The sequence below is a fragment of the Planobispora rosea genome (genome assembly GCF_014648175.1).
In the GTDB taxonomy this organism is placed as follows: domain Bacteria; phylum Actinomycetota; class Actinomycetes; order Streptosporangiales; family Streptosporangiaceae; genus Planobispora; species Planobispora rosea.
Genome location: NZ_BMQP01000029.1, coordinates 1 through 54,706 on the forward strand (window position 1 = coordinate 1; position 54,706 = coordinate 54,706).

Genomic DNA, 54,706 nt, shown 5'->3' on the forward strand with positions numbered 1-54,706 from the left:
TCGGGGGTGGGTCACGATTCCGCCGGAATCACAGGGTCAGTCTTCAGCCGGAACCGACATCGGGGTCGGTGAATCGCAGAGTGACGCCCATGGGCAAGAGACGTTATGTCGCCAAAGGTGTCCCCGGCGGTTATCGGATCTGGGACAACAGAGCGCGCCGCTGGTGGGGCGAGCTCTACGAGCTATGCCCTGACGATTTGCTCTCCGAGCTGAACGGAGGGCGCGACCATGACAGGATCACCACCCTCCTTAAGCGTTACAGGGCGATGAAGCGGTAATCGGCATTTGCCGCCGGCCGGTTCGCGGACCGGTCAGCTCCAGAACTGCACCTTGTACAGCTCCATCCGGGCGATCGCATAGGGGAAGTCGGGGTCCTGCTCGGTCTGGAGAATCTTGGTGCTCACCCGCGCGGACCAGTTCCTGTCGCTCTGTCCCAGGTCGAACTCCACTTGGGGCGGATGGCCGGGCACCCAGTCCCCGACCCCGACCAGCCTGGACTTCAACAGGAGGCGTCCGGCCCACAGCTCTTCCCAGGGATCCGCCGGCGGTGCTCCGTCCCACAGCTCGATCCGCATGTGCACGGCGTGCATGGCCCCGGCGTACGCCGCCTGGATGATGAGCCCGTCGTCGCCCGCGGCGACCCGGTCGTCCGGCGGCTCGATGGCCCCCTCCGCCGCCGCTCCCGCCAACCGGCCGTCGATGAGCTCGGTCACGATGAAGAGTCCGTACTCGGATCTCACCTCGTCTGTGACCGCGCGGAGGGGGCTGCTCATGGCTGCTGCCTTTCTCAGGAGTGTCCTCGTCTGGAGTGCTCGCTCGGTTACGTGTTCGGGTTCGACGGGACAGCCGGCGAGGCCGATGTGCTCCGGTGCGACCGCGGTCCCCGCCGTTACGAGGGGTCCGCCGGGTTGGGCACTCCGACGATCTGGCTGGCGTTCCGGTCGATATCGAGGAAGGCCATGACGAAGCCTACGGGACGATCGCCGTCGAGGCTGAGGCGCTGCCGGGCCGCTCTCGGGTGGATGCAGACCTCGGTCAGTGATTTCACCACCGGTGAGGCGAAACGCTCCTGATCAGGGCGGACTTGTGTGGCGACGGCTTCGGCACGATGGAGCGACGGAACCCCCGCACCTGTCGCTCCATCGGTGAGTACGCAGGCGGCGGCGACCCGGGTGTTGTGCCTGCGCCCGCTCGGTGGTGATCGCGCCGGCCGGAGTCGAGGGTCCTGAACCGGCGCCTATCCGTGTCAGGCGGTGGGGAAGGGGCCCTGGTACTCGGTGTAGTCGGAGACGCCGTCGCCGTTGAGGTCGACGCGGATCTCGTCGGTGTAGCCGTCGCCGTCGGTGTCGTAGCGCTCCTCGTCGGCCACGTAGTCGCCGTCGGTGTCGATGAGCTGCACGTCGGTGCCGCCGTCGTTGTCGGTGTCGTAGTAGTCGGTGGTGACGAACTCGCTCATCGGGGTGGTGCCTTTCTTATCGTCTGTTGTCGTCGTCTGTGACGGTGTCGTCAGATAAGAGAGGCGATCGGGGCGGATGGTTACACCGACCTCCAAGATTTTTCGGACTGCGCGACCGCGTCGGGGAAGTCATTCCCGGAGGGCCGCCGGGTTGCGCAGTCCCATCCCCAGCAGAGGGGACATTCCCAACCGCTCGTAGTACGCCCGGAGAGGAGGGTCGCACACCAGGTCAACGGAGTAGAGCCCCTCGGCCTCCCTGAGGATCCGCCGTACCAGCTCGCCGCCGATCCCCTGGCCCTGGTACGCGGGGAGGACTTCGAGCCACGGGATGAACGCGGTCAGCACACCGTCACTGATCATGTTGATGAAGCCGACGACACGCCCTGTCTCGTCCATCGCGACGATCGCGCGATGGCTGCTCCGCAGCACGGCCAGGTGCTGCTCCGCCGACGGCGGAGCCGGCCAGCCGACGAAGAATCCCTGCAACCGGTCGGCCTCGATCGTGCTCATGTCGCTGGTGTAGTGGATCAGGGCTCTGCCCTCCGCGTTGTCGTGGGGCGGGTGGGCGACGTTCCCCAGCCGGCCCGCCGCCAGCCCATGATCACATGCCTGACGGCCGGATGGCAGGGGTGTGACGGGCGTCCGAGGCTCTCGTTCCCGGGACCGTACGGCGGACGAGGGGTGTCCAGTGCTTCACAAGCGGGTTCCATGTGATCTCCCTTTCACTGGTGCCGGTGATCAGAGCCGAAGGGGAGAGACGATGCGCAGGGTCCTTCAGGGAATCGTTCCGGCTGTCGTGCTCGTGCTGGCGTCGCCAACCGCGGCGACTGCGACGACCGCGGGTGACGGCTACTACGGGCCGCTCAGGTCCGCCTCGGGTCACTCCGGGTACGCCCACGCTCCGATGTGGGGTACGGGCGGTGAACTCGGCAAGGACCTCGTCCTGTACGGCAGGATCTACGACCGTGACCGCCACCCCGGCCACTGCGGCTGGATCCAGGCCACGTACCGCTATCAGAAGGGCGGCTCCCGTGTGTTCCCCGCGCGATGGGTCTGCGGGTCCGGCCACAGGCGTTTCCGCTTCGCGGCCGGCGGCACGCTCAGGGAGGCCAAGGTGAGGATCTGCGTCTACCAGCCGGCCCGGCGCAAGCTCTCGAACTGTGTGACGGAGAGCATCTTCCTCCACGGGGTGAAACCCTGAGCCCGGTGCCGGGACGGTGAGGCTGCCGGGGCTTCCCTCCCCATCGTTTCCGCAGGTCATTCCTTCCAGGGAATTGCCGGTGCCCGGTGCTGCTCCGCAGGATGCGGGAGAATACCGGGACACACCAGCCGAGGAGAAGCAGTGACCGATATCCACACCGGTATCCACGCCCAGGACCTGGCCGGTCGTTACGTCGCCCTCTGGAACGAGCCGGACGCCGAACTCCGCCGCAAGGCCATCGAGGACCTGTGGGCCGAGGGCGGTTCTCACGTCCTCCACCCGCCCCAGGAGATCCGGGAGACCGCCGCGAGGCTGGGCTTCGACTCCCCCACCCTAGCTCCGCCACGGTCACGTCGAGCGCGGTCGCGAACGTCGTGATCGTGGTCGTCAGCCGCAGCTCGCCGCGTGCCGAGCGCAGCCGCATGGGTGCGGCGAAACCGACGTGGTCGGGCCCCGGCTCGACGTGCGGCACGTAGCCGGACAGCTCGTCGTGGAGGTCGTCACGCGGAATGCGGTCGAGGATGTGCTGCGCCCACTGCGCCAGGTTGACGATCCTCGGGGCCAGACCCTCCGGATGGAGCGACAGGCGGAGCACGTTGACCGGGGGACGCAGCAGGTGACCTGCCACGTCCTCGGTGAACAGGCCGAAGGCGTGGTTGGCGAGGACGAGCTCGTGCCGCGTGTCCACGACGATCGCGGGGTACGGCAGGTGCCCGGCCAGGATGTGCCCCAGCGCGGTGCGCACGTGTTCCAGGGCCGGGTCGTCGAGCGGAGTCTGCGGGTAGACGGGGGCGTAGCCGGCCGCGAGCAGGAGCTCGTTGCGTTCCCTGAGCGGCAGCTCCATCGACTCGCCCAGCCGTACCACCATGCCGCGGCCGGGCCGGGAACGGCCGTTCTCCATGAAGCTGAGGTGGCGCTGCGTGGTACCCGCGCGCAGAGCGAGATCGAGCTGGCTGAGGTGGTGGCGGCGCCGTGCCGAGCGCAGGGCTTGGGGGAAGTCCACGCCCTCAGTCTGCCGGGGTCCCCGCTCCGCCGTGCCGACGATTCGATCTCCCCGGCGGACCGCCTCCGCGCCGGAGCCCTGAATCACGGCTCGCCCGGCTCCGCGGTCCGCGGGACGCTCCCGTGTCTCTCCGCGAGAGTGCCGGTGATCCGTTCCAGCAGGGGGGTGAACGCGGGGTCCGCGGTGAACGGGAGATCGCCGGACGAGGAATCACCGGACAGGGGATCCCCGAACGGCGGGTCGGACGGGGGATCGCCCACGTAGTGCTCGGACAGCCGGCCGGAGGCGGAGAGGCCGGTGATCACGGCGGCCTTGGCCCGGGAACGGTCCGTCCCATCCGGCAGGCGGAAGGCGAGGACGTCCAGCGCGTCGGTGGCGATCGCCGGGTAGCGGGCCCTCAGCCGGCCGATCGCGGGGTCGGGGTCGTGCAGGTGGAGCCCAGGTCCTGACCTCGGGGGGAAGGCCCGTCGTCCCCGCGTAGACCACCTCGGAACCGAGAAGCCAGAGATAGATCCACGAGCCGGAACCGGTCAGCTCCCCGGCCCGGACGCGCAACTCCACGAGATCACGTCGCATGGGGAAATGATGCTCGGCCCTTGCGGTTCCCGGAAGGCATCCGTAAGGATCATCCCCGTTGTCACGCGGAGAGCGGGGTTTCACGTGAAACGTTTCCCGATGGCGGTCGCCGTCGTCGTAGCGGGGGCGCTCCTCCCAGGGGCCGCCCAGGCGGACACCGGGATGGTCCGGGCACCGGGCGTCACCGGAGTGGACGTCAGCAACTGGACCGGGGAGATCGACTGGCCGAGCGTCACGGAGAGCGGGGCCTCGTTCGCGTTCGTGTACGCCTCCGAAGGCCTCGACTACCTCAACCCTCGCTTCGAGAGCCAGTACGGCGGAGCCGCCGAGGCCGGACTGATCCGGGGGGCCTACCACTTCGCCCAGCCGCACGAGTCCGGCGGTGCCGAGCAGGCCGACTACTTCGTGGACAACGGCGGCGGCTGGACCCCTGACGGCAAGACCCTGCCGGGTGTGCTGGACGTCGAGGACAACCCCTACAAGAACCGCAACGGCCTCAACAACTGCTACGGCCTCGACAAGCAGCAGATGGTCGCCTGGGTGAGCGACTTCACCCGGCGCTACCGGCAGCGGACCGGCCGGGATGCGATCATCTACACCACCACCAGCTGGTGGCGGACCTGCACCGGCGACTCCCCCGCCTTCGGCCGCAACCCGCTCTGGCTGGCCCGGTGGGGCACCGAGCCCGGCGAGCTCCCGGCGAGCTGGACCCGTCATACCTTCTGGCAGTCGGCCGACAAGGGGCAGGGCGTCCCCGGTGGGCAGAACTCCTTCAACGGTACGGTCGCGCAGCTCAAGCGGCTCGCCAAGCCGCCGTCGGGGATCAAGGCGGAGGGCCGGGTCGTCCGGAACACCTACAGCGTGACGGTGGCCAACACCGGCACCGAGCCGATCACCGCACTCAAGGTCGCCGGGCGCACGTTCGGCGGACAGAAGATCGTCAAGGCCGGGAAGGGCTGCCGGTTCAGCGGTACGGCGGTGCGGTGCACGATCGCCAAGCTGGCCCCGAAGGCCACGGTCCGGCTCGTCTTCACGGTCAGGCCCGCCAGGTCGGGCACCTCCGCGCGGGGGCTGAAGCTCACGGTCGGAACGGTGAACCTGACCCTGACCGCCGGGAGGCGATAACCCGTCCGGGAGGATGTCCCGCCGGGGCAGTCGTCCTGACCGGTGGCCGTACCGGGTGATCGGCGTCTCCTCGCGGGATCTGACATGCTCCTCCCATGGAGGAGCGGTGGCAGGAGATCGGTGACCGGGTCTACGTCCGGCGCCACGAGTCGTTCGACCTGAACGTCGGGCTGGTCGTCGGGGACGAGGGCTGCCTGGTCGTGGACACGCGCATGTCCCACCGCCAGGCGCGCGAACTGGTCACGGCGATCCGCACGGTCACCGCCCTGCCCTGGACGGTGGTCAACACCCACGCGCACTTCGACCACTTCTTCGGCAACGCGGTCTTCCTGCCCGCCGACATCTGGGGTCACGTCAGGTGCGCCGAGACGGCCGAGGCCACCGGCGAGGCGCAGCGGCGCAAGTGGCTCCACGAAGGCCCGGAGGAGCTCGCCGAGGTGGAGATCACGCCGCCGGGCCGTACCTTCACCGACACCGCCACCCTCGACCTCGGCGGGTGCCCGGTTCACCTGCGCTATCTGGGCCGCGGTCACACCGACAACGACATCGTGGTCGAGATCCCCGGCTCGGGGGTGATCTTCGCGGGGGACCTGGTCGAGGAGGGAGCGCCCCCGCAGTTCGGGGACGGCTTCCCGGCGGAGTGGCCGGATACGCTCGCCCGCCTGCTCGACCTGCCGGGTGAGGCGGTCGTGCCCGGCCACGGCGCCGTCGTGGACCGCGATTTCGTCCGGCGCCAGCACGCCGACCACGTCACCGCCGTCGAGGTCCTCACCACCGGTGGCGACCCCGCCCGCGTGCCGTTCCCCGAGGAGACGGTGGCGGAGATCGTCGCACGCCTCGGTGACCTCCGTACGGCGGGCGGGGTGTAGCGGAGGCGGAGGGACGACCGGTGCGAGACACCACCGGAGGCATGACCGGTAGGGGACACCGCCGGAGGAATGATCGGCGTGAGGCATAGCGGGGGCCGGTGCGGGGCGTCTTAGGGACGTAACCGCACAGTGGAGGTGACCGTGGACGCCGCAGAGGAGCGCCGGTTCCGCGACTTCGTGTCGGCGCGCTCACCGGCCCTGATGCGCCTGGCCTATCTGCTGACCGGCGGGGACCGGCACGCGGCCGAGGACCTGCTCCAGATCGCACTGGCCAGGACGGTGGCCCGGTGGCGGACGGTCGAGGAGCCGGAGGCCTACGTCCGGCAGGTGATGTACCGCCAGCAGGTCTCCTGGTGGCGGCGGCGCAGGGAGGCGACGTTCGCCGAACCGCCCGACCGGGCCGGGGCCGGCGGCGACGACGGCACCTCCGGAGTCGAGCTGCGGATCGTCATGCGCCGGGCGCTGGCCAGGCTGACGCCCCGGCAGCGGGCCGTGCTGGTCCTGCGCTACTACGAGGACCTGCCGGAGACGGAGGTGGCGGACATCCTCGGTTGCTCCGTCGGGACGGTCCGCAGTACGACGCACCGGTCCCTGGCGAAGCTGCGCTCGCTCGCGCCCGAGCTGCGGGAGCCGTACACGATCTTCGGGGAGGCGAAGGCATGACCATCGACGAGCTGGTGAGGCAGACCCTCCGCGAGTGGTCGGGGGACGCGCGGGTGCCCGAGGGGCTCGCGGACCGGGCGCTGGGCAGGCGCAGGCGGGCCAGGAGCAAGGCGCTCGCGGTGGTCGCGGGGGCGACCGCGGCCGTCGTGGTGCTCGTCGTGGTGCTCGTCGTGCCGTTGATGAGGAAGCAGGTTGAGCGGATCGAGACGCTCGACTACGACAGGCCCGTCACGACCTCGGCCGCTCCGAGCCCGGCCCGGGACATCCGGGCGGATCCGGACACCGGGCCGCCGATGCGGCTGGTCGCGGCCTACGACCGGGCGGTCTACGCCTATCACGTCTGGCGGCACGAGAAGACCCCCGACGGGAAGAGCGAGCTCCTGATCCGCACCTGGTTCCTCTATGACGACAAGACGGGCGGGTACGAGAAGACCCCCTGGGCGCTGCTGGACGTCGCGCCGGGCGGCGGGACCGTCGCGGTCCTGGAGGAACTCCCCGCCCGCCGGGTCGGGTTGATCTCCGGCGGCGGTGAGGTCCGCTGGATCGACCTGGAGCGCAGGGCGGGCGGCCTGGCCTGGTCGCCTGACGGGAGCAAGCTGCTGGTCACCAACTATGACGGGAATCCGGCGGAGATCGGGGTCATCGGCAAGGGCGGCGTCAGATACTCTCCCCCGAACAGCCGGACCGGGTTCACCGTGGTGGACCCGGGCACCGGACAGGCCGTCTTCCACGGGGTGCCCTGGGATGCGGGCGGGCACATGCCCCGGGGCGGGGACTTCCGGTGGAGCATGGACGGGACGACGGTCTGGGAGTCCACATCTGACGGCGACGAACCGAGAAAGTTCTACGACCTGGAGGGGAACGCCCGACCGGTCCCGGATGTGGAGAAGCACGGCAGCTTCCAGCAGGCCGGTCTGTCCCCGAGCGGCCGGTGGCTGGCGGCCGACGCACCGAGCAAGGTCGCGGTCACGGCCGTGAAGGACCTCCAGACCGGCACTCTGACCCTGCTGCGGCCGGTGGCCGGACACTGGATCGAGCAACTCGTCGCCTGGGCGGACGACGACCACCTGATCGCCTGGGCCTGCGAGTCCGACGGGGGGAACGGCTGCGTGGGCGGCGAGTTCCGCAACCGGCTGGTCCTGGTCAGCCGGGACGGCACGTCACTCACCCCGCTGAGCGGGTTCCGGAAGAACAGCCAGAGATCCGGCTCCTGGGAGCCGCTGGTGAGCCGCCGCTGATCACTGCGGCGGACGGGATCGCCTTCCCGGAAAACCTGTCGCCGTCCGGGAAACCGGTGCCTATGCTCCGGATCCATGGCGCTTGAGTGGGTTCCGCTGAGCAAGGACGACGCCGGGGCGGTGGTGGAGCTCCTGGCCGCGATCGAGGTCGAGGACCAGGCCGGGGAGAACTACGGCGTCGACGACATCATTGACGATTTCGCCAACCCGCTGGTCGACATGGCCGAGGGCACCCTGGGTGCCTGGGACGGGGACAGGCTGGTCGCCTGCGGCGTGCTCATGGCCCGTGCCGCTGCCGAACCGGTCCACCAGATGGGCATGTGGGGCGGGGTCCATCCCGGGTACCGCCGCCGCGGCCTGGGACGCCACCTGCTCGACTGGGGCGCCCGGACCGCGCCGGTGCTGCACGGGCGCCGCTTCCCCGGGCAGCCGCTGGAGCTCCACCTCTACGCGGACGACCAGAACGCGGGCATGAGGGCGCTGACCGAGGCCGCCGGTATGGCCCCGGTCCGGTGGTTCCGCAGCATGACCCGCGATCTGACGGCCGAGTTGCCGAAGGTCTCCCCGCCGGACGGGCTGAAGATCGTTCCGTACGGCGACGACCTGGAGGACGCCGTCCGCGAGGTGCGCAACGCCGCCTTCACCGATCACTGGGGCAGCGTCCGGCACACGCCGGAGACCTGGCGGAACGGCATGATCGGGATCAGCTCCTTCCGCCAGGAGAGCTCATTCGTGGCCCAGGACGGTACGGGCGCGAGCGTGGGCATCCTGCTCACCCTCCACTTCGAGGCCGACACCCGGGTCACCGGCGTCCGCGAGGCGTGGATCCAGATCATCGGCACCCTGCGGGAGTGGCGGGGCAGAGGCGTGGCGAGCGCGCTGATCTCCCACGCCCTGACCGAGTTCCACGCGCAGGGATACCGGAAGGCCGGACTGGACGTCGACGCCGACAACCCGACCGGCGCATTCGGCGTCTACACCCGCGCCGGATTCGAAGTCGAGCGCAGCTCGACCGCCTACGCCCTCCGGCTGGCCTGAGCGTCCCGGTTGGCCTGAGCGTCCCGGTTGGTCTGGGTATCCCCGGCCGGCCCGAGCGTCCCCGGCGGTCGTGTCGCGGGGACGATGGGGAAGCCGGCGCGCAGGCAGGCCCCGGGCGGGCCCGAGACGACCGTGAGCGTGCCGCCGTGCCGTACCGCGATGTCCCTGGCGATGGCCAGCCCGAGCCCGGAGCCGCCCGCGTCCCGGTTCCTGGCCTCGTCCAGCCGGGTGAACCGGTCGAAGACCGTCTCGTGGTGCTCGGTGGGAATGCCCGGCCCGTCGTCGCGCACGTCCAATACGGCCATGCCGTCCTCCCGGGCCAGGCGGACCGTCACCGCCGACTCCGCGTGCCGTACGGCGTTGTCCACCAGGTTGGCCACCAGGCGGCGGAGCCGTTCGGCCGAGCCGAGGAGCACCACGTCGGCGGCGACCTCCAGGCCGACCCGTACCTCCGGCCGGGGACGGGACCGGGCGGCCTCCTCCACGGCGATCTGACCGAGGTCCACCGCCTCGTGCCGGTCGGGCTCGCCGGCGTCGAGGCGGGCCAGGAGCAGCAGGTCGGAGGTGAGCGTCTGGATCCGGTCCACGTCCGTCAGCGCCTCCGCGGTCAGGGGTCCGGAGGGGGCGAGCTCCAGGCGGGTACGGAGGATCGCCAGCGGGCTGCGCAGCTCGTGGGCGGCGTCGGCGACGAAACGTTTGTGCCGGTCGACGGCCGACTCCAGGCGGTCGAGCGTGCGGTTCATGGTCTCGGCCAGGCGGGCGATCTCGTCACGGGCCCTCGGCACCGGGACGCGTCGGTGCAGGTCGCGGGCGGTGATGTCGGCCACCTCGGCGCGGATCACCGAGACCGGCCGGAGCGCCCGGCCGACCGTGAGCCAGGTGAGGACGGCGACCAGCAGGAGCAGCGCGGGGATGCCCGGGATCAGCACCCTCTTGAGGGTCTCCAGCGCGGCGCGGGTGGGCTCCAGGGAGGCCCTGGCCCGCACGACCATCGGGCCCTGGGCGGTCTCGGCCGTCATCGTCGCGGTGACGTGGGCGTCACCGGGAGTCCACTTCTCGGCGAGTATGACGTGCCGGGCGGATCCGGCGTACTCGATGAACGTGGCCGGCTCGCCGGATCCGGGCGGTTTCACAGGGGGAGATCCGGTGGATCCAGGCGGTCCGGCAGGCATGGGCCATTCGGTGGGCGGGGGTTCGCCGGAGCCGACGGCCAGTCTTTCCGACGCCGGGGGAGCCTGCTCGCCGGTGCCGGTGCCGGTGCCGGCACCGGTCCCGGGGACTCCGGGGAGGACCGTGACATCGGGGTTCAGGGGGTCCGGAGACTGCCCGGAGACGCCGGTCCCCCCGGACGACAGCAGGTCGGCCGTACTGCCGGCGCGCCGGGCGGCCTCGGCGGAGGCGGTCTCGGCCAGGTTCCCGCCGAGCACCCGGGCCAGCACGAACGCGACCACTCCCAGGGCGACCGCGACGATCGCGGTCGCCGCCAGGGTCGCCCGGACCCGGATCGAGAGCTGCGACATCTCAGGCCTCCAGCCGGTATCCGGCACCGCGTACGGTCACCAGGGACGTCCGGCCGAACGGCGCGTCGATCTTCCGGCGGAGCGCGCTGACGTAGACCTCGACGATGTTCGGGTCGCCGTCGTAGGAGAAGTCCCACGCCTGGGCGAGCAGCTCGCTCTTGGAGACCACCTCGCCCTTCCTGCGGGCCAGGCCGTACAGGACCGCGAACTCCTTCGGGGTGAGGGGGATCTCCGTCTCGCCCCGGCGGCAGCGCAGCCCGGCCGGGTCGACGGTCAGGTCGCCGACCGTGATGGAGGCCGGCCGGGCCGTGGCGCCCCGGCGGACCAGCGCGCGCAGCCGGGCCAGCAGCACGACGTAGGAGAACGGCTTGGACAGGAAGTCGTCGGCCCCGGTGTCCAGGGCCTCGGCCTCGTCGTGCACCCCGTCCTTGGCGGTGAGCATCAGGATGGGGGTCCAGTTCTCCGCGTCGCGGAGCCTGGCGCAGACGGTGTAGCCGTTCATCCGGGGCAGCATGATGTCGAGAACGATCACGTCGTAGGCGTTCTCGGTCGCCATCCACAACCCGTCGCGCCCGTCGTGGGCGACGTCCACCGCGAACCCCTCGCCGGCCAGGCCGTCCTTCAGCAGGTCGGCCAGGCGTTTTTCGTCCTCAACCAGCAGCAGGCGCATGCCGTCCAGCGTGGCGCACGCCACCTAAAGCCAACCTGAAGACGGTTTCAGGGGCCTTCAGGCTCGCTTCAGCTGCCGCGCGGGAGCGTACGGCTGACCGGTCCACGACCGGCCCACGACCGATCCACGACCGGCCCACGACCGGTCCACGACCGGCCCACGACCGATCCACACCGTCCAAGGAGAATCGATCATGCGGATCCGCATCCTCGCCGCCGCCACGGTGACCGCCGGCGCGCTGATGGCGACCCTGACCGGCGCGGCCAGCGCCGCCACCCCCGAGCCCTCGCCCCCTGCGGACTCCCCCGGCAAGGGGAAGATCATCAGCGTCATCTGCGAGGCGGGCGGGGACAGGCCCACCGTCACGGTGCGGGAGCTCACCGACGCCGAGGCCGAGAAGTTGGCCAAGAGGTTCAAGGGGAAGATCGAGAAGGCCGTGCCAGGGGAGGTCGTGCCGGAGAAGGCCGTGCCGGGGGAGGCCGGAGGCGCGGACCACGCGCAGCCCGGCGAGCCGCCGAGGCGGGTCAAGGCCCTGGAGGGGAAGCCGCCCGTCGTACCGCCGGGCGCCGGGGAACGGCCGGAGGGCCTGCCGGAGGGTGCCGAGAAGATCAGGATCCTTCAGACCCCGCCGGGCGAGCCTCCGACGGCCGGTGGGCACGGTGAGAAGTCGCCCGAGGGCATCCCCGCCACCTGCGCCGAGCTGTCGGAGCTCGCGCCGGCGCCGGTCCCGGATTCTGATTCGGGTTCGGCGCAGGACTAGTCCCGCCGCGCGGAGCCGTACCGGCGGGGGCCGGTACGGCTCCGCCGGATACCGGGCGGACCGGGATCAGGCTTCGGGGAAGGACGGGTGCGGGCCCAGGGCCCAGTACTCGTAGAGGCCGTAGCCGACCTGCGGGCCCGGCGCGGCCCCGGACGGGTCGTCGTACTCGAAGCGGCCGACCGCGTCGACCAGGCCCCACATGCGGGCGGCGTCCTGCGGGAGGGTGTAGGCGACGCCCTGCACCACCGGACCGGGGCCCTGGTACATGCCGTGCTTCCAGTCCGGCTCCAGGCCGTATCCGGTGCCCACCATGAGGTGCACCGGGAGGACCGGGGTGCAGTGCACGTCGAAGGGCTTCCCGCCGGGCGGGGCGAAGGAGATCGTCGCCTCGCGCACGTCCCGGGTGCCCTCCACGTACACGGGGTGGTACTCGGGGCGTCCGAGATACTCCTGCTCGCCTTCCCGCGGAGAGCCGAACCCCCACACCCGGACCGCCTCCTCCAGCACGCGGCGGCCCTTGTCGTCCTCCTGGATGATGCAGAGGATGGCGTGGTCGTCGAACTGCATGGGAGCGTAGAGCCAGTAGAACGTCCCGGGGTTCTTCACCTGGATGCCGGAGGGCTCCGGCTCGCCCACGGGGCGGATGCCCCAGGAGCGGTCGCGGGTGCCTTTCCACCGGTCGGGGGTGACCTCGATCCGCTCGTCGCCGAGCATGATGTGCCCGCTCCACAGGCCGGTCTGGGCGAGCCGGGAGGAGTCGAACATGACGCGCTCCTGCCAGCGTACGAAGTGGCGGGGTTCCAAGGTCGCCGGGATCGTTCCCTCCCAGGTCAGGTCGTAGGAGAGACCGTGCTCGGTGGGGTCGAGCACGACCCGCAGCCTCCGCAGGCCCTCGAGGACCTCGACCCGGAACGGGCCGATCTCGGTGTTCATCCGGTCGTCACCGAGTTCGCGGGAGGCCCGGACGACCCGGTGCGTGTCCCGGTAGCGCACGCAGGCGAACGCGTCGGTGACACCGAGGTTGGGATACTGGCCGATGCCGATGATCAGCATCAGCTCGTCGGAGCAGGCGTGGCAGTTGAAGTAGTACCGGTCGTAGAAGTTACGGTCCGACGTCGCGACGTGCCGCATCACGTCGGGTGACTGGTGGACGGGGTAGTCGTCGAGCGGTGACAGCGTCATCCGTGCTCCTCGGTCCTGGGGAACACGTTCTAACAAGCGCTTGGTGTGGGCGTCAACACCGTGCGGACGGGACCCGCGCTCGGAGGCGTCGGCGGCAACGAGAGACCACCGACGGGACCGACAACGGGGCCGACAACGGGTACGGCCCGCGCCCTCGGGGGCGCGGGCCGTACCCGACGAACCTGACGAGCTAGACGTTCCTGGAAACCTGGCTCGTCTCGGTGCTGATCTTGTTGCCGAACTCGTCCGTCGAGGGATCCGCCTTGTGACCGAACTCCTCGGCCCGGTTCTTGACGCCTCCGGCCGCGCCGGAGACCTTGTCCGCCGCGGTCCGGGCCTTGTCGCTGACCCAGTGGGACGCGTCGGCGGCGCTGCCCTTCACGGTCTCGCCCCACTGCTCCGCGTTCTTGCGGTACATCGCGAAGCCCGCGGCCCCGGCCGCCAGCCCGGTGAGCAGCAGAAGCATCGGCCACTTCCGGGAGCTCCGAGGACTGGGGTCGATCTTCGCGGCGGCCTGGTGCAGCATCGCGGCGACCTTCGGCGCGAGTTGATCCTCGAATGCGTGGGCGGCGGTGTCTATCCTGGGTGCTGCCCACCCACGGGCACTGATGAGCCGCTCGTTGGCCGCGTGGCGCGCCGCCTCGCGAGCATGGGCGGCCATCGGACCGACACGCTCGGCGGCTTGCATGAGCTGTGTCTTCGTCAGGCGCATACGTGTTTCCGGCAGCACCGCTCCGGCGGTGCCGCGCTTTCCGAATGGTGCAAGAGGCACAGCAACTCCTCCCCTGTTGTTGGGGCCCCGCAGGCACCCCTTCCCGCTCGAAAGCGGCTCAATCATGACCAGCCGTGGGAGGATGCTGGATGGGCCGGCGACGGCCGTAGTTATCAAAACACCACAGAAGCAGCGCCTTGTACAGGCTTTGCCTGATCGTCTGAAGGGGGCACCCCGATCGTGGCTGAGAAGCTGATCGCAACCCTGAACACCAACCGCGGCACCGTGAAGGTGGAACTCTTCCCGAATCACGCGCCCAAGACCGTGCGCAACTTCGTCGAGCTCGCCGAGGGCACCCGGGAGTGGACCCACCCCGAGACCGGCGAGAAGACCACCGCCAAGCTCTACGACGGCACCATCTTCCACCGTGTCATCTCGGGCTTCATGATCCAGGGCGGTGACCCGCTGGGTCAGGGCATCGGCGGCCCCGGCTACAAGTTCGACGACGAGATCAGCCCGGATCTCTACTTCAACCGCCCCTACCTGCTGGCCATGGCCAACGCCGGCATCCAGATGGGCCGCGGCACCAACGGCTCGCAGTTCTTCATCACCGTGGTGCCCACGCCCCACCTGAACGGCAGGCACACCATCTTCGGCGAGGTCGTCGAGGGCCAGGATGTCGTCGACGCCATCGCCAAGACCCCGACCGACGGCCGCGACCGCCCGATCGACCCGGTCGTGCTGGAGTCGGTCACGGTCGACCGCGTCCAGGGCTGACCCGTCCGTGCGGCGGCCATCCGCACCGGCCGCCGCACGGACACCTCGGCGCACGGACGCCCCGGCCCCCGGACACCTCGGCGCACGGGCGTCCGGAAGCGCGCGTCGTACGGGCGTCCGGACGCGCGCGTCGCACGGGAAGCCGGGGTTCTGCATAGGCTGGGGCAGCGAGACAATCACGGTCGAAGGGGCCACCGACACGCCATGACCAGCCAGCCGCCCGGCGAGCCCGGCACGCAGGCCATTCCCACCTGCTACCGTCACCCCGACCGCGAGGCCCACGTGCGCTGTCAGCGCTGCGAGCGGCCCATCTGCCCCGACTGCATGCGCGACGCCTCGGTCGGCTTCCAGTGCCCCGACTGCGTGGCTGAGGGCAACAGGACGGTACGGCAGGCGCAGGCCGTCTTCGGCGGCCGGGCGGTCACCACACCCCGGGTCACCTGGGCGCTGCTGGCCGTCAACATCCTGGCCTACTTCGTCCAGTCGGTCAGCGACCAGGTGTTGCGCGACTTCGCCATGTACCCGGCCGCGGTCGCCTACGGCGGCGAGTGGTGGCGACTGATCACCGGCGCCTTCCTGCACTCCCCGCTGGGGAGCGGCGGGTTCGCGCTCACCCACATCCTGTTCAACATGTGGGCGCTCTACGCCATCGGCCCCGAGCTGGAACGCAGGCTCGGCTCCACCCGGTTCCTGGCGCTCTACCTGCTGTCCGCGCTCGGCGGCTCCGTCGCGGTCTACCTGCTCTCCGCCGGCTTCGTGGTGGGCGCCTCGGGCGCGATCTACGGCCTGTTCGGCGCGCTGTTCGTGGTCGGCAGGCGGCTCGGCTACGACGTCCGCGGCGTGATCTGGCTGGTCGGCATCAACGTGGTGATCACCTTCGCCGTCCCCGGCATCAGCTGGCAGGGCCACCTCGGAGGTCTGGTCACCGGCGCGGTGATCAGCGCCGTGCTGGTCCACGCCCCGGCCAGGAGCCGCAGTGCGGTCCAGTGGGCCGGGTGCGCGGCCGCCCTGCTGGTGCTGGTCGCCGCGGTCCTGCTGCTGCCGCCGTTCGCCTTCAACGACGCCGCCCAGATCCCCGATGTCTTCGGCTACCGCGGTTGATCCACACCCTGATTCCCCAGGGTGTGGATATGTCTGTGGAAAGACCTAACGCCAGCGGGTGGAAAGAACCACACCGAAGATGATGAACGCAAACCCGATCAGCAGGTTCCAGTTCCCCAGGGGGCCGATGAAGGGCGCAGTCGGTGCGACATAGTAGACGGCGATCCAGAGGATGCCGATGACCCAGGAAGCCACCATGACCGGTGCCAGCCAGCGGGGACTGACCTTGATCTGCTTGGTGGACGACGGCGGCGGGGTGTAGACCGCCTTCTTGCGAGCCTTGGGCTTGGGCACTGGGGTTCTCCTGCGTCAACCCTGCGCGATCCGGACCGTGCGCAGGTTCTGTCAGCTAGCGTAGTCGCTGGTAAGCGAAGACCGCAGTAAGGATAGTCGGCACATGCGGGACATGGCGATCCCGCGGGGACGTTCATCGGGGGGCAGACGATGAGCCGCGTCCTCGTCGTGGACAACCACGACAGTTTCGTCCACACCATCGTGCAGTACCTGCGCGAGCTCGGCGCCGACTGCGACGTACGGCCCCGCGACACCGTCACCGTCGAAGACGCGGCCGGCTTCGACGGCGTCCTGATCAGCCCCGGGCCGGGCACCCCGGAGGAGGCGGGGGTGAGCGTCCCCCTCGTCGGCTACTGCGAGCGGCGCGGCCTGCCGCTGCTCGGCGTCTGCCTCGGGCACCAGGCGATCGCGGTGGCCCACGGCGCGACCGTGACCCGGGCCCCCGAGCTGATGCACGGCCGGACGAGCGCGATCGTCCACGACGGGCGTGGCGTCTTCGCCGGTCTGCCGTCCCCGGTCACCATGACCCGCTACCACTCGCTGGCCGTACTGCCCGAGACGGTCCCGGAGGACCTGGAGGTCACCGCGGCCACGGCCGACGGGGTCGTCATGGGGCTGCGCCACCGTACGGCGCCGGTCGAGGGCGTGCAGTTCCATCCCGAGTCGGTGATCTCCGAGTACGGTCACCGGCTGCTCGGCAACTGGCTGGAACAGCTCGGAAACCGGCCGGAAAAAACCGTGTAACGCCGCGGACGTTCTGAACGACTAACCAGTGAGCCCTTCCGCCATTGCCCCCGAGTGGCGGAAGGGCTTCTTCCATGCCCGGGAGCCCGTCCACGTCCGGGACCGGTCCGTGTCCCCGGTGCCCGGAAGGCACGAGAGAGCACAGGAAGACCACAAGAGCACGGGAAGACCGGAAGACCACACAGGAAGGGCCCCGCCGTCGGCGGGGCCCTTCAGGCGTGCTCGGGAGGATCAGCCCTCGACGTCGCTGGGCGGCTCATCGACGGTCGGCGGTTCCTCCGTGGTCGGCTCCTCGGTCGGGAACGGGTCCTCGGTCGGCTGCTCGGTCGGGAACGGGTCCTCGGTCGGCTGCTCGGTCGGGGTCGGCGGCTGCCCGGTGGACACGGTCAGCCTGATCGTGGTGTTCGGCTGGAGCTTCGAGCCGGCGGGAGGAGTCTGGTTGAGCACGATGCCCTCGGGCTCGTTGCTCGGCTGCTCGGTCACCCTGACCTTGAAGCCCAGGTCCTCAAGCTGGCGCTTGGCGTCCTTGACGTCGAAGCCGAGGACGTTGGGCACCTCCTGGGCCTCGGCGGGGACGTAGATCCGGACCGTGCTGTCCTTGTTGACCCGCTTGCCCGCCGGGGGATCGGTCTCGAAGACGACGCCCTGCTTGCGGCCGGACGGCTTGGTCTGCAGGCTGGCCTTGAGGCCTGCGGCCTCCAGAGCGGCCTGGGCCTCCTCCGCGGTCATGTTGACCACGTCGGGCACCTCGACCTTCTCCACGCCCTTGGAGACGATGAGGGTGACCTCCTGGCCCTTCTCCACCTCGGAGCCGGCCTTGGGATCGGTGCCGATGACCACGCCCTTGGGCTGCTCGCTGCTGTACTCCTCGGTCTTCTTTACCTTCAGTCCCAGGCTGGTGAGGGTCTCGGAGGCGGCCTTCTCCGTCTGGGAGGCCAGCTCCGGGATCGCCACCTTGCCCCCGCCGGACGACGTGCCGGGGGAGCTGAGGAACATGTAGCCCACACCGATGAAGGCGCCGATGACCAGAAGCGGGATCAGGATCCACGCGGCGGTCTTTGCCGCGCTGCCGCCGCTCTGCTGGCGCCTGCGCCCGCGTTCCGCGCGTCCGCCGTCCTCGGGGCCGTACTCGTACGCCGGGACGGCGGTGGTGCGCTGCGTCATCGGGCCGCCGGGGCCCGCCACCTGCGTCGGCTGGTGCAGGGTCTGGGTGGCCGCACCGTAGTTGCTGGCCAGCGACATGGTCTGGGCGTCCATCGGCATGCCCGACAGCGCCCGCTGGATGTCGGCCCGCATCTCCCCGGCGCTCTGGTAGCGCTGGCCGGGGTCCTTCGCCATCGCCTTGAGCACGATGGCGTCGGCCCACGCGGGGATCTCGCGGTCGACCTGCGAGGGCGGGATCGGGTTCTCCCGCACGTGCTGGTAGGCGATCGCCACGGGGGAGTCGCCGGTGAACGGCGGCTGGCCGGTCAGCAGCTCGTACAGCACGCAACCGGTGGAGTAGATGTCGCTGCGGGCGTCGACCCGCTCACCGCGGGCCTGCTCCGGCGAGAGGTACTGGGCCGTGCCGATGACCTGCGCGGTCTGCGTCATGGTCGCGGCCGAGTCGGCCATCGCGCGGGCGATGCCGAAGTCCATGACCTTGACGTCGCCGTTGCGGGTGATCATGATGTTCGCCGGCTTGATGTCCCGGTGGACGATGCCGCCACGGTGGCTGTAGTCCAGCGCCCGCAGGATCCCGTCGACCAGTTCGGCCGCGCGCTCGGGCAGCAGCCGGCGGTCGTTGCGCAGCAGGTCGCGCAGGGTGGTGCCGTCGACGTACTCCATCACGATGTAGGGCACGGGCGCGCCCTCGGAGGTGTCCTCGCCCGTGTCGTAGACCGCGACGATGGACGGGTGGTTCAGTGACGCGGCGGACTGCGCCTCCCGGCGGAAACGCGCCTGGAAGGTGTGGTCCCTGGCCAGATCCGCGCGGAGGGTCTTGATCGCGACGATCCGGTCCAGCCGGATGTCCCGTGCGCGATACACCTCGGCCATGCCGCCACGGCCGACGACGCCGTCAAGCTCGTAGCGATCGCCGAGGCGTCGGGGCTGAGTCATTTCCTGCACTGTCCCTTACCGTTCATCTTGGGTGCCGGTGGGCTCTCGGGCCACCGGTGTCCATCATCGGCCCCTCGACGCATCACGTCTCCCCGTTTGGCGGGGTCGCCTCCCCGGGATCGGGGGTGGTGGTGGTCGGTGTGGGGCTCTGCGTCACCGTCGGGGTGGTCGGGGCGGGGGTCGGGGTGGTCGGAGCGGGGCTCGGGGACGATGACGTTCTCGTCGGCCGGGCGGTGGGCGTGGCCGACCTACTTACCGTAGCCGACGGCGCCGGGGAAGGTCGGGGGGACGTGACCGGAGGCGCCGTCGTCCGGGTCACCGGCGACGTGCCCTTGGTGGCTCTGGACGTGGGCGGCGTGGTGACCGGCGTCAGCCGGGTGAGCGGCTGCGCGGGCCCGGCGCCGTCGCCCCTGCGGTTCATCTCCTGCAGAACCAGGGTGCCCAGCCCGACGGCCGCGGCGCACCCGGCCGCGGCCGCGACGATCGCCCCCGTCCGCCGCAGTCCGTTCCGCTTCGGGGCCGTCCGCGCGGTCCCGGCCCCGCGGGAGGGAGTGCGCGCCGTACGGGGACCGTGATCCGGGCCCGTGCCGCCGGACCCCGGTCCCGGGAGCGGCGCCGCCGTGCCCGGGCCGGGAGCGACCCGGGTCCCCGAGGGCCCCGGCCGTCCGGCTGCGGACTCCGTGGGCCCGGTGAGTCCCGTGGGCTCCGCGAAATCCGCGAGCTCCGCCGCGCTTGCGGGCTCCACCCGCCACCCGGAGGGGTCGGTGAGCATACCCAGCTCCACCGCGCCCGCGGTGGCCAGCGACTCCCGCAGCACGTAGGCCCGGTCCGACAGCTCCCTGGAGCTCGCCGGGCGGCGGGCGGGGTCCTTGGACAGGCACGCCATGACGAGGTCGCGCACCACCGTCGGGACGCTCTCGGGCAGCGGGGGCGGAGGGTCGTTGAGGTGCATCAGCGCGATCGCCACCTGGTTGTCGGCGACGAACGGCGGCCGGCCCGCCAGGCACTCGTAGGCCACGACGCCCAGCGAGTAGATGTCGGTGGCGGGCGAGAGGGTGGTCCCGGACGCCTGTTCGGGGCTGACGTACTGCGCGGTGCCGAGCACGGTCCCGGTCTGGGTCACGGGCGCCGCCTCCAGCGCCCTGGCGATCCCGAAGTCGGTGATCTTGACTGTCCCGGTCTCGGTGACCAGCAGGTTCCCCGGCTTGATGTCCCGGTGGATGATTCCCGACCGGTGCGCGGCGTGCAGCCCCCGGGCGGTCTGGTGCACCACGTCGAGCGTGATCTCCGAGTTCAGCGTCCCGTTGCGGGCCAGGATGTTCGCCAGGGACTCACCGGAGACCAGCTCCATCACCAGGTAGGCGACATCGCCGTCCTCGCCGTAGTCGAAGACCTGGGCGATGCCCGGGTCGGCCAGCCCGGCGGCGATCCGCGCCTCGGTGCGGAACCGCTCGCGGAAGTGCGGGTCGGCCGCGACGTGACTGCGGAGCAGCTTCACGGCCACCTCGCGGGCGAGCAGCTCGTCCCGGCACCGCCAGACCTCGCCCATGCCGCCGGCGGCGATCCGCCCCAGGGGGCGGTATCGGCCACCGAGCAACGACGTCATTTATTCAGCACCGCTTCCATCACGCTCTTGGCGATGGGCGCCGCGGTCTGACCGCCGGACGCGTCGTCGCCGGCGCTGCCCGACTCGACGATGAGGGCGACCGCGATCTGGGGGTCGTCGGCCGGGGCGAAGGAGATGAACCAGGCGTGCGGGGCGCGGCCCTCGGCGGTCTCCGCGGTACCGGTCTTGCCGCCGACCTTCACGCCGGGGATCTTCGCGGCGCCGGCCGTGCCGAGCTCGACGACGTTGACCATCATCTCCTGCAGCTTGGCCGCGCTCTCCGGGCTCATCGCGGTGCTGAGCTCCTCGCGATCCTCCCCCTGGATCTCGGTCCCCTCCGCGTCGGTGACCCGCTTGACCAGGTACGGCTTCATGACCACGCCGTCGTTGGCGATGCCCGCGGCGACCATGGCCATCTGCAGCGGGGTCATCTGGTTGCTGCGCTGGCCGATCGAGGCCTGGGCGAGGGCGGCCTTGTCCTCCTCGGGGCCGATGCTGCTGGGCGAGACGCCCATCGGGATCCTCAGGGGTTCCAGGTCGGGCCCGATGCCGAACTTGGCGGCCTGCTCCTTCATCGTCTCGTAGCCGAGATCGATGCCGATCTTGCCGAAGGGCGTGTTGCAGGACTTCTCCAGCGAGAAGGAGAGCGTCACCCGCCCGGCGCCGCACGCCGCGCCGCCGTAGTTGGGCAGGTCGGCGGTGGTGTTGGGCAGGTCGAGCACCTGCGGCGCGTCCACCTGCGACTGCGGGCCGAGCGAGTCGTCGCTCTCCAGGTAGGCGGCCATGGTGACGACCTTGAAGGTCGAGCCCGGCGGGTAGGTGCGCGCGATCGCCCGGTTGACCAGCGGCTGGTCCTTGTCCTTCTCCAGCTTGGCGTAGGCCTTGTTGACCGCGGCCTTGTCGGCCGGGGCGAACAGGTTGGGGTCGTAGGTGGGGATGGAGACCATCGCGAGGATGGCTCCGCTCCTCGGGTCGATCGCGACCAGCGCGCCCTTCTTGCCGCTGGCCCCCAGCGCCTTGTAGGCCGCCTCCTGCGCCTTGGGGTTGATCGTCACCTCGACGTTGGCGCCCTTGGTCGTCTTGCCGGTGACCAGGTCGATGCCGCGCCGGATCACCAGGTCGGGGCTGGAGCCGTCGAGCAGGTCGTTGGTCTCCCGCTCGATGTCGCTGGTGTTCTCCGGGGCGAAGAACCCGGTGACCGGCGCGTAGATCTCACCCTTGGGGTAGACGCGCTTGAACCGGGTCTCGGAGTCACCGGTGTCCTTCGACTCGGCGAGGACCGTGTTCCCCGCGGTGATCAGCCCGCGCTCGACCTCGTAGCGGGCGAAGAAGTTGCGGCGGTCGAGGGAGTTCTGCTTCAGGTCGTCCGCCCGCACCACCTGCAGGTAATTGATGTTGATCATGAGCAGGCCGAACATGACCATGCAGGCCAGGGCGGCGCGCTTGAGGGTACTGTTCATCGCTGGAACACCTGGGTGAGTCCTTCGTCCTGAATGGCCTGGGGCGGCGGCTTCCTGGCCGCATCCGACATCCGTACCAGCAGTGCGATGAGGATCCAGTTGGCCAGCAGTGCGGAGCCGCCCTGCGACATGAACGGCGTGACCAGGCCGGTGAGCGGGATCAGGTTGGTGACGCCGCCGACGATGATGAAGACCTGCCAGGCCAGGATGAACGACAGACCCCCGGCCAGCAGCTTGGAGAACGGGTCGCGGGCGGCGAGGGCGGTGCGCAGGCCCCGCTCCACCAGCAGGCCGTAGATCATCAGCAGCGCCATCAGGCCGGTCAGGCCCAGCTCCTCGCCGATGGCGGCGAAGATGAAGTCGGAGAAGGCCAGCGGGATCAGGCCGGGGTGGCCCTGGCCGAGCCCGGTGCCGAGGACGCCGCCCTGGCTCATGCCGAACAGCCCCTCCAGGAGCTGCGCGCTGCCGCCCAGTTCGCGGTAGTACAGGGCGGGGTCCTCGGGGTTGAGGAAGACCTCGACCCGGGCCGCGACGTGGCTGAAGATCGAGCTGGCCACGATCGTGCCGCCGGCGAAGAGCAGGATGCCGATCAGCACCCAGGAGGTGCGCTGGGTGGCGATGTAGAGCATCGCGATGAACGTGCCGAAGATCAGCAGGGAGGAGCCGAGGTCCTTCTGCAGGATCAGCACGCCGAGGCTGAGTCCCCAGGTGATGAGGATCGGGCCCAGGTCGCGGGCGCGGGGCAGGTCGATGAAGAGCAGTCGCCGCCCGGCCAGGGCCAGCACATCGCGCTTGGCGACCAGGTAGCCGGCGAAGAAAATGATCAGGGCGAGCTTGGCGAGCTCGGCCGGCTGCAGGGTGAAGCCTCCGGCGCCGATCCAGATGCGGGCGCCGTTGATCTCCTGGCCGATGAACGGGATCAGCGGCGAGATCAGCAGCAGCAGGCCGAGGGCCCCGGCGGTGTAGGTCAGGCGCTGGAGCGCGCGGTGGTCGCGCAGCACGATCAGCGTCACGGCGAAGACGACCACCCCGACGGCGGTCCACAGCAGCTGGTTGGTGGCCGACGCACCGCCCTCGCCGCCCGCGCCCACCTCCAGGCGGTAGATCATCACCAGGCCGAGGCCGTTGATCAGCGTCACCAGGGGCAGGATCAGCGGGTCCGCCCACGGGGCGAACCTGGCCAGCACCAGGTAGGCGGCCAGCATGAAGCCGCCGAGGCCCAGGCCGTAGGTGAGCATGCCGGAGGGGATCTTCCCGTCGATGCCCAGTCCCACGGCCGCGTAGGCCGCCATGACGATCAGGACCGCGAACGCCAGCATCACCAGCTGCGCCATCCGCCGCTTGGCCGGCAGGGCAACGGGCTCGGCGCTGGGGGTGCTGACGGTGGGGGCACTCATGAGTTCGTGGGCCTCGGGGTCGCGGTGTCGCCGGACTTCGTGGGCTTCGAGGTGGGGCTGGCATCGGGCGTCGGAGTGGCGGCGACGTCACCGCCGGCGGAGGCCGAGGAGGCCGCCTGCAGGTCTTCGACCTTCTTGACGCCCGCGGCCTCGTCGGCCACGGGGATGCCGTTGCGGACCTGCTTCTGCTCGGACGGGCCCAGGCTCGTGACCGGGATGGTGGTGCTGCGGACAGGGTCGAAGAGCTCGAACGGGCCGAGCGTGGTGTTCACACCCCGGTAGACCACGATCTCCTCACCCCGCAATCCTACGAAATACTGGTCGTCGAGCCACTGGTTCCCGAAATACCAGCCTAGGCCGCCGCCGAGGAGAATGACGCCCCCGATGGAAGTCAGCAGCGGCCACACGCGCCGTTTCCTGGCCGGCCGGGCCACGGCCCTGGGCTCGTGCTCCTCGAAGTCGTCGTCGGTGATGACGGGCTGGGGCATGGTCGCCGGGCTGCCGGGGTCGAGCGGAGCGGGCGCGCCCTGCTGCGCCTGCACGCGGCTGAGAGTGGAACCCGCGGCGCCCACCACGGAGGCCTCCGTGGCCGGCGCGATCGCCTCGTCCAGCTCCAGGACGTCGGCGATGACGCAGGTGATGTTGTCCGGGCCGCCGCCCCGGTTCGCCAGGTCGATGAGCGTGCGGACCACCGTCTCGGGATCGTCGATCGTGGAGAGCGTATGGTGCAGCGTCTCCGCGCTCACGACTCCGGACAGGCCGTCGGAGCAGAGCAGGTAGCGGTCGCCGATCTGGGCCTGCCGCAACGACAGGTCGGGCTCGACCTCGCCGCTGCCGTCCAGCGCGCGCAGCAGGATCGACCGCTGGGGGTGCGTGGCGGCCTCCTCCTGGGTGATCCGGCCGTCGTCCACCAGCGACTGCACGAGGGTGTGATCCTGCGTGATCTGGTAGAGCTCCCCGGAACGCAGCAGATAGGCGCGGGAGTCGCCGACGTGGGCCAGGGCGACGTTCGTGCCCGACCACAACATGGCGGTCAGCGTGGTGCCCATGCCCTTGAGGCTGGGGTCCCGTCCCACCATCTCGTGGAGCTGGCGGTTGGCGTCGCGGACCGCGGCGTCGATGGCGCTGAGCAGGTCAGCTCCGGCCGCGCTCTCGTCGAGGGACGACATGGCGGCGATGGCGACCGAGCTGGCCACCTCGCCGTGTGCGTGCCCGCCCATGCCGTCGGCGACGGCGAGCAGGCGGGCGCTGGCGTATGCCGAGTCCTCGTTGCCTTCGCGGAGGAGGCCGACGTCAGAGCGGGCGGCGTAGCGGAGTGCGATGGTCATTTGCGCAATTCGATGACGGTCTTACCGATGCGGATCGGAACACCGAGCGGCACCGGAGTGGGACGGGTGACTTTGGTCCGGTCGAGGTACGTGCCGTTGGTGGAATTGAGATCCTCCACGATCCACTGACCGTCCTGAGGGAAGAGCCGGGCGTGCCGGCTGGATGCGTAGTCGTCGCTGACGACCAGGGTGGCGTCGTTCGCCCGCCCGATGGTGATGGGTGTCTCCGCCAGGGGGATGGTGGTGCCCTGGAGAGGACCGCCGACGACGACCATCTGCCGGGGTTCCCCCTTCTTGGGTTTGGCCGGGGCCTTGACCGGCTTGGGGGCCTTTCGCGCGGGAGCCGCGGTGGCCGTACGGGATCCGAACAAGTCTGTCCGGATCACGCCGACCGCGGCAATCACGAAGAACCACAGCACCGCGAGGAACGCGAGCTTGATCAGCAGCAGCGTGAGCTCGGACATGGACCGTCTGTTTACCTTTAATCGCGCCGGAAAACCAGAGTCGTACGCCCCAGAGTCACACGAGTGCCGTTCTGGAGCTCGACCCGGCGGACCGGCTGGCCGTTGACGAAGGTGCCGTTCGTGGAGCCGAGGTCGACGAGAACGACCTGGTGGCCTTCCACGCGCAGCTCGGCGTGGTGCCGGGACACACCCGGGTCGACCAGCCGGAGATCGCAGTCGGTGCCCCTGCCGAGCAGGGTCACCGGAGTTGTCAGGTCGTAGGACCGCTGGCCCTGCGGGTCGTCCTGAGTGGAGACCAGCAGGCGGGGGTGGCCCTCGAAGGAGCGCAGGTGGCCCTGGGGGACATCGGTCGGCGGCCGGCGGATCTCGTCCTGCTCGACCGTCGCGCCGCGGATCACTCCGGAGCGGATCCGGAACAGACCGACGGCCAGGTCGGCGGCGGTCTCGAAACGCACCCGGACCGGCCCCACGAACGAGTAGCCCTGTTCCTTGGCGTACTCCCTCGCGAGGTTGGCCAGCTCCTGGCTGATGCTGTCGGCGTATACCTCCAGACGCTCGCTGTCGGTCGTGGACAGCTCCACCACGAAGTCGTTGGGCACGAGCGTGCGACCCTGGGCGACGATCGCTGCACGCTCGTCCATCTCCCGCTGAACCGCGCTGGCGACCTCGACCGGCTGAAGGTCAGACTTGAACGCCCGGGCAAAGGCGCCCTCGACCAAGCCTTCAAGCCTGCGCTCGAAGCGCTGAAGGACTCCCACCGGCTACCTCCCTTCCTCCGTCGTACATATGGTCGCGGCCGCTCAGGTGTGTGTCGGCCCGTTCTTGCTCTCTCACACCCGTTTCGCCGCTCCGCATCTAGATGGATCGTATCCGGGTTCGTAGGTACCGGCCGATCCGTGCTAATGTTTCGACCGCACCCAACAAGGGCGGGTGGCGGAACGGCAGACGCGCACGGTTCAGGTCCGTGTGTCCGAAAGGACGTGAGGGTTCAAATCCCTCCTCGCCCACTCGAATCGGCCCCGGCTGGTCGCGGATGGAATCCGCTTCCGCCGGGGCTTCTCGTCGTTGTGTCCAGGGGGCGACCCCCGCCAGCCCCCGATGTGGAGGGCTCCGCCCCCCACGCCCCCCGGCGGGGGCGAAGCCCCCTGCACCCCGCTGCGCCCCTGGGGAAGCGGGTACGGGCTGCCCCTCCGGGGACCGCTCCCGCGCTGTGGCCGTGATGAGGCGGCTCAGTGGCGGCTGCGGCCGGGCGGGTGCCTGAGAGGGCGTTCATGAAGGGCCGTCCAGGGGGTGAAGTGGGCGGTCGTGATCAGAAAGTAGTGGGTGGGGCGTCCGGGGAGAAGGCCCAGTCCTCCGATTGGCCGTTTCCGGTCTGGAGGGCATGGGCCTGTCTCCGTTGTAGCTCTTCCTCCTTGCTTGTCACTTTCGGGAGACTTGCAAGGACCGGAGAAGTGTGATTTTCGTTACGCCCAGCGCGGAAACGGGGCAGGTGAGGCCGGGGGCGCTCCCGGCCTCCTGTCAGCGGGGGACGGCGAGCTTGATGTCCAGGAGTTCGCCGAGCAGGTCGGTGAGGCTCACCATGCCGACGACCTCGCCGGCGTCTGTGACCAGGCCCACGTGGGCACGGGCGTCCTGGAGCGCGGCGACCGCCTCCGAGATCGTCGTCGTCCTCGCCAGGCGGGGTACCGGGCGGGCCAGCTCCGCGGGGCTCGTCCCTGGACGTACCAGAACATCCCTGACGTGCAGAACACCCAGGATGTCGGCGGGCGTACCGGAGCTGACCAGCAGGCGCAGGTGACCGCTCTCCGCGGAGACCCGCCGTATGTCCTGGCCGGAGGCGGCGGACGTCACCGCGGCGGCCTTGGCGATGGGCAGCATGAGGCGCTCGACCGGCTGCTGGTGGATCCGCAGCGCCCGGGTCAGCAGGTCGTGCTCGTACCGGTCGAGCAGGCCCATCCGGCCCGACTCGCCGACCAGCATGGCCAGCTGGACCGGCGTCCTGGTGGTGGCCAGCTCGTCCCGCGGGCGCACGCCGAACAGCCGCAGCAGCGCGTTGGTGAGGCCGTTGAGCGCGGCCAGCACCGGGCGGACGAGCCAGGTGAAGCCGCGGAAGGGCAGCGCCAGGCCCATCGCGGCGACCTCCGGATGGGTCAGCGCCCACGACTTGGGAGCCATCTCGCCGACCACCATGTGCAGGAAGGTGACCAGGGCCAGAGCGATCACCAGCGAGATCGGGACCCGGAGCGACTGGGGCACGCCGACCGCGCCGAAGACCGGTTCCAGGAGGTGCTCGATGGCGGGCTCGGTCACCATGCCCAGGCCCAGCGAGCACAGTGTGATGCCGAGCTGGGCCCCGGCCAGCATCAGGGAGAGCTCACGGCCACCGCGTACGGCGGCGCGGGCGGCGATCCGGGCGAACCGCCCGCCCCTGCCGGCCAGCTCCTCCATGCGGTGCCTGCGCGCCGAGATGACCGCGAACTCCGCGGCGACGAAGAAGGCGTTGCCGATCAGCAGGGCCACGCCGATCAGCAGGGCGGCGGTGGTGCTCATCGGCCGCTCACCTGGCCTCGCCCGGCCATCGGCCGATCGTGGTCGTGCTCGTACGGGGCCGGGGCCATCGCGTTTTCGTCCCCCCGCGCCTCGGACGCGCCGTCGGCGGCGGGCGCCAGCCGTACCCACTCGGGGACCCTGCGGTGCACCGACAACACCGTCAGGACCGCGTCGGCCTCGTCGGGATCGTTCTTCTCCAGCGGGTCGTTCTCCATGGTGAGCGTGACGGTGGCCGCGTCACCGGGCTCGGCCATCCGGCCCAGGGTGGCCAGGACCAGGCCCGCGACGGTGTCGTAGTCGTCGCTCTCGGGAAGCGACAGTCCGGTGGCCCGCTCGACCTCGTCGACGCGGAGCGTGCCGGGCACATTCCAGGTGCCGTCGCCGTTGGCGACGACGCCCGCGGGTTCGGGGTCGTTCTCGTCCATCAGCTCGCCGACGAGCTCCTCGGCGAGGTCCTCGACGGTGACCACTCCGGCCAGCCCGCCGAACTCGTCGATGACGCAGGCCAGGTCGTCACGGGCCGCGCGCATGCGCTCCAGCACGACCGGGAGCGGCAGCGAGTCGGGAACCAGCAGCGCCGGCCGGGTGATCTTCTCCAGGGGACCGTCCTCCAGGCCGGAGCGGAGCAGCTCGCGGACCCCGGTGACGCCGACCACGTCCTCGCCGTCGCGGTGGCAGAGCACCGGGTAGCGGGAGTGGCCGTGCTCGCGGACGGCGTCGACGAGGTCGGAGATCGGCCTGTCGTCGCGGAGCAGGACCACGCGCGGGCGCGGCACCATGACGTCCTCGGCGGTGCGGTCGCCGAACTCCAGGGCGCGGTCCAGCAGCTCGGACAGGCGCGGCGGAAGGTCACCGGCCGCACCGGACTCGTCGATGATCCTGGACAGCTCCTCGGGGCTGGCCCCGTGCTCGATCTCCTCGACCGGCTCCACGCCGACCTTGCGCAGCAGGCCGGTGGCGGCGGAGTCGAACAGCCGGATGACCGGCCCGGCGATCTTGAGGTAGACCAGGGTGGAGCGGGACAGGAACTTGGCCACCGGCTCCGGCCTGGCGATACCGAGGTTCTTGGGAGCGAGCTCGCCGAGGACCATCTGGATGATCGTCGCGATCGCCACGGCCAGCGCGACCGCGACCCCCGGCACCGCGGCCGGGGGCAGCCCCGCGGCCCCCAGCCAGGGACGGATCACGGTGGCGACGGCCGGTTCGGCGATGAAGCCGACCAGCAGAGCCGTGACGGTGATGCCGAGCTGCGCGCCCGAGAGCATGAAGGACAGTCGCCCCGTCACCTCCAGCGCGCGTTTCGCGGCGGCGTCACCGGCGTCGGCCTGTTCGCGCAGCACGCCGCGGTCGGCGGCCACGAAGGCGAACTCCTGGGCGACGAAGTAGCCGGTGGCGAGGGTGAGGAGCAGTACGGCCAGCAGGCCGAGAGCCGTGTTCACCGGGCGGCTCTCCGGTCTGGGTCAGCGGGTCCCGTGCGTCCGCACGGGCAGGTACTCCACGGTTCGGGAGTTGACACGGTCTTCCTTTCGAACGGCGATTGCCCTCTACCGTAACGACCGAGGTGGGGCTCGATGTTTCCGGATCGGGCGACCACCGTGTTCTTGGGGATTTTTATCGATCTTTGAGGATCGAGTACCCTTCTGGGTACTTTTACGCAGGAAAACCTTGAGGACGCGTCTGCGCGGGTGCGAGCCACGAAGTAGCGTCGATGGTGACGATTTCACCGTTGGTTGGAAAGTACTTCGAGAAGTGGCGGAGATGCGACGTGGGTGACTGGCAGGAAGACGACGACCGCACGCGTGCGCTCCGGTCGCCCGCCGCCGCGCCCGTGCCTCCCCGGGCGGCGGGCCAGCCCGCGTTCCCGGTCCCCGGGCAGGGTGGTCGGGTCGCACAGCCCCCGGGAGGCGGCCTCCCCCCGGACGCCCCCACCCCGGGCAGGCAGACCCGTGACGACACCGTGCCCAGGGCCGTCTCGCAGGTGTACGGCAAGGCACGCTCGGGTACGAGTCCCGTCCGGCCGATGAAAGGGCCGTCCGACTCGCCCGCGGCCTCTCCCGGCGGTCCCTCCGGCGGTTCCTCCGGCGGGAAGGGCGGAATCCGCATGCCGAACACGATCCGGCGGACCAAGGGCCCCCGGCGGCCGGGCAGGCTGATCGCCCGGATCCTCGCCGGTCTGATCGTTCTGCTCCTGGTCCTCGCCGTGGCCGGATACTTCACCATCGACGGCCGGCTGCAGCGGATCGACGCCCTCTCCGACTACGAGGGGCGTCCCGCCGACACCCCCGGGACGACCTGGCTGCTGGTCGGCTCCGACAGCCGCGAGGGCCTCACCAAGGCCCAGCGCAGGAAGCTGGCCACCGGGAGCTCCGTCGGCCGCCGCACCGACACGATGATGCTGCTGCACATCCCCGCCGGGGACGGCCGCCCGACCCTGGTCAGCCTGCCGCGCGACTCCTACGTGCCCATCGAGGGACACGGCAGCGACAAGCTCAACGCCGCCTACTCCTTCAAGGACGGCGGTCCCAAGCTGCTGGCCAAGACCGTGGAGCAGGCCACCGGGCTCCGGATCGACAACTACATGGAGATCGGCTTCGGCGGCTTCGTGGGCATCGTGGACGCCATCGGCGGCGTCGAGATCGACGTCAAGCAGAGCATCAAGGATCCCAAGGCCGGGATCAACCTGAAGAAGGGCGTGCAGACGCTCGACGGCGCCGAGGCCCTCGGCTACGTCCGCACCCGCGCCACCGGGAGCATCCCCGACTTCGAGCGGACCCAGCGTCAGCGGCAGTTCTTCTCCGCCGTGGTGAAGAAGGCCGCCAGCCCCGGCGTCCTGCTCAACCCCTTCACGTCCGTCCCGCTCGCGTTCAGCGCCACCGACTCGGTGTCGGTCGGTGAGGAGACCGGAGCCTTCAACCTGCTCTCCCTCGGCCTGGCCATGGGCGACAACCCGGTCACCACGATCGTCCCGTTCAGCGGCTTCGAGAACGTCAACAGCCAGGAGGTCGTCCGCTGGGACCGGGACAAGGCCCTGCGCATGTTCAGGGCCCTGGCCGAGGACAAGCAGGTCCCCAAGGACGTCCTCGGGAAGTAGCCCCCGGAGGAACGCCCCCGGGTCCTCCGGAGGCGCGCCCTCGCCCCTCGCCCCTCGGCCCCTCCGGATCGCCGTGAAGACGCCGGCGTAAGCATCACGTAAGGGCCGGGCACGGCCGCGCGGGCTACCTTCGGACCAGGAGCCTGTCGCGACCCCTCTTCTGCTGCTCACCGGGGGACTTCGCGACAGGCTCCGGGCCCGGAGGAGGAGAATCATGAGGATCAAGGCATTGCTCCGCCACCCCGTCACCTGGGTGGTCCTGGGCGTCGGAGCCGTCGCGCTCGCCGTCGCCCTCTACCTGTTCCAGCCGTGGCGGCTGTTCACCACGGTCGAGGTGAACGAGGCCGCGCCCGTGGCCGCAGGGGCTCCCTCGACGTCCGGGGCGCCCGGCCGGAGCGCGGCGGACGCCCCCAGGGAGTTGGCCACCGGGACGTTCATCTCCCACGAGCACGCCACGTCGGGTACGGCCAGGCTCCTGGAGCTGGCCGACGGCAGCCGGGTGCTCAGGATCGAGGACCTGGACACCTCCGACGGCCCCGACCTGCGGGTCTGGCTGAGCGACCAGCCCGTCAGGAAGGGCAGGGCCGGCTGGTTCAACCTCGACGACGGCAAGCACCTGGAGCTGGGCGAGCTCAAGGGCAACAAGGGGAACGCCAACTACGCCGTCCCCGCCGACGCCGACCTGGACACGCTGAAGGCCGTCACCATCTGGTGCAAGCGGTTCAGCGTCTCCTTCGGCGCCGCGACCCTGGCCTGAACGGCCTGAACGGCCTGAACGGCCGGGCGGGGCCCGCCCCGCCCGTACCCGCCTCCTCCGGATCCGTCCCGCCCGGCGCGGTCAGGAGGCGGCGGCGATCGCACCCCCGGCGGAGGCCGCGTTCATCGAGGCGATGTGCTTGGCCACGGCCTCACCGACCCACACGCCCTTGGTGATCTCCTTGACCCGCTGCTTGTCCAGGCCGGGGAAGGCCTTACGGTCGATCTTGGCGGCACGCAGGACGGCGATCAGCATGGTCGTCCGCTCGTCGGGGCCGGCTCCGTCCAGCACGCTCTGGACGCGCTCGCGGATCTTCTGCTCCACGCTCGCGTCGCGTTCCGGGTAGCGGGAGCTGGGGAAGATTCCCAGGATCTTGCGGTGGTTCTCGCTCAGCACGCCTCGTTCGGCCAGGCCGGCGAGCAGGCGCTTGCGCAGCTTGCCGGACTGGAGTCTGTAGACCCACGACTCGGGCTTGCGCTGCTTGGAGTCCTCCGCGATCCGGGCGAGGACGGCGTCGAGCTCGTCGTTCCCGAGCGGGGTGGCGTCCTTGACCACGACCTTCTTGCCGTCCAGGGCGATCCGGCCGTTGACGGCGAGCTCCGCCAGAAGCGCGCCGCCGAGCGCGGACTCCAGGTGGGCGGAGCTGACCAGCTGCTTGCCCTCGGTCTCCTCGTAGGAGAGGAGGAGCACTTCTTCGGCGATGATCGTCACATTTCGGATCCTATGACGTTATCTCGGGCGAGGACGTTCCTGTGACCGGACGCGGCGTCGCCCCCCGGTGGATGCCCCGGCGTCCCGCCGTACGCGCCCTGCCACAATCCCTGTTTTATGAGCATTTCCGAGGAACTTCATGTCATCGGGCGTCCCCTGCTCGACGCCCAGCTCGCCCACCCGACGGTCATGGGCATCGCCAGGGGCGATCTGGCCGAGCCGGTGTTCCGGTCGTGGCTGGAGCAGGACTACCTGTACCTCCTGGACTACGTCCGGGTGTTCTCCCGGCTCGCCTGGCAGGCGCCCGACGAGCACCTCGGCGACCTGGTGGACCTGGCGCACTCCACCTTCCACGAGGAGCTGAAGCTGCACCGGTCCATGTCGGCGGAGTTCGGCGCCGACCTCGACGGTGCGGTGAAGGGGCCCGCGTGCGCCGCCTACACCTCGTTCCTGCTGGACGCGGCGGCGGACTACGCCGGTGGGCTGGCCGCGCTCTATCCCTGCATGTGGGGCTACTCCATGCTCGGCCGGACCCTGGCGGAGAACCCTCCGGCGGAGCCGCGCTACCGGGCCTGGGTGGACACCTACGCCGATCCCGCCTTCACCGCGCTGACCGAGCGCGTCGCGGCGATGCTCGACGAGGTGGAGATCGCCCCGGAGCGGGCGAAGCAGCTGTTCACCGAGGGGATGGCCCACGAACTGGCCTTCTGGGACGTGCCCTGACCTTCTTCCCGCCGACCTCCCGTCCGGACCGTCACCGGGCCTGTGCCCGTACGGTCACCGGGCCCCCGCACCCATGCGGTCACTGGGCCCACGGCGGCAGGATCGTCTGGCCGCCGAGGGTGGCCTTGATCCCGGCCGAGGTGCAGACGGTGGCGGTGGCCGGCTCGGTCGCGGAGCCGTTGCGGATCGAGAACGGGGTGTGCGGCGGGAGGATCAGCGCGTCGCCCGCCCCGATCGTGTGCTCCACGCCGCCGACCACCCCCACGATCCGTCCCGACAGGGCGATGAACACCTCTTCGCGGTCGACGGTGTGCTCCTTGCCGGACGAGCCCGGTGCCATCTCGATCGACCAGACGGCCAGCTCGGAGGAGCCGCGGGAGGGTACGGCGAGCGAACGGAAGGTGATGCCGTCAAGCTCGAAGACGGGGGCGTCGGCGAGGTTCGCGATGGTCATGCTGTCTCCTAAAATGGTCAACCTGATTGACTACCACCGAAACGGTAAACCGGATTGACTATCTCGTCAACGGCGGGACCGGGAGAGGGAGGAACGACGGATGACGCGCAGGCGAGGCGAGATCCCGTTGCTGCTGGCCATGACGTACCGGGCGATGACCGAGGCGCTCCACGACCGGATCGCCGCCGAGGGACGGGAACCGCTGCGCCCCGCGCACGGGTACACCTTCCGGCTGCTGCTCGACCGTGCCGACGTCACCTCGGTCGATCTCGCCGACCACCTCGGCGTCACCAAGCAGGCCGCCTCCAAGATCGTGGCCGAGCTGGAGGGCTGGGGCTATGTCGAACGCCGCCCGCACCCCACCGACGGCCGTGCCCGGGTTCTGGCCCTGACGGACAAGGGTCACGCCTACGTCCGGCACGCCGACGAGATGTGGGCCGAGATCGAGGATCGGTGGGCGGCGGTGATCGGGGCCCGGCGGCTGGATGACATTCACCATGATCTGCGGGCATATGTGGAGGAAGTCGCAGGCGGACGTGCGGTTTTGCGTCCCGTCTGGTGACGGGCTTGGGACAATGGAGCCATGACTGTTCCCGAAGTCGATGCACACTCCGTACCCGCCGACGCTCTCCTGCTCGATGTGCGGGAGGACGACGAATGGCACGCCGGGCACGCGCCCGAAGCCGTCCACATCCCGCTGGGCGAGCTGCAGACCCGTGTCACCGAGCTGCCCGCGGGCAAGACCGTCTACGTGGTCTGCCGGGTGGGCGGCCGGTCCGCGCACGCCGCGGCCTGGCTGAACGCCGTCGGATACGAGGCGATCAACGTGGGCGGAGGGATGCAGTCCTGGGCCTTCGCGGGCCGTCCCATGGTGAGCGAGACCGGGCAGGAGCCGTTCGTCGCCTAGGGGGGCGCGCCGGATACCCCTGACCGGGCATATGCGACAGAGGGGGTGGATGGCATACTGCTCGGCGAAAGATGCCTACCGCGGGAGCTCGGGCGTGACCGGGCTGAGAGGGCGGAACTACGCAGAGGGCCTGACCGGGCCCTCCGGCGCGCCGCCGACCGCATGAACCTGTCCGGGTAATGCCGGCGTAGGGAGCGTGTGATGACGTCCGACGTCACTGTGTCCGAGCATGACGCGTCCAAGCATGCCGAAGCCCCCCTCACCCTCGACGAGGCTCCGCCGAAGACGCTCGGCGTGCTCGACCAGGGCGCCCTCTGGGCCAACCTCGGCGTCAGCCTGCTCGGGTTCTCCGGCGCGCTGGCGCTTATCGATCCGCTGAAGAACCGGCCCCTGAGCTTCCTGGCCGCGATCGCCGCGGCCGTCGTCGGCAGCGTCATCGGCACCGCGATGGTCGCTCTGGCGGCGATTCCCGGCCAGCGGACCGGTGCCCCGGCGATGGTGCTGCTCCGGGGGCTGTTCGGGGCCAAACTGTCCTACGTCCCGACCGTGCTCAACATCATCCAGATGCTGGGCTGGGGGGCGTTCGAGCTCTGGGTCATCGCCCAAGGCGCCCAGGCCATCGCCGGCTCCTTCGGGGTCGAGGTGCCCTACGCCGTCTGGGTGATCCTCGGCGGTGTGATCACCACCGCGCTGACCATCCGCCCGCTGGGCGCGGTCCGGCTGCTCCGCCGCTACGTCACGGTGGGTGTGATCATCTCGATGGTCTGGTTCGCCGTCGAGCTGTTCAGCCGCGAGCCGTCGGTCAGCACGGGCACATGGGAGGCGTTCGCCCCCTCCGTCGACTACGTGATCGCGCTCTCGGTCTCGTGGGTGCCCGTCGCGGCGGACTTCGCCCGGTTCTCCCGCTCCGGAAGGGCCGCCTTCGCCGGTGTGGTCGGCGGCTACACGATCGCTCAGGTGGCCTGCCTGACGCTGGGCATCGCCGCGCTCGCGCTGGTCGGCAACGACCCGAACAGGGTGTGGGAACCGTTCGTGGCGGCCTCGCTCGGCTGGCTGTTCTTCGGAATCCTGGTGCTGCGCGAGACCGACCAGTCGTTCGTCAACGTCTACTCCACCGCGATGTCCCTGCAGAACCTGCTGCCCCGGCTGGACCGCCGGATCATCTCCGCCGGGACCGGCGTGGTGGTCACCCTGATGGCGATCTTCGTCAATGCCGACACCTACACCGCCTTCCTCGGCCTGATCGGCGCCGTCTTCGTCCCGATGTTCGCCGTCCTGGCGGTGGACTACTTCCTGCTCGGCGGAGCACGTCGCTGGGACACCTCGGAGAACGCGCCCTCCCGCTGGCTCATGGTCGTGCCGTGGGTGCTCGGCTTCGCGACCTGGTGGATGCTCGCCGCGCTGCCGGCCGCCGACGAACTGGGATGGTGGACCGGCTTCTGGACCGACGCCCGTGAACTGACCGGGTTCGTCCCGCAGCCGTGGATGAGCGCGGCCGTCGGCGCGTTCCTCGTCTCCGGCCTGGTCACCTTCGCCGTGGGCGGACTGCGCCGCCGCTGACCGGCGACGGCTCGCGGAGGCTCACGGCGCGATCGGGTTTCCCTGGATCCCCTCGATCCGGAAGAGCCGTTCCTTCGCGGTCGTACCGCCCGCGTAGCCGCCCAGGACGGTCTCGTTCTCCACCACCCGGTGGCAGGGCACGATCACGCACACCGGATTGCCGCCGAGCGCGTTGCCGACCGCCCGCAGCGCCCGCGGCCGGCCGATCCGCTCGGCGATCAGGTGGTAGGTGGTCACCGTCCCGTACGGCACCGCCATCATCATCTGCAGTACGGTCCTGGCGAACGGGGTGGCGAGCTGGAGGTCCACCGGGGTGGTGAACGCGCGGAGCCGGCCGGAGAAGTAGGCGTCCAGTTCCCGGCGGACCGGGTCGAGCCGACGGGGGTCGGCGCCGATGAACGTGCTGACGTTCCTGCTCACGCGCTCGAAGACGAGGTTCTCGTCCTCGTAGCTGCAGGACACCACGCCCCGTCCCGTCACGGCGAGGATCAGCCTGCCCACGGGGCCGTCGTGGGTGCCGAACGCGATGTCGGGATGCCGGTCCCCGACGTAGGTGGGCGAGGTCACCCGTAGCAGTGCGTCGAGATCGCCGGATGACCCGGATGCCATATCCCCACCCTTTCGCGTCCAGGTGTGTGGTGCCCGCAGCGTATCGGACGGACCGGCCTGGAGACCGTCGGCGCATGCAGGACGAAAGTGCCAAGATCAGGCCGATCGAGGCGGCAAGATGGATATGTGCGTGATGACATGATCGCTATAAGTGATGACGTCGTCGGTCGGGCGATCGTGGCCGGCTCCCCCAACGCGGTTGTCGCCCTCGATCACGACCAGGCGGTCCTCGCGTGGAATCCCGCCGCCGAGCGGCTGTTCGGCTGGTCCGCCGAGGAGGCCGTCGGCCGCCGCGTGCCGATGGTCCCCGACGAGCTCACCGCCGAGCACAACGCGGTCCTGGAACGGGTCCGGACGGGGGGCCAGGTCTCGTTGCGCACCAAGAGGTTCCGGCGCGACGGCACGCTGCTCGACGTCCGCATGGACGCCGGGGCGCTCTGCTCGGAGACCGGGGTCCTGCTCGGCTACGTCAACCTGTACCACCTGGCCCAGGACGACGAGACCGCCAGCGACAAGGTCCTGCGCCGGGCGCAGCTCGTCCGCAGGCTGACCGACGTGGTCGCCGACATCAACGCCGAGCTGGAGCTGCCCACGGTGCTCGACCGGATCGCCGCCAGCCTCACCGAGCTGACCGGCGCCGACGCGGGCGGGTTCGTGCTCATCGAGGGGGACCGGCTCCGCCTCATGGCCTGCCACAGGCTCCCCGACGAATTGCGCGGCTCGACCACCGACCTGCGCACCAGTCTGGTGGGCAAGCTCCTGCGGGCCGGCCGGACCGTGATGCTGGAGACCGGTGACCAGGCCCGGCTGGACGAGCTGGTCTGGTCGTGGCTGCCCGGTCTGCACACCATCGCGCTCGGCGTGGCGGCGGTGGGCGGCCGGCCGTACGGCGCGCTCTACGCCCTGTTCGCCAACCGCAAGGCCGGCCACGTCGAGCTGGAGCTGCTCGAACTCCTCGCCGGGCACGCCGGGATCGCCGTCGGCAACGCCATGGCCTACCAGGAGGCCGTACGGCAGCGCGCCCACGAGCGCGCGGTGTTCGACGCCAGCGCCGACGGCATCGCGGTCCTCGACAACATGGGACGCGTCATCCAGTGGAACCCGGCCGCCGCCGAGCTGACCGGCTTCCACGCGGCCGAGGTGATCGGCGAGCCGCCGCCGTTCCCGTTGCCCGCGCCGGGGGACAAGCTCACCTACCAGCTGCCCTCGGGCATCTGGCTGGACGTGCTCCGCGCGGAGATCGAGGAGACCGGCGAGATCGTGATCGACTTCCGCGACGTGACCCGGGCCAAGGAACTGGAGGAGGCCAAGGACCTGTTCCTGGCCACCACCAGTCACGAGCTGCGCACCCCGATCACCGTGGTCCGGGGCTTCGCGGGCATGCTCGACGCCCGTTGGGACGGCCTGTCCGACACCGAGCGCCGGTCCGCCGTGCACACCATCGCCGAGCGGGCGCGCTCCCTCGGCCAGCTCATGGACCACCTGCTGCTGGGCTCGCGCGCCGGAGCCGGAAAGATCGTTCTGACCATCGAGACGTTCGACCTCGGAGAACTGATCAAGACCGCCACGCTGGGCCTGCCGGTCCTGTCGGAGGTTCACCGGGTCGAGGTGAACGTCCCCGACGACCTGCCCAAGGTCCGCGGTGACGCTCTCGCCACCGACATCGTGCTGGGCCAGCTCCTGGAGAACGCGTTCAAGTACTCGCCGGACGGCGGCATGATCAGGGTCGAGGCGTGGCCGGACCGCGACCGGGTCGTCGTGGTCGTCGACGACGAGGGGGTGGGCATCGCCCCGGCCGACCGGGAGCGCGTCTTCGAGCGCTTCGTCCAGGCCGAGAGCGGTGACCGCCGCCGGTTCGGCGGGGTCGGTCTCGGCCTCTACATCGTGCGCAGCCTCGCCCGCGCCCAGGGCGGGGACGTGGCGGCCTATCCGCGGCCGGGCGGCGGCACCCGGATGCGCCTGGAGCTGGGAAGGGCCGACGCGCCGGGCACCCCGGAGCCGTGCCCGGGAGGAGCCGACACGCCAGGCTCCCCTCAGGTCGTGCCTGACACTCCCTAGCCGCTCCGGCGCGTCGGGCCGGTAACGGGCCGGTAACGGCAGAACTGATCTATCGTCCAATGTGCACAAGCTGTGATCGCGTCGCGGTTTCCGCAATCGGGTAACGGGGCATTTCGGTCGTATCTGGGGTGTCTTCTCAGAGCCCGTCGTGGAGCCTGCTCCGTCCGCAGCAGGAAGTGGGTTCCGCAGCAGGCTCGCGAGGGGAACAGGGATACGGGGGGTGAGTCCGTCGAGCGTCGTGTTGTTGCCGTATGCGCCGTCCAGCGTCGCCGTCGCACGCCAATGCCTCAGCGCTGACCTGCACGAATGGGGCGTCTATGAGACAGCGATCGACGACGCCGTGCTGGTGGTGAGCGAGCTGCTGAGCAACGCGCTCCGGCACGCGCACCCGCTGCCGTGCGGGCAGGTCAGAGTGGCATGGCGCTGGACCGATGGGCATGTCGAGGTAGCGGTGAGTGACGGAGGTGCCGCGACCGAGCCACGGGCCGGGCGAGCCCCGCTCTCCTCGTTAGGGGGCCGGGGGCTGGGCATCGTCGAATACCTGGCGGACCGATGGGGCGTCAGGCACGACGGGGAGGTCACCACCGTCTGGGCGGTGGTCACGGCCCTCAACCCGGCGATGAACGGGCATGTCCCCGTTCCCGAGCCCGTCGTGCAGGAGTGCATCTGACGGGCCCGGGGGAACGGTCACTTGGCGGACTTGGAGAACTTCGCCGCGGCGGTCACCGTCAGCACGACCAGGAACGCCACGACCGCCAGCACGAACAGGAACTTGAGCAGTCCGAACAGCGCGGGGAGCACGAGCCCGAACACCACGTAAAGCGCGAGGATGCCGCCGAGGACTGCCATCACGATACGACCCATGCGTCCACCGTACGCCCAAGGTCGGTCCCGGAGGCGTCCGGGCGCATAACGATCGAGTCTTACGGACCGGTGACGCGGGTCCGGCGGCCGGCCGTACCGCGCCTACCGTGGAGGGTATGAGCGCGCGGATTCTGGTGGTCGACGACGACCCGACGGTGGCCGAGGTCGTGGCCCGTTATCTCGAACGCGACGGCCACACCGTCGAATGCGTCGGCGACGGCGCCGAAGCGCTCAGGCGCGCCCTGTCCAACCCCCCCGACCTGCTCGTCCTCGACCTGATGTTGCCCAAGATGGACGGCCTGCAGGTCTGCCGGAAGCTCAGGGAGCGCTGGCCCGTCCCAGTGATCATGCTGACCGCGCTGGGCGAGGAGATCGACCGGGTCGTCGGCCTGGAGACCGGTGCCGACGACTACGTCACCAAGCCGTTCAGCCCTCGCGAGCTGGCCCTGCGGGTGCAGTCGGTGCTGCGGCGGGCGCGCGGCGCCTCGATCCCGGCCGGGACGGGCGTGCTGCGGGACGGCGAGCTGGTGGTCGACGTGGGCGCCCACGAGGTACGGCTCGGCGACGAGGAGATCATGCTGACCGCCCGGGAGTTCGACCTCCTCGCCCACCTGATGCGCAACCCCCGCCAGGCCTTCAGCCGCTCCGCCCTGCTCGACCAGGTGTGGGGCTGGTCCTTCGGCGACTCCTCCACGGTGACCGTCCACGTCCGCCGTCTCCGCGAGAAGATCGAACCCGACCCGACCGTGCCCCGGCGCATCGTCACCGTCTGGGGTGTGGGGTACCGCTACGAACCCCTGGCCGCGACATGATCCCGGAGATCGTGGAGATCGTCGCGGTCACCGCCGGGCTCGGCCTGCTGGTCGCACTGGCCGGCCTGGGCGCGATGCACCTGCTGCGCGAGCGATCGGTCGGGGTGATGCTCGCCGTGGTCGTGGCCGTTCCCGTGGTGGTGACGGTGGCGGGCATGGTGGCCATCACCCTGAAGATGATCATTGAGGGCACGCCCAGGAACATCGTGCTCAGCGTGGTCGCGGTCAGCGGCCTGATCGGCCTGGGCGTGGCGGCGGCACTGGCCCGGCGGGTCCTGGCCGCCAGCCGCAGGCTCGTCGCCGCGGTGCACGAGGTCCCGCCCTCCGGAGAGTTCACGCCTCCCCGCGGTCTCCCCGCCGAACTCGGTACGGTCGCCGCCGCCCTGGAGGAGGCCTATCGGCGCATCCGTCTCGGCCACGAGCGCGAGCGTGCCCTGGAGGGCGCCCGTCGTGAGCTCGTCGCCTGGGTCAGCCACGACCTGCGCACCCCCCTGGCCGGGATGCGCGCGATGGTCGAGGCCCTGGAGGACGGCGTGGTCGCCGATCCGGAGACCGTGGGCCGCTACCACGCCCAGATCCGCCTGGAGGTGGACCGTCTGTCGGCCATGGTCGACGACCTGTTCGAGCTGTCCCGGATCCACGCGGGCGCGCTGCGCCTGTCCCGCCGCCGGACCGGCCTCGGCGACCTGGTCGCCGACGCGCTGGCCGGGGTGGAGCCGCTGGCGCGGGCCAAGGGGGTTCGGCTGGAGGGGGCGGCGGACGAGGCGGTGCCCGTCCAGGCGGACGCCGGAGAGCTCTCCAGGGCCCTGCGCAACCTGGTGGTCAACGCGATCAGGCACACCCCGCAGGACGGCGCGGTCCAGGTCCGCGTGACGGTGGAGGACGGGCACGCGTGCCTGTCGGTGGCCGACTGCTGCGGCGGCATCCCCCCGGAGGACCTGCCACGGGTCTTCGACGTGGCCTTCCGCGGCGAGGCGGCCCGGAGCCCGCGGGCCGACGGCACGGGAGCCGGGCTCGGCCTGGCGATCGCCCGTGGCATCGTGGAGGCCCACGACGGGGACATCGGCGTCGTCAACACAGGCCCCGGCTGCCGCTTCGAGATCCGCCTCCCCCTGTCCCCGTGAACGGCGCGCCGTAGCCCTCGCCCTCCGGCTGGACCGGGATCATCACGCTCACCTGGACGTGCGGGCCCTCTCCGCCGTCTCCGCCGTGCTCCTCGCCGGATCCGCCGCCGTCGTGTGTGACGCAGCGGGAGAACGGCACGTCCCCGTTGTGACTCCCGGCGTGTTCCCGCGGGGTGCCGAAGGTCTCCGACATCGCGCGGAAGGTCGGGCACGGCCAGCGCCACATGCAGCTCCGGCAGCGCAGGATCGGATGGGCGGTGTCGCTGGTGATGCCGCCCGCGTCGCGAGGCTGGTGCAGATCGAGGAGCCGGACACCCAGCGTGGCGAAGTCCAGGAGATCCTCGCGTGCCCCCTCAAGGAAGTCGAGGTCCTCGCCGGTCAGCCGGGTCCGGATCGGGACGACCCCCTCACGGGTCACCAGACCGCGGAGGGAAGCTGTCGCATCCCGCCACGAGGTGGCCCTCCTGGCACGGGTGACGATGGTCTCCAGACGCTCCCGGAGTCGCTGGAGGTCCTCAGGAAGATCGCTTTTCATGAACGTTTTCCGGCCCGTTCCCTCTCGATGTCCAACGCCCGTCCGTGCAGTGGCGGCTGGAGACGGAAGGATCCGGGCCTCCCCCCTTTCCGGCCGAGCCGGTGTTGCACAGCGTCAAGCTTTGCGCACCGAGGGTTCCCGTGAAGGGAGAACGGGGACAAAGGCCGGAAGACCCCAGGTCGGCGAGTGCGGCAGGGCGTGGCGGGCCGATGGCAAGGGGGCGCCGGAGTGGCCCCGGAGCGGTGCCGGAGCGGCGGCGGGGCGGCGGCGGGGCGGGGTGGGGCGTTGTCTGGGACGTCCTGTAACAGGAAAGTAAGGTTCCGTAACAGGCTCTAGGCGAGAGAACGTGACCCGAGGGCTCCGCGCCGCTAGTGTGCCCGCTGTGGAGCTAAAAGTCTCAACTCGATCTCATGGCGGGCAGACCGTCATGGCCGTTGTCGGAGAAATCGACCTATATACCGCGCCTCGCCTGCAAGCCGAGTTCGCTCGGCTGCTCCAGGAGAGCGCCACGACCCGCGTGGTCATCGACATGTCCGGCGTGGAGTTCTGCGACTCCACCGGGATGAACGTGCTGCTGTCCGCGCTCAAGCGACTGCGGGAGCGCGGAGGCGCGCTGGAGGTGGCCGGGCCCAGGCCCGCCGTTCGCAAGATCCTTCAGGTCACCGGCCTCGACTCGGTGTTCACCGTGCACGAGGCGGTGCCCGAGGAACTGCTGACGGCCGAGCCCAAGGCGTGAGCCGTCCCCGCGGCGGGGACGCCGAGAGCGGCCGGTGCGCGAGCGGCGGCCGTCGAGTGGAGCGAGTCGCATGACCGGCACAGCCGTGATCATTCCGGCCAAGGACGAGGCCGACCGGATCGGGACAACCGTTGCGGCGGCCCTGAAGTTGTCCGGTGTGGATCTCGTCGTGGTCGTGGACGACGGCTCCCACGACCGGACCGGCCAGGTGGCCAGGGCCGCGGGAGCCCGTGTCGTACGGCACAGCCACAACCGCGGCAAGGCCGCCGCCATGGAGAGCGGCGCGGAGGTCGTGCACCTGCTCGACACGCCGGGCGAGGAGCCACGCCACCTGCTGTTCCTGGACGCCGACCTGGGGGAGACCGCGCACATGGCCGCGCCCCTGATCGAACCGGTCCGGGCGGGCGAGGCGGACATGACCATCGCGGTCTTCGCCACCCGCGTCAAGCTGGGCGGTCACGGGTTCGTGGTCAGGCTCGCCCGGGAGGGCATCGAGCGCGCCACCGGCTGGACACCGGCCCAGCCGCTGAACGGCCAGCGCTGCCTGACCAGGGCGGCCTTCGAGGCCGCCCGCCCGCTCGCGCGTGGTTTCGGCGTGGAGACGGGCCTGACGATCGACCTGATCCGCAAGGGCTTCCGGGTCCTCGAGGTCGAGGTGGAGATGGCCCACCGTGCCACGGGCACCGACTGGAGGGCTCAGATCCACCGCGCCCGGCAGTTCCGGGACGTCGGCCGCGCCCTCCTGGCCCGCAAAGCACTGCTCCCCTGACACCCCGTCGGCTTGTCGAGGTGCCGCCCCGACCGTCCCCTGACGCCCCGTCGGCCTGTCGAGGTGCCGCCTCCTGCCGCCTCCCGGCTCGCGAAGCACTGCTCCGTGACGCACTCCGCCCCGGGCCGGTTCTCGCGAGGCGGGCCGGTTCTCGCGAGGCGGGCCGGTTCTCGTGAGGCGGGCCGGTTCTCGTGAGGCGTCCCCGGACTGTCATCTCGCGAACGCGGCCAGTGCGACGCCGAGCCCCCGCTGGTTCTGGCCCGCGGCCTTGGCGTCGGTGGAGTTGAGCGAGTAGACCACCGTGCGGGACAGGTCCCGGGTGGCGCCGACGCCGGTGGCGCTGCCGTACCTGGCGCCGGTCTTGCCGTAGGCGACGATTCCGCCGGGCAGTTCGAGCCTGCTCATACCCGAGGTGTAGACGGCGGGCCGGCCGGTTCCGTACTCCTTCACGTCCGGCACGGTGAACATGGGCTCCAACTGCGCCGCGGGGACGATCTCGCCCTTGAACAGGGCGTTGACGAACTTCTCCAGGTCGGCCGTGGTGGAGATCAGATCGCCGGAGGCCCAGGTGGAGGTGACGCTGGTCTCGGTCATGTCCACGACGTGGGCGTCGCCGTACCGGATCGCGCCCGGGAAGCCCTCGGGCACGACCTGATAGGCCCGGTTGTGCGGGCCGCGCACGCGGACGGACCTTCCCGGCAGGTAGCTGTCGCGCATGCCGACCGGACGCAGGATCCTGGCCGTCACCTCGTGCTCGTAGGAGTTGCCCGTGACCTTCTCGATCAGCAGACCCGCCACGAAGGTGTTGACGTTGAGGTAGTGCTGCCAGTCGCCGGGGGTGAACTCGATGGGGTTCGCCACGGCCAGGGCGACGTACTCCTCGGGTGTCCAGGCCTTGAAGCGGGTGGCGTAGACGTCGGCGAAGTCGTTGCTGAGCTTGGGAGAGGGCAGGCCGCTGGTGTGGTTGAGCACCTGGCCGACGGTGACGGCCGGATAGTCGGCCGGGAGAAGTCCGGGGAGATACTCCTGGACCGTGCCGTCCAGCGCGACCCTGCCCTCGGCGACGAGCTGGAGGACGACGGCCGTGGTGAACATCTTCGTCACGCTGCCGGCCCTGAACCGCATCCCCTCTCTGGCGGGGCGCCCGGCCCTCAGGTCCCGGACACCGGCCACACCGTGCCAGGAGCCCGCCGAGCCGCCCACCCGGACCTCCGCGGCGGTGGCGTCGGGTGCGGGCAGATCGGCGATGGCCCTGTTCAGCGCCGCTTCATTGATCGGCGGCACCTGCGTCTGCGCCTGCACCTGTGTCACGGTGTGGTTCCGTGTGGCCGCGACGGCGGTGCCGGTGGTGCCGGCGGTCGTGCCCAGGACAGCGAGGGCGAGAAGGGCGGCGGTGACATGGGTGCGCTTCATGGCGTATCTCCAGGTGCTGGGGCTTTCAGGTGATGTCCCAATCCTGGCGATCAAGCGGTCCCGTCCGGATCGCCGACACCGGCGATCTTTCTCTCCCCCGCGCGAGGGAGTGATTCTGCTCTGCCCCGCCATCCACTGGCGCCCGGCAGCACGGTCTGCACCACGGTGGTGACCCCGGCGAACATGCCGATCGCGCCGAGGCTGTGGACGACCGCCCCGGGCAGCCCGACGGATGTGCTGGAATTTGCGGGTGACAGCGGATGCGGCGGCGGTGGCCGGGAAAAGCACGGCGCGTGGCCCGGGCGACGGACTCGGCGTTTTCGCGCGTGCGGCCCTGGTGTCGTCCGTCGGGCTGACGATCCTGATCGGGCTGCTGGGACCGTCGGCCATGGTGCCGGAGCTGTCCGGCCCGTCATGGCAGCCGCCCTACTCGCTGGGCGCCGCACCGGGCGCCCACCTGGCGATCGCCATGGCGGCCCTCGCGATCCTGCTGGGCGGAGCCGGGCTCGGGGCCGCGCTGCGGTCCCGATGGCGGCCGGATCCGCGGAGGCTGCTGGCGGCGGGGTCGGGCGCGGTCGCGCTCCTGGCCTTCCTGCCGCCTTCCGGTTCGGCCGACCACCTCAACTACGCGGCCTACGGCCGGCTGGTCACCCTGGGCCACGACCCCTACGCCGTCACACCCGCCGAGTTCCCCGGTGACCCGGTCACCGGGGCCGTCGAAGAGTGGGCCGGCGTGACGAGCGTCTACGGCCCGCTGGCCACCGCCGCGCAGGCGCTGGCCAGCCTCGTCGGCGGCGACTCGGTCAGACTGACCGTCTTCGTGATGGCGCTGTTCAACGCCGCCGCGTTCGTCGGGACCGCGCTGCTGATCCACCGCTTCACCGCCGGGGACGAGGGCCTGCAGCGGCGGGCGGCGCTGCTCTGGGCGGCCAACCCGCTGATGATCTATCACCTGGCCGCCGGGATGCACGTGGACACCCTGGCCGTCGCCTGCATGGTCGCGGCCCTGGTCGCGCTGGGGGCCGGGGGGGCCGCAGCCGGGGCGTCGCGGCGGTCGCTGGCCGCCTCCGGGCTGCTGCTGGGAGCCGGGATCGGGGTCAAGCTCAACGCCGGGCTGGTCGCCCTCGGGCCCGCCTGGGCGCTGCGGCGCTCACCCCGCAGGCTCGCCGTCATCGCGGGGACGGCGAGCGCCACGGTGGCGGTCGCCTACGGGCTCGCCGGGCCGCACGTGCTGGACCAGGTGGGCGAGGCGGGCCGGAAGGTCTCCCTGGCCACCCCCTGGCACCTGGTGAAGACCGGACTGCAGTCGCTGTTCGGGCCGGGCGCCTACACGATCTGGATCCAGCTCGGCTCCCTGGCCCTGCTGGTCACCCTGGCCTGGTTGCTGCTGCGGGCCGCCCCGGCACCGGCGGTGGCCGGTGGGGCGGGGGTCCCGGCGCCGGCGGTGGCGGCCGTGGCGGTGGCCTCCTGGCTGCTCGCCGCGCCGTACGCCCTGCCCTGGTACGACGGCCTGGTCTTCGCCCTGCTGGCCCTGGCCTCCTGGCCCGCGCTGGAGGGGTTCATGGTGGCCAGGACGACGATCCTGTCCCTCGGCTATCTGCCCGCCAGGGAGCCGTTCCGCCCCGAGGACCTCGACTGGCTGAAGACCGCCGTCAGGCAACAGGTGGTGCCGTGGTCCCTGCTGGTGCTGACGGCCGCTCTGGCATGGTGGGCGGCGAGAGCTGGAGGGCGCGCACGCAGGCGGCCAGTGTCAGGGGGACCGCGACCGTGAGGGCCATCGCCGGGATCGCGATGCCCGAGTCGTTCATCAGGAACCCGATGAGCGCGCACGTCAGCGCGCCGATCAGCCCGGCGCGCAGCGCCGGGGCGAGCGCGTAGGCCCGGCCCAGCGCGGCGGCGCCCCATCGGGAGGGCCGGTTCAGCACCAGGAACAGGAAGGCCAGCGCGACCAGGGAGAGCAGTGTCAGCGGCCAGTTCCCGACCGTGATCCCGACCATCGCGCCGAACTTGCGGGCGACCACCGTCCACGCCTCGCCGTCCAGCACCTGCTGGACGAACGTGCCCAGGTGGGTACGGCGCTCGGCGGGGCGCAGCCAGTCGGCGACCGCGATCGCGCCGATCAGCACGATTCCGGCCAGCCCGATCAGCCCGAGTTTGACCGCCGAGACCCGGTGCCCGGACAGCAGGATCACGAAGACGGCCGTCCCGGCCAGGAACGCCGGGACCCCGCCGAAGTCCGCCCCCCATGCCGGCCAGCCGTCGGCGAACACCGCGAGCCCGCCGTACAGCGCGCAGACGGCCAGGGCGAGCCCGCGCCGCCCGCGGCCGATCAGCCACTGGGCGATCCCGGCCAGGGCCAGGATCGTCCCGGCGGAGTAGACGGCGAAGGCGATGTTGCCGAAGCCGTAGAAGCGTCCCCCGGTCACCGGTTCGTACCCGGTGACGGCGTTGATCTGGAGCCCTGACCCGGTCATCACGTCGATCAGCAGCGCCAGCGAGGTGATCCCGGCGACCACGGTCAGCGGGCCGAGGACGTGGGCCCGCCACGGCCCGGCGAAGGCCGCCCCGGCGACCGCGCAGGCGATGCCGAGGATGGTCAGGACCACCCCGGCCATCGGGACCGGGAACGTCCACCACGGAACGAGCTGGGCGAGGAAGGTGGCGATCGCGATCGCGCCGCTGATCACGGCGACCACCTGGACGGCGGTCAGGGCCCGGGAACCGCCCCAGCCCCGGCGGATCGCCACGGAGGCCAGCAGGTAGAAGAGGATCTGCACGCTCACGAAAGCCGTGAAGAACGGCCCGCGCACCGTGACCAGAACCTGGCTGGCCAGGTCCTCACCGGCCAGGTCCGCCGCGGTGCGGGAGGCCGGGGCGTCGCCGCCCATGCCGGTCCAGGCGCGGCCGACGGAGCCCTTGGGCGTCTCCAGACCGAGCAGGGTGAACGTGGTGGCGGTCAGGTCGGTGAGGGTGACCAGGCCGTCCTGGCGGGTGGAGGCGGCGGTGAGGAGACCGCGCGGGTACGGCGTGCCGTCGGGGGACGGGCCGCGGGCGATCGCCACGTGCAGGTGGGCGCTGCCGCTGTCGGACAGTCCGGCGAGCAGGAGCGAGGTCTCCGGCGGGAGCCGGTCGAGGACCGCGCCCACCTGCCGGTCGACCGCGGCCACGGCCTCCTGCCTGGCCTGCCTGGTCAGCCGGACGTGTTCGCCGTCCGCGCCGAGCCCGGCCCGGATCCACGCGCGGGCGAGGTCCCCGGCCTCGACGACGACCAGCGTGTACGGCGTCAGGTCGCCGAGCTGCTCCACAGTCTCCGCGTATTTCCCGACTTTTCCTGATCGGTCAGCGGCGCCCAGGATGGCTCCCGGGCCCACGGCCGCGACCTGTCCCCCGGCCGCCGTGACGAGCTGTCCGAGCTGGCCCAGCACCGGCTTGTAGGCCGTACCGGTGGCGTTGAAGGAGACCAGCCCGGCCCAGTCCGGCGCGCTCGCCCCCGCGCCGGAGACCTGCGGGGCCGCGGGCAGGGCGCAGTTCATGCCGGATGTGCCCGCCCGCTGCCCCGCCGAGAAGGTCAGCCACCCCTCCACCGGGCAGGTGAAGCCCCGGCCCTTCGGCGGCGCCGCCCGGGTGGACAGCGACGCCGATCCCCCGCTCTCCACGAGCGTCCACAGGTTCGGCGTCCTCGTCCGGTCCAGGTCGCTCCAGAGCAGCCCCGGAACTCCGACGACCACGACCCGGCCGGTGGGCGCCGTGGCGGAGGCGGCAGCCGTACCCCCTGCGGACAGCAACAGCAGCACGACCGGAGCGAGCAGGAGGGTCAACTTTCGCAGGGAACCGCCGCGTGCTGAGCTCATCCGATCTCCCGTTTCCCTTCCGTCGGCGCCCGTCGCCCGGACGTTGACGGTAGCCTGCCTGCTCGTGACGACTGGCAAGGTGACCGTGACCAGGCGGCCGGTGTGGGTGTGGCCGCTCGCGCTGCTGATGATCGTGGTCGCCGCCGCCCCCCTGGTGCTCCACTGGCTGGGCAACGCCGACGACCAGCGCCTGGTCGATCTGGACGTTTACCGTACCGGTGGCGAGATGGTCCTGTCCGGACGGCCCGTCTACGACTTCGCCACGCCCGCGCCGCAGCTGCTGCCCTTCACCTATCCGCCCGTCGCGGCCCTGCTCGCCACACTGCTGGCGGCGATGTCGTGGCCGGTGGCGCAGTGGGTGTGGACGATAGGGATCTTCGTCACGCTGGCGGTCACGGTGGGGTACGGCTTCCGCGAGGTGCTCGCCCGGATCGACCGCCCGGGAGCCGCGGGGACCCGTCCGGGAGCCGCCGGGGCCCGTCCGGGAGCAGCCCGGACGGTGCCGCGCGCGGTCTGGATGCCGCTGGCGTTCGCGTTCCTGACGGTCATGTGCACCTACCTGATGCCGATCAGGGACCAGGTGCGCTTCGGCCAGGTGGACATCCTGCTGGTCTCCCTCTGTCTGGCCGACTGCGTGGCCCGGCGGCCGGTGTGGCCGCGCGGCATGCTGATCGGGCTGGCCACGGCGGTCAAGCTCACCCCCGGGGTCTTCCTGATCTATCTCCTCATCACCGGATTCGGCCCGGGCGCGCGGGAGGAGCAGCGCCGGACCTTCTTCATGGCCGTCTTCACGGCCGCCCTGCTGACCCTGCTGCCGTTCCTGGTGATCCCGGCCGACGCCGCCGATTTCTGGTTCCGCGCGCTGCTCGACCCCGAACGGCTCGGCGCCAACGCCGCGACCACCAACCAGTCGATGCGCGGCATGCTCATCCGGCTCTACCTGCCCGAGACGCTGACGAGCGCGATCTGGCTGGTCCTGGTGGCGGCCGTCGGCTGGTACGGCTTCCGCCAGGCCCGCCGGTCCCTGCTCGGCGGTGACGCGGTGACCGCGTTCGCCCTGGTCGGGCTCATGGCCTCGCTGCTCTCCCCGGTGACCTGGATCCACCACCTGGCCTGGGTGGTCGTGGTGCTCGGGGCGATCGTGGGCGACGGGAGCGATCCGGTGCGGGTCCGGGTGGCGGCCGGGGTGTGGCTCTACTACGTGGTCCCGATCCCCTGGTGGGGAGTGGCGATCAAAGCGGCTGAGGTCCCGGTGCTCAGCCCCGTGGTGGGCAAGATCGTGCAGAACGCGTTCGGTCTCGGCGCGGTGGGGCTGGTGTGGCTGCTGAGCGTCTGGCTGCCGCGACGGCACGCGGTGTTCCAGTCGGGCCAGGCCGGCCAGGCCGGGACCTCCCGGGTCGCGGTCTCCTGAGCGACGATCCTCTTGGGGCTTTTCGGAAACCTTGGGGGATTTTTCGGACAACGAGTGTTCAGTTCTCCGCACACTTCCGGACAGCCGACGGATAACCTGGGGGTATGCCGAAACTCGCCTATCTGGGACCGGAAGGCACCTTCGCCGAAGAGGCCCTGCGGATCCTGGCGCCGCACGCCGAGCGCCTGCCGAGCGCGAACGTCAGCGCGGCGCTCGACGCCGCCCGGCGAGGCGAGGCCGACGGTGCCGTCGTCCCGCTGGAGAACTCGCTCGAAGGCGGCATCACCACGACCCTCGACGAGCTCGCCTGGGGCGATCCGCTGCTGATCACGGCGGAGGTGCTGCTGCCCGTCGAGTTCTCGCTGCTGGTCCGTCCGGGCACCGAGTCCGGTGACATCAAGCGGATCTTCTCCCACCCGGCGGCCCTCACCCAGTGCCGCGGTTTCATCGCCCGCGAGCTGCCCGACGCGGTGGCCGTCGCCGGCCCGTCGACCGCCGGGGCGGCACAGGAGGTCGCCCTGCCCAGCTCGCCGTACGACGCGGCCATCGCCGCGCGCATCGCCGGGGAGCACTACGGCCTGGTCGAGCTGGCCTCGGGCATCGGTGACCGATCCGACACGGTGACCCGGTTCGTCCACGTGACCAGGCCCGCCCCGCCGCCCGAGCCCACCGGCGCCGACCGGACCTCCCTGGTGGTCTTCCTCTCCGACGACCACCCGGGCGCGCTGCTGGAGATGCTGACGGAGTTCGCGGTGCGCGGGGTCAACCTGACCCGCATCGAGTCGCGGCCCACCGGTGACGGCATCGGCCGCTACTTCTTCCACTTCGACTTCGAGGGCCACGTGGCCGAGGCCCGTGTCGGCGAGGCGATCTCCGGCCTCCACCGGGTCTGCGCCGATGTGCGCTTCCTCGGCAGCTATCCGCGCGCGGACAGGCTGTCGCCGCAGATCAAGCGGGGTACTGCCGACCCCGACTTCGCCGAGGCCGCCGGGTGGCTGGCCAGGATCAGGAACGGCCAGATCTGACCGCCGGGGCTGCCTGGAGTCCGCCGGGGCTGCCTGGAGTCCGCCGGGGCTGCCTGGAGTCTCGCGGGCCCTCAACCTGAGGGCGTCGCGGTGACGGGCGTGGTCTTCCGGCCTGGGGGTGTTGTGGTGGCGAGCGTGGCCTATGGCCTGCGAGTGCTGTGGCGAGGGCTGCGGCCACTCCGGTGGGGCGTATATCCACGCGGGCGCACGCCGTACCTCGGTAGCCTATGTCTGTGATTGACCTGCGTACCCTTCGTGAGGATCCCGACCGGCTACGGGCGTCGCAGCGTGCCCGCGGTGAAGACGACGCCGTCGTCGATACGCTGCTCGACCTGGATGAGCGGCGTCGCTCCGCGCTGAGCTCCTTCGAGTCCCTGCGCGCCGAGCAGAAGACCATGGGCAAGTCGGTGTCGAAGGCCTCCGGGGAGGAGAAGACGGCGCTGCTCGAGCGCGCCAAGGATCTCGCCACGCAGGTCAAGGCGCTGGAGGCGGAGGCCGAGAAGCTGGCCGCCGAGCTCGACGCGGTCCTGCAGACGGTGCCCAACCTCGTGGAGGAGGAGGCTCCGCACGGCGGTGAGGACGACTACGTCGTGCTGGAGGAGGTCGGCGGGAGGCCGTCCTTCGACTTCGAGCCGAAGGACCACCTGGAGCTGGGTGAGCTGCTCGGCGCGATCGACATGGAGCGCGGGGCGAAGGTCTCGGGCTCGCGGTTCTTCTTCCTCAAGGGCGTCGGCGCCCGGCTCCAGCTCGGCCTGCTCAACATGGCGATGCAGCAGGCGATCGAGGCCGGGTTCATCCCGATGATCACGCCCGTCCTGGTGAAGCCCGAGGCGATGCAGGGCACCGGTTTCCACATCGCCCACGACAAGGAGATCTACCGCCTCCCCGAGGACGACCTCTACCTGGTCGGCACCTCGGAGGTGCCGCTGGCGGCCTACCACGCCGACGAGATCCTCGACGGGGCCGCGCTCCCGCTGCGCTACGGGGGCTGGTCGTCGTGCTTCCGCCGAGAGGCCGGATCGTACGGCAAGGACACGCGCGGCATCATCCGGGTCCACCAGTTCGACAAGGTGGAGATGTTCTCCTACTGCCGTCCCGAGGACGCGCACGAGGAGCACCTGCGCCTGCTCGCCTGGGAGAAGGAGATGCTGGCCAAGGTCGAGCTCCCCTACCGCGTCATCGACGTGGCGGCGGGAGACCTCGGCACCTCGGCCGCGCGCAAGTACGACTGCGAGGCGTGGATCCCCACCCAGGGCCGCTACCGGGAGGTCACCTCGACCTCCAACTGCACCGACTTCCAGGCCCGCCGCCTGGCCGTCCGCTACCGCGACTCCGGGGGCAAGCCCCAGCACGTCGCCACGCTGAACGGCACCCTGGCCACCACCCGCTGGATCGTCGCCATCCTGGAGAACCACCAGCGGGCCGACGGCTCGGTCGTGGTGCCCGAGGCCCTGCGCCCCTACGTCGGCCTCGACGTCCTGGAGCCGGTCAAGTAACCCGTCCGTCCCCGCGGAAGGGCCCGGCGAAGCGCCGGGTCCTTCCGCAGAGCCTGCGGTTCCTCCGGGAGGACCCCGCCGCTCAGACCGGAGCCTCCCCAGGCCGGTCCTCCCTCTTCCTCCGTGTCTCCGCGGCCCATCGGCCGATCAGCGCCGACACCGCCGTACCTGTGATCGCGATGCCCCAGGCAACCGTCACCGCCACTCTGTAGCGGTCGGGAACACCCGAGATCCAGCCGGTGAAGACGGTCCATATCCCCCCGGTGACGGCTGCCGCCATGATGATCAGCAAGGACCATGTCCGGGCGGACAGGCGCGCCGGGAGCGCCGCGGCGATCGCCGAGGCCCAGCTCAGCGCCGCACAGACGAGTCCCGCGAACAGGAACAGGGGAAGCAGCAGGTCGTCGCGGACCAGGTCCATGGTGGCGAGGAGGAGACCGGCCGAGGCGAGCAGGTAGGCGGCCCACGCGGAGCCGCTCCCGTCGAGGGTGTCGCGACGGGCCGCGGCGACCCCGATCAGGAAGGCGAACAGGCCGGCGAAGAACCCCAGGACGTACTCCGCGGTCAGATCGACGTCCGCCGCGTGAAGCGGGTACGCCGCATCGGCGGAGAAGCCCTCCGGGGAGAAACCGAGCCGCCGCCAGGTGCCGTCCGCGTCTCGTACGGCGATGCCGTCCTCGCCGTTCGCTGCGACCACGACATGCCCACCGGGTACCGGATGCACCGCGACGGCCTGGGAACCCCGCCACGGTCCCGGCCACCCGCCCCGGTCCTCCGCCTCGACACGTTCGAGGAGCTCCTGACGTCCCTCTGAGACCCCCCACGCGGTGTCCCAGGTCTTCCCGCCGTCATGGGACTCGTCCACCGCCAGGCGGGGTGGGACGACGCGGTAGCAGTGGCTCGGGTGGCCGGGGACGCAGCTCAGCGTCACCGGGGTAGGCCAGGGGGAGAGCACGGGAGCCGGGACCGCGCTCGGGGTGGAGGACGGTGTGGTCGTCGCGCCCGGCGCCGGAGTGGGCGCCGGGGGTCTGGACCAGGTCCGGCCACCGTCTCGGGAGGTGATGACGTCGGAGTCGTAGGGGCCGCCGACGAGAACAGTGATCACCTCGCCGTCGGTGATGACGTTGACCGCGCTGGGAGGGGGCGGCACCGCGGAGGTGGCGGTCACCGCGATCAGGGCGACGGGGATGATGATCATGGTGCGGGCCTGCCGTACGGCCTGCTCGGTGCGGGAGCGGCACCAGATGAGCCAGGCGAGGCCGAGGGCGGGCAGGGCCAGCAGGTCGGTGGGGTCGGCCAGGACCCGGGACGGACCGGCCAGCAGGGTCCAGGCCTGGGAGGCCAGGGCGGCGCCGGTCTCGGTGGTTTTGACCAGGGTGAAACCGACACCGATGAGGATGACGGCGGCCGGGGCGGGCACGCGTATCAGGGCCAGCAGGGGCGGGGCCACCATCAGCCCGGCGAGGTCGCTGAGCTTGCCGGTGATCGGGCCGGGCCACAGGCCCTTGAGCAGGTGGTCGTTGATCAGCAGCAGGATCGTGGCCGTGACGGTCGCGGGATGAGCGAGCCAGGCCGACGCCGAACCGGGCGGATGCCTCATGCCATGCCTCATGCCATGCCTCATGCCATGCCTCATGCCAAGGTGGACAGCGCGCCAGACGGCCGGGTTCGGCCAGCGCCGCCCTTGTGATGGAGTTGTGTCCGGTACGGCGCGCTCCTCCGGCTCCCCGAGCCCCCGAGTCCCGAATCCCGAGCCCCTGAGCCCCCGCACCGCCATGCCGCCGCGGTGCCGTGCCGGGGACGGGCGTTCCGGGGCGGGCGTGCCGGTGGCGGCCGGCACGGAAAAGCACGAGGGCGGAGTTCGCGTGAAGCGAACTCCGCCCTCGTGGATCTAGTGAATCGGTGAATCTAAGGTCTATGCGTCAGATGCCGCGGACCTGCGAGGCCTGCGGGCCCTTCTGACCCT

Annotated in this window: 55 protein-coding genes, 1 tRNA gene and 1 pseudogene (1 of these 57 cut by a window edge); 28 read left to right on the plus strand and 29 right to left on the minus strand. The window is 70.9% G+C overall.

What is annotated here, in order from left to right:
* Positions 1 to 311: 311 nt before the first annotated feature.
* The 4 genes from IEZ08_RS25655 to IEZ08_RS25670 all read right to left on the minus strand — a co-directional run bounded on the left by IEZ08_RS25655 (position 312) and on the right by IEZ08_RS25670 (position 1,966).
* Positions 312 to 773 carry a hypothetical protein gene (locus IEZ08_RS25655; protein WP_068920466.1) on the minus strand — a complete coding sequence of 154 codons (462 nt, stop codon included), beginning with the start codon at positions 771 to 773 and terminating at the stop codon, positions 312 to 314.
* Positions 774 to 889: 116 nt separating this feature from the next.
* Positions 890 to 1,048: a hypothetical protein gene (locus IEZ08_RS25660; protein WP_176728336.1), complete on the minus strand. Its 159-nt coding sequence runs from the start codon at positions 1,046 to 1,048 to the stop codon at positions 890 to 892.
* A 198-nt stretch (positions 1,049 to 1,246) separates the two neighbouring features.
* The gene (locus tag IEZ08_RS25665; protein WP_189243142.1) at positions 1,247 to 1,456 is read right to left on the minus strand and encodes a hypothetical protein; all 210 of its coding nucleotides are present in this window, start codon (positions 1,454 to 1,456) and stop codon (positions 1,247 to 1,249) included.
* Positions 1,457 to 1,585: 129 nt separating this feature from the next.
* Complete coding sequence (locus IEZ08_RS25670; protein WP_189243143.1) at positions 1,586 to 1,966, minus strand: GNAT family N-acetyltransferase; 381 nt, start codon at positions 1,964 to 1,966, stop codon at positions 1,586 to 1,588.
* 250 nt (positions 1,967 to 2,216) lie between these two features.
* Between IEZ08_RS25670 and IEZ08_RS25675 the strand changes: the two genes are divergently transcribed.
* Positions 2,217 to 2,657: a hypothetical protein gene (locus tag IEZ08_RS25675; protein WP_141703449.1), complete on the plus strand. Its 441-nt coding sequence runs from the start codon at positions 2,217 to 2,219 to the stop codon at positions 2,655 to 2,657.
* Positions 2,658 to 2,798: 141 nt separating this feature from the next.
* Complete coding sequence (locus IEZ08_RS25680; RefSeq protein ID WP_203863493.1) at positions 2,799 to 3,035, plus strand: hypothetical protein; 237 nt, start codon at positions 2,799 to 2,801, stop codon at positions 3,033 to 3,035.
* 142 nt (positions 3,036 to 3,177) lie between these two features.
* Here the strand turns inward: IEZ08_RS25680 and IEZ08_RS25685 are convergent.
* Positions 3,178 to 3,747: pseudogene (locus IEZ08_RS25685) on the minus strand (helix-turn-helix domain-containing protein); the annotation flags it as partial.
* A complete protein-coding gene (locus IEZ08_RS25690) occupies positions 3,744 to 3,965 on the minus strand; it encodes a hypothetical protein (protein ID WP_141703451.1) in 222 nt (73 codons plus the stop codon). The gene IEZ08_RS25690 and the pseudogene IEZ08_RS25685, both read right to left, overlap by 4 nt.
* 355 nt (positions 3,966 to 4,320) lie before the next feature.
* Here IEZ08_RS25690 and IEZ08_RS25695 point away from each other — a divergent pair, with 355 nt between their 5' ends.
* The 5 genes from IEZ08_RS25695 to IEZ08_RS25715 all read left to right on the plus strand — a co-directional run bounded on the left by IEZ08_RS25695 (position 4,321) and on the right by IEZ08_RS25715 (position 9,169).
* Positions 4,321 to 5,361: a lysozyme gene (locus IEZ08_RS25695; protein WP_068920471.1), complete on the plus strand. Its 1,041-nt coding sequence runs from the start codon at positions 4,321 to 4,323 to the stop codon at positions 5,359 to 5,361.
* A gap of 95 nt (positions 5,362 to 5,456) precedes the next feature.
* Positions 5,457 to 6,230, plus strand: coding sequence for an MBL fold metallo-hydrolase (locus tag IEZ08_RS25700; RefSeq protein ID WP_068920472.1), 774 nt, complete (start codon positions 5,457 to 5,459; stop codon positions 6,228 to 6,230).
* A gap of 141 nt (positions 6,231 to 6,371) precedes the next feature.
* A complete protein-coding gene (locus IEZ08_RS25705) occupies positions 6,372 to 6,893 on the plus strand; it encodes a SigE family RNA polymerase sigma factor (protein WP_068928272.1) in 522 nt (173 codons plus the stop codon).
* Positions 6,890 to 8,131 (plus strand): TolB-like translocation protein, encoded by a 1,242-nt coding sequence (locus tag IEZ08_RS25710; protein ID WP_189243144.1) that lies wholly within the window; start codon positions 6,890 to 6,892, stop codon positions 8,129 to 8,131. Before IEZ08_RS25705 ends, IEZ08_RS25710 begins: the two co-directional genes overlap by 4 nt.
* 75 nt (positions 8,132 to 8,206) lie before the next feature.
* A complete protein-coding gene (locus IEZ08_RS25715) occupies positions 8,207 to 9,169 on the plus strand; it encodes a GNAT family N-acetyltransferase (protein WP_189243145.1) in 963 nt (320 codons plus the stop codon).
* Here IEZ08_RS25715 and IEZ08_RS25720 read toward each other — a convergent pair.
* Both IEZ08_RS25720 and IEZ08_RS25725 read right to left on the minus strand, forming a co-directional pair.
* On the minus strand, positions 9,148 to 10,689 hold the full coding sequence (locus tag IEZ08_RS25720; RefSeq protein ID WP_189243146.1) for a sensor histidine kinase: 1,542 nt from the start codon (positions 10,687 to 10,689) through the stop codon (positions 9,148 to 9,150). The genes IEZ08_RS25715 and IEZ08_RS25720 overlap by 22 nt on opposite strands.
* 1 nt (position 10,690) lies before the next feature.
* Positions 10,691 to 11,383, minus strand: coding sequence for a response regulator transcription factor (locus IEZ08_RS25725; RefSeq protein ID WP_425312285.1), 693 nt, complete (start codon positions 11,381 to 11,383; stop codon positions 10,691 to 10,693).
* Between the two features lie 169 nt (positions 11,384 to 11,552).
* On the opposite strand from IEZ08_RS25725, the gene IEZ08_RS25730 reads away from it, so the two are divergent.
* On the plus strand, positions 11,553 to 12,119 hold the full coding sequence (locus IEZ08_RS25730; protein WP_189243147.1) for a hypothetical protein: 567 nt from the start codon (positions 11,553 to 11,555) through the stop codon (positions 12,117 to 12,119).
* Positions 12,120 to 12,185: 66 nt separating this feature from the next.
* Here IEZ08_RS25730 and IEZ08_RS25735 read toward each other — a convergent pair whose 3' ends face one another.
* Positions 12,186 to 13,301, minus strand: coding sequence for an Rv3169 family protein (locus IEZ08_RS25735; RefSeq protein WP_068920477.1), 1,116 nt, complete (start codon positions 13,299 to 13,301; stop codon positions 12,186 to 12,188).
* 190 nt (positions 13,302 to 13,491) lie between these two features.
* A complete protein-coding gene (locus IEZ08_RS25740; protein ID WP_141703453.1) occupies positions 13,492 to 14,073 on the minus strand; it encodes a hypothetical protein in 582 nt (193 codons plus the stop codon).
* 180 nt (positions 14,074 to 14,253) lie between these two features.
* Between IEZ08_RS25740 and IEZ08_RS25745 the strand changes: the two genes are divergently transcribed.
* Both IEZ08_RS25745 and IEZ08_RS25750 read left to right on the plus strand, forming a co-directional pair.
* Positions 14,254 to 14,790 (plus strand): peptidylprolyl isomerase, encoded by a 537-nt coding sequence (locus IEZ08_RS25745; protein WP_068920479.1) that lies wholly within the window; start codon positions 14,254 to 14,256, stop codon positions 14,788 to 14,790.
* A 204-nt stretch (positions 14,791 to 14,994) separates the two neighbouring features.
* On the plus strand, positions 14,995 to 15,891 hold the full coding sequence (locus tag IEZ08_RS25750; RefSeq protein ID WP_068920480.1) for a rhomboid family intramembrane serine protease: 897 nt from the start codon (positions 14,995 to 14,997) through the stop codon (positions 15,889 to 15,891).
* Positions 15,892 to 15,936: 45 nt separating this feature from the next.
* Here the strand turns inward: IEZ08_RS25750 and IEZ08_RS25755 are convergent, their stop codons facing one another.
* Positions 15,937 to 16,185: a cell division protein CrgA gene (locus tag IEZ08_RS25755; protein ID WP_068920481.1), complete on the minus strand. Its 249-nt coding sequence runs from the start codon at positions 16,183 to 16,185 to the stop codon at positions 15,937 to 15,939.
* A gap of 150 nt (positions 16,186 to 16,335) precedes the next feature.
* On the opposite strand from IEZ08_RS25755, the gene IEZ08_RS25760 reads away from it, so the two are divergent.
* Entirely contained in the window at positions 16,336 to 16,929 is a 594-nt protein-coding gene (locus tag IEZ08_RS25760; protein ID WP_068920482.1) for an anthranilate synthase component II, read from the plus strand.
* A gap of 231 nt (positions 16,930 to 17,160) precedes the next feature.
* Here IEZ08_RS25760 and pknB read toward each other — a convergent pair whose 3' ends face one another.
* From pknB to IEZ08_RS25795, 7 genes are all read right to left on the minus strand, one after another.
* On the minus strand, positions 17,161 to 19,029 hold the full coding sequence (gene pknB, locus IEZ08_RS25765) for a Stk1 family PASTA domain-containing Ser/Thr kinase (RefSeq protein ID WP_068920483.1): 1,869 nt from the start codon (positions 19,027 to 19,029) through the stop codon (positions 17,161 to 17,163).
* Positions 19,030 to 19,111: 82 nt separating this feature from the next.
* Positions 19,112 to 20,635 (minus strand): serine/threonine-protein kinase, encoded by a 1,524-nt coding sequence (locus IEZ08_RS25770; protein ID WP_068920484.1) that lies wholly within the window; start codon positions 20,633 to 20,635, stop codon positions 19,112 to 19,114.
* Complete coding sequence (locus IEZ08_RS25775) at positions 20,632 to 22,095, minus strand: peptidoglycan D,D-transpeptidase FtsI family protein (protein WP_189243148.1); 1,464 nt, start codon at positions 22,093 to 22,095, stop codon at positions 20,632 to 20,634. The genes IEZ08_RS25770 and IEZ08_RS25775 overlap by 4 nt, the downstream gene beginning before the upstream one ends.
* Complete coding sequence (locus IEZ08_RS25780; protein ID WP_068920486.1) at positions 22,092 to 23,492, minus strand: FtsW/RodA/SpoVE family cell cycle protein; 1,401 nt, start codon at positions 23,490 to 23,492, stop codon at positions 22,092 to 22,094. The genes IEZ08_RS25775 and IEZ08_RS25780 overlap by 4 nt, the downstream gene beginning before the upstream one ends.
* The gene (locus IEZ08_RS25785) at positions 23,489 to 24,820 is read right to left on the minus strand and encodes a Stp1/IreP family PP2C-type Ser/Thr phosphatase (protein WP_068920487.1); all 1,332 of its coding nucleotides are present in this window, start codon (positions 24,818 to 24,820) and stop codon (positions 23,489 to 23,491) included. Before IEZ08_RS25785 ends, IEZ08_RS25780 begins: the two co-directional genes overlap by 4 nt.
* Positions 24,817 to 25,284, minus strand: a complete 468-nt coding sequence (locus tag IEZ08_RS25790) for an FHA domain-containing protein FhaB/FipA (RefSeq protein WP_068920488.1) — start codon at positions 25,282 to 25,284, stop codon at positions 24,817 to 24,819. Before IEZ08_RS25790 ends, IEZ08_RS25785 begins: the two co-directional genes overlap by 4 nt.
* Before the next feature lie 17 nt (positions 25,285 to 25,301).
* Entirely contained in the window at positions 25,302 to 26,042 is a 741-nt protein-coding gene (locus tag IEZ08_RS25795) for an FHA domain-containing protein (RefSeq protein ID WP_068920489.1), read from the minus strand.
* 166 nt (positions 26,043 to 26,208) lie between these two features.
* On the opposite strand from IEZ08_RS25795, the gene IEZ08_RS25800 reads away from it, so the two are divergent.
* Positions 26,209 to 26,291: transfer RNA gene (locus IEZ08_RS25800), tRNA-Leu, on the plus strand.
* A gap of 511 nt (positions 26,292 to 26,802) precedes the next feature.
* Here the strand turns inward: IEZ08_RS25800 and IEZ08_RS25805 are convergent.
* Complete coding sequence (locus IEZ08_RS25805) at positions 26,803 to 27,834, minus strand: hemolysin family protein (protein WP_068920490.1); 1,032 nt, start codon at positions 27,832 to 27,834, stop codon at positions 26,803 to 26,805.
* Positions 27,831 to 29,273, minus strand: a complete 1,443-nt coding sequence (locus tag IEZ08_RS25810) for a hemolysin family protein (RefSeq protein ID WP_068920491.1) — start codon at positions 29,271 to 29,273, stop codon at positions 27,831 to 27,833. The genes IEZ08_RS25805 and IEZ08_RS25810 overlap by 4 nt, the downstream gene beginning before the upstream one ends.
* A 662-nt stretch (positions 29,274 to 29,935) precedes the next feature.
* Between IEZ08_RS25810 and IEZ08_RS25815 the strand changes: the two genes are divergently transcribed.
* Positions 29,936 to 30,925, plus strand: coding sequence for an LCP family protein (locus IEZ08_RS25815; protein ID WP_068928274.1), 990 nt, complete (start codon positions 29,936 to 29,938; stop codon positions 30,923 to 30,925).
* A 214-nt stretch (positions 30,926 to 31,139) separates the two neighbouring features.
* Positions 31,140 to 31,682 (plus strand): DM13 domain-containing protein, encoded by a 543-nt coding sequence (locus IEZ08_RS25820; RefSeq protein WP_068920492.1) that lies wholly within the window; start codon positions 31,140 to 31,142, stop codon positions 31,680 to 31,682.
* A gap of 81 nt (positions 31,683 to 31,763) precedes the next feature.
* On the opposite strand, the gene IEZ08_RS25825 is transcribed toward IEZ08_RS25820, so the two are convergent.
* The gene (locus IEZ08_RS25825; RefSeq protein ID WP_189243149.1) at positions 31,764 to 32,393 is read right to left on the minus strand and encodes a GOLPH3/VPS74 family protein; all 630 of its coding nucleotides are present in this window, start codon (positions 32,391 to 32,393) and stop codon (positions 31,764 to 31,766) included.
* A 117-nt stretch (positions 32,394 to 32,510) separates the two neighbouring features.
* Here IEZ08_RS25825 and IEZ08_RS25830 point away from each other — a divergent pair, with 117 nt between their 5' ends.
* Positions 32,511 to 33,116 carry a TenA family protein gene (locus tag IEZ08_RS25830; protein ID WP_068920493.1) on the plus strand — a complete coding sequence of 202 codons (606 nt, stop codon included), beginning with the start codon at positions 32,511 to 32,513 and terminating at the stop codon, positions 33,114 to 33,116.
* A gap of 79 nt (positions 33,117 to 33,195) precedes the next feature.
* Here IEZ08_RS25830 and IEZ08_RS25835 read toward each other — a convergent pair whose 3' ends face one another.
* Positions 33,196 to 33,570, minus strand: a complete 375-nt coding sequence (locus IEZ08_RS25835; RefSeq protein ID WP_068920494.1) for a cupin domain-containing protein — start codon at positions 33,568 to 33,570, stop codon at positions 33,196 to 33,198.
* Between the two features lie 100 nt (positions 33,571 to 33,670).
* Here IEZ08_RS25835 and IEZ08_RS25840 point away from each other — a divergent pair, with 100 nt between their 5' ends.
* The 3 genes from IEZ08_RS25840 to IEZ08_RS25850 all read left to right on the plus strand — a co-directional run bounded on the left by IEZ08_RS25840 (position 33,671) and on the right by IEZ08_RS25850 (position 36,037).
* On the plus strand, positions 33,671 to 34,132 hold the full coding sequence (locus tag IEZ08_RS25840; RefSeq protein ID WP_068920495.1) for a MarR family winged helix-turn-helix transcriptional regulator: 462 nt from the start codon (positions 33,671 to 33,673) through the stop codon (positions 34,130 to 34,132).
* 21 nt (positions 34,133 to 34,153) lie between these two features.
* Positions 34,154 to 34,477, plus strand: coding sequence for a rhodanese-like domain-containing protein (locus IEZ08_RS25845; protein ID WP_068920496.1), 324 nt, complete (start codon positions 34,154 to 34,156; stop codon positions 34,475 to 34,477).
* Positions 34,478 to 34,678: 201 nt separating this feature from the next.
* The gene (locus tag IEZ08_RS25850; RefSeq protein WP_068920497.1) at positions 34,679 to 36,037 is read left to right on the plus strand and encodes a purine-cytosine permease family protein; all 1,359 of its coding nucleotides are present in this window, start codon (positions 34,679 to 34,681) and stop codon (positions 36,035 to 36,037) included.
* 21 nt (positions 36,038 to 36,058) lie between these two features.
* Here IEZ08_RS25850 and IEZ08_RS25855 read toward each other — a convergent pair whose 3' ends face one another.
* Positions 36,059 to 36,646 carry a methylated-DNA--[protein]-cysteine S-methyltransferase gene (locus IEZ08_RS25855; RefSeq protein ID WP_068920498.1) on the minus strand — a complete coding sequence of 196 codons (588 nt, stop codon included), beginning with the start codon at positions 36,644 to 36,646 and terminating at the stop codon, positions 36,059 to 36,061.
* Between the two features lie 138 nt (positions 36,647 to 36,784).
* Here IEZ08_RS25855 and IEZ08_RS25860 point away from each other — a divergent pair, with 138 nt between their 5' ends.
* Positions 36,785 to 38,704, plus strand: a complete 1,920-nt coding sequence (locus IEZ08_RS25860; RefSeq protein ID WP_189243193.1) for a sensor histidine kinase — start codon at positions 36,785 to 36,787, stop codon at positions 38,702 to 38,704.
* Between the two features lie 220 nt (positions 38,705 to 38,924).
* Entirely contained in the window at positions 38,925 to 39,374 is a 450-nt protein-coding gene (locus IEZ08_RS25865; protein ID WP_068920500.1) for an ATP-binding protein, read from the plus strand.
* A gap of 17 nt (positions 39,375 to 39,391) precedes the next feature.
* Here the strand turns inward: IEZ08_RS25865 and IEZ08_RS25870 are convergent, their stop codons facing one another.
* Positions 39,392 to 39,568: a hypothetical protein gene (locus IEZ08_RS25870; RefSeq protein WP_176728325.1), complete on the minus strand. Its 177-nt coding sequence runs from the start codon at positions 39,566 to 39,568 to the stop codon at positions 39,392 to 39,394.
* A 116-nt stretch (positions 39,569 to 39,684) separates the two neighbouring features.
* Here IEZ08_RS25870 and IEZ08_RS25875 point away from each other — a divergent pair, with 116 nt between their 5' ends.
* Both IEZ08_RS25875 and IEZ08_RS25880 read left to right on the plus strand, forming a co-directional pair.
* Positions 39,685 to 40,380 carry a response regulator transcription factor gene (locus IEZ08_RS25875; protein WP_068920501.1) on the plus strand — a complete coding sequence of 232 codons (696 nt, stop codon included), beginning with the start codon at positions 39,685 to 39,687 and terminating at the stop codon, positions 40,378 to 40,380.
* Positions 40,377 to 41,504, plus strand: coding sequence for a sensor histidine kinase (locus IEZ08_RS25880; protein WP_068920502.1), 1,128 nt, complete (start codon positions 40,377 to 40,379; stop codon positions 41,502 to 41,504). Before IEZ08_RS25875 ends, IEZ08_RS25880 begins: the two co-directional genes overlap by 4 nt.
* Here the strand turns inward: IEZ08_RS25880 and IEZ08_RS39795 are convergent.
* Positions 41,452 to 42,039, minus strand: a complete 588-nt coding sequence (locus IEZ08_RS39795; RefSeq protein WP_229803493.1) for a hypothetical protein — start codon at positions 42,037 to 42,039, stop codon at positions 41,452 to 41,454. The two genes, IEZ08_RS25880 and IEZ08_RS39795, sit on opposite strands and share 53 nt — an antisense overlap.
* A 382-nt stretch (positions 42,040 to 42,421) precedes the next feature.
* On the opposite strand from IEZ08_RS39795, the gene IEZ08_RS25890 reads away from it, so the two are divergent.
* Both IEZ08_RS25890 and IEZ08_RS25895 read left to right on the plus strand, forming a co-directional pair.
* Positions 42,422 to 42,775 (plus strand): STAS domain-containing protein, encoded by a 354-nt coding sequence (locus IEZ08_RS25890; RefSeq protein ID WP_084779447.1) that lies wholly within the window; start codon positions 42,422 to 42,424, stop codon positions 42,773 to 42,775.
* A gap of 70 nt (positions 42,776 to 42,845) precedes the next feature.
* Positions 42,846 to 43,544: a glycosyltransferase family 2 protein gene (locus IEZ08_RS25895; RefSeq protein ID WP_068920504.1), complete on the plus strand. Its 699-nt coding sequence runs from the start codon at positions 42,846 to 42,848 to the stop codon at positions 43,542 to 43,544.
* Between the two features lie 210 nt (positions 43,545 to 43,754).
* Here the strand turns inward: IEZ08_RS25895 and IEZ08_RS25900 are convergent, their stop codons facing one another.
* Entirely contained in the window at positions 43,755 to 44,957 is a 1,203-nt protein-coding gene (locus tag IEZ08_RS25900; protein WP_189243150.1) for a serine hydrolase domain-containing protein, read from the minus strand.
* A gap of 250 nt (positions 44,958 to 45,207) precedes the next feature.
* On the opposite strand from IEZ08_RS25900, the gene IEZ08_RS25905 reads away from it, so the two are divergent.
* On the plus strand, positions 45,208 to 46,728 hold the full coding sequence (locus tag IEZ08_RS25905; protein WP_229803495.1) for an MptA/MptB family glycosyltransferase: 1,521 nt from the start codon (positions 45,208 to 45,210) through the stop codon (positions 46,726 to 46,728).
* Here the strand turns inward: IEZ08_RS25905 and IEZ08_RS25910 are convergent.
* Positions 46,610 to 48,808: a hypothetical protein gene (locus IEZ08_RS25910; RefSeq protein ID WP_189243151.1), complete on the minus strand. Its 2,199-nt coding sequence runs from the start codon at positions 48,806 to 48,808 to the stop codon at positions 46,610 to 46,612. The genes IEZ08_RS25905 and IEZ08_RS25910 overlap by 119 nt on opposite strands.
* A 64-nt stretch (positions 48,809 to 48,872) precedes the next feature.
* Between IEZ08_RS25910 and IEZ08_RS25915 the strand changes: the two genes are divergently transcribed.
* From IEZ08_RS25915 to serS, 3 genes are all read left to right on the plus strand, one after another.
* Complete coding sequence (locus tag IEZ08_RS25915; protein WP_203863490.1) at positions 48,873 to 50,219, plus strand: glycosyltransferase 87 family protein; 1,347 nt, start codon at positions 48,873 to 48,875, stop codon at positions 50,217 to 50,219.
* Positions 50,220 to 50,323: 104 nt separating this feature from the next.
* Positions 50,324 to 51,244, plus strand: a complete 921-nt coding sequence (pheA, locus tag IEZ08_RS25920) for a prephenate dehydratase (protein ID WP_068920508.1) — start codon at positions 50,324 to 50,326, stop codon at positions 51,242 to 51,244.
* A 233-nt stretch (positions 51,245 to 51,477) separates the two neighbouring features.
* On the plus strand, positions 51,478 to 52,740 hold the full coding sequence (serS, locus tag IEZ08_RS25925; protein ID WP_068928275.1) for a serine--tRNA ligase: 1,263 nt from the start codon (positions 51,478 to 51,480) through the stop codon (positions 52,738 to 52,740).
* Between the two features lie 82 nt (positions 52,741 to 52,822).
* Here serS and IEZ08_RS25930 read toward each other — a convergent pair whose 3' ends face one another.
* Both IEZ08_RS25930 and IEZ08_RS25935 read right to left on the minus strand, forming a co-directional pair.
* The gene (locus IEZ08_RS25930) at positions 52,823 to 54,340 is read right to left on the minus strand and encodes a hypothetical protein (protein ID WP_189243152.1); all 1,518 of its coding nucleotides are present in this window, start codon (positions 54,338 to 54,340) and stop codon (positions 52,823 to 52,825) included.
* A gap of 322 nt (positions 54,341 to 54,662) precedes the next feature.
* A protein-coding gene (locus IEZ08_RS25935) for a cold-shock protein (protein WP_068920510.1) crosses the window boundary here: on the minus strand, positions 54,663 to 54,706 show its end. 160 nt of this gene lie beyond the right edge of the window; the window shows 44 of its 204 coding nt (coding positions 161-204); its start codon lies beyond the right edge, outside the window; it ends in the stop codon at positions 54,663 to 54,665.

Excerpts from the sequence above, each read along its gene's own strand:
- IEZ08_RS25875 (WP_068920501.1), top strand. The coding sequence starts at position 39,685 with ATGAGCGCGCGGATTCTGGTGGTCGACGACGACCCGACGGTGGCCGAG.
- IEZ08_RS25785 (WP_068920487.1), bottom strand. The coding sequence starts at position 24,820 with ATGACCATCGCACTCCGCTACGCCGCCCGCTCTGACGTCGGCCTCCTC.
- IEZ08_RS25770 (WP_068920484.1), bottom strand. The coding sequence starts at position 20,635 with ATGACGTCGTTGCTCGGTGGCCGATACCGCCCCCTGGGGCGGATCGCC.
- IEZ08_RS25760 (WP_068920482.1), top strand. The coding sequence starts at position 16,336 with ATGAGCCGCGTCCTCGTCGTGGACAACCACGACAGTTTCGTCCACACC.
- IEZ08_RS25815 (WP_068928274.1), top strand. The coding sequence starts at position 29,936 with ATGCCGAACACGATCCGGCGGACCAAGGGCCCCCGGCGGCCGGGCAGG.
- IEZ08_RS25820 (WP_068920492.1), top strand. The coding sequence starts at position 31,140 with ATGAGGATCAAGGCATTGCTCCGCCACCCCGTCACCTGGGTGGTCCTG.
- pknB (WP_068920483.1), bottom strand. The coding sequence starts at position 19,029 with ATGACTCAGCCCCGACGCCTCGGCGATCGCTACGAGCTTGACGGCGTC.
- IEZ08_RS25860 (WP_189243193.1), top strand. The coding sequence starts at position 36,785 with ATGATCGCTATAAGTGATGACGTCGTCGGTCGGGCGATCGTGGCCGGC.
- IEZ08_RS25910 (WP_189243151.1), bottom strand. The coding sequence starts at position 48,808 with ATGAGCTCAGCACGCGGCGGTTCCCTGCGAAAGTTGACCCTCCTGCTC.
- IEZ08_RS25880 (WP_068920502.1), top strand. The coding sequence starts at position 40,377 with ATGATCCCGGAGATCGTGGAGATCGTCGCGGTCACCGCCGGGCTCGGC.
- IEZ08_RS25835 (WP_068920494.1), bottom strand. The coding sequence starts at position 33,570 with ATGACCATCGCGAACCTCGCCGACGCCCCCGTCTTCGAGCTTGACGGC.
- IEZ08_RS25845 (WP_068920496.1), top strand. The coding sequence starts at position 34,154 with ATGACTGTTCCCGAAGTCGATGCACACTCCGTACCCGCCGACGCTCTC.
- IEZ08_RS25775 (WP_189243148.1), bottom strand. The coding sequence starts at position 22,095 with ATGAACAGTACCCTCAAGCGCGCCGCCCTGGCCTGCATGGTCATGTTC.
- IEZ08_RS25720 (WP_189243146.1), bottom strand. The coding sequence starts at position 10,689 with ATGTCGCAGCTCTCGATCCGGGTCCGGGCGACCCTGGCGGCGACCGCG.
- IEZ08_RS25710 (WP_189243144.1), top strand. The coding sequence starts at position 6,890 with ATGACCATCGACGAGCTGGTGAGGCAGACCCTCCGCGAGTGGTCGGGG.
- IEZ08_RS25870 (WP_176728325.1), bottom strand. The coding sequence starts at position 39,568 with ATGGGTCGTATCGTGATGGCAGTCCTCGGCGGCATCCTCGCGCTTTAC.
- IEZ08_RS25735 (WP_068920477.1), bottom strand. The coding sequence starts at position 13,301 with ATGACGCTGTCACCGCTCGACGACTACCCCGTCCACCAGTCACCCGAC.
- IEZ08_RS25750 (WP_068920480.1), top strand. The coding sequence starts at position 14,995 with ATGACCAGCCAGCCGCCCGGCGAGCCCGGCACGCAGGCCATTCCCACC.
- IEZ08_RS39795 (WP_229803493.1), bottom strand. The coding sequence starts at position 42,039 with ATGAAAAGCGATCTTCCTGAGGACCTCCAGCGACTCCGGGAGCGTCTG.
- IEZ08_RS25780 (WP_068920486.1), bottom strand. The coding sequence starts at position 23,492 with ATGAGTGCCCCCACCGTCAGCACCCCCAGCGCCGAGCCCGTTGCCCTG.
- IEZ08_RS25790 (WP_068920488.1), bottom strand. The coding sequence starts at position 25,284 with ATGTCCGAGCTCACGCTGCTGCTGATCAAGCTCGCGTTCCTCGCGGTG.
- IEZ08_RS25895 (WP_068920504.1), top strand. The coding sequence starts at position 42,846 with ATGACCGGCACAGCCGTGATCATTCCGGCCAAGGACGAGGCCGACCGG.
- IEZ08_RS25730 (WP_189243147.1), top strand. The coding sequence starts at position 11,553 with ATGCGGATCCGCATCCTCGCCGCCGCCACGGTGACCGCCGGCGCGCTG.
- IEZ08_RS25715 (WP_189243145.1), top strand. The coding sequence starts at position 8,207 with ATGGCGCTTGAGTGGGTTCCGCTGAGCAAGGACGACGCCGGGGCGGTG.
- IEZ08_RS25665 (WP_189243142.1), bottom strand. The coding sequence starts at position 1,456 with ATGAGCGAGTTCGTCACCACCGACTACTACGACACCGACAACGACGGC.
- IEZ08_RS25805 (WP_068920490.1), bottom strand. The coding sequence starts at position 27,834 with ATGAGCACCACCGCCGCCCTGCTGATCGGCGTGGCCCTGCTGATCGGC.
- IEZ08_RS25850 (WP_068920497.1), top strand. The coding sequence starts at position 34,679 with ATGACGTCCGACGTCACTGTGTCCGAGCATGACGCGTCCAAGCATGCC.
- IEZ08_RS25700 (WP_068920472.1), top strand. The coding sequence starts at position 5,457 with ATGGAGGAGCGGTGGCAGGAGATCGGTGACCGGGTCTACGTCCGGCGC.
- IEZ08_RS25675 (WP_141703449.1), top strand. The coding sequence starts at position 2,217 with ATGCGCAGGGTCCTTCAGGGAATCGTTCCGGCTGTCGTGCTCGTGCTG.
- IEZ08_RS25655 (WP_068920466.1), bottom strand. The coding sequence starts at position 773 with ATGAGCAGCCCCCTCCGCGCGGTCACAGACGAGGTGAGATCCGAGTAC.
- IEZ08_RS25830 (WP_068920493.1), top strand. The coding sequence starts at position 32,511 with ATGAGCATTTCCGAGGAACTTCATGTCATCGGGCGTCCCCTGCTCGAC.
- IEZ08_RS25930 (WP_189243152.1), bottom strand. The coding sequence starts at position 54,340 with ATGAGGCATCCGCCCGGTTCGGCGTCGGCCTGGCTCGCTCATCCCGCG.
- IEZ08_RS25900 (WP_189243150.1), bottom strand. The coding sequence starts at position 44,957 with ATGAAGCGCACCCATGTCACCGCCGCCCTTCTCGCCCTCGCTGTCCTG.
- IEZ08_RS25670 (WP_189243143.1), bottom strand. The coding sequence starts at position 1,966 with ATGAGCACGATCGAGGCCGACCGGTTGCAGGGATTCTTCGTCGGCTGG.
- IEZ08_RS25840 (WP_068920495.1), top strand. The coding sequence starts at position 33,671 with ATGACGCGCAGGCGAGGCGAGATCCCGTTGCTGCTGGCCATGACGTAC.
- IEZ08_RS25855 (WP_068920498.1), bottom strand. The coding sequence starts at position 36,646 with ATGGCATCCGGGTCATCCGGCGATCTCGACGCACTGCTACGGGTGACC.
- pheA (WP_068920508.1), top strand. The coding sequence starts at position 50,324 with ATGCCGAAACTCGCCTATCTGGGACCGGAAGGCACCTTCGCCGAAGAG.